Source organism: Burkholderia sp. MSMB1826, assembly GCF_001526325.1.
Classification (GTDB): domain Bacteria; phylum Pseudomonadota; class Gammaproteobacteria; order Burkholderiales; family Burkholderiaceae; genus Burkholderia.
Map to the genome: position 1 here is coordinate 457474 of NZ_LOYN01000010.1, position 56401 is coordinate 513874.

Here is a 56401-nt window from a genome sequence, read left to right on the forward strand (position 1 = left end):
GCGGGCTTTGCGCGCGGCGTGACGCGACCGTGACGGTCACACGTCGGAGCGCGGCGCGAGTTGGGCGACATGTTCCGCGTAGTCGGGAAACTCGGCCGCCAGCGCGGCCGCATCCGCCAGCTCGAATTCCGCGAACTCGAATCCGGGCGCAACCGTGCAGCCGACGAGCGCGACGTGCTGCGGCGACGCGCAGCGCGCGCCGAACCAGCTTCCGGCCGGCACGACCGTCTGGAACACGGTGCCCGGATGGGTGAGCGGGTTGCCGAGCCGGTGGATCGTCAGCCCGTCGCGCGCGTCGAGCACCCACACTTCGATCGGATCGCCCGCGTAGAAATGCCAGACTTCGTCGGAGCGGATGCGATGCCACGACGAATACGCGCCGTCGCACAGCAGGTAGTAGATCGCGGTCGACGCGGCACGCGGCGCGCCGTCGGCCGGGCGCACGACCGACTCGGTCGCGCGGTAGGTTTCACGGAAATAGCCGCCTTCGGGATGCGGCTGGAGGTCGAACTGGCGAATCAGGTCGGTCGCGGAAATCGGCATGGCAGATGACGTCGGTAAGGGAGAAAACCGGCATCCGGCCGACCGTCCGATCGCGATTCGATTCATGCGCCCGGGTGCCGCCGGATGCCCCTGCGTCGATCGTCGCGGCCATGCGCGCGGCGATCGAGCGGACACCGGCCGATGCTGCCAGAACTGCATGCCGTGATGCAACTGCGGACGGGCAATCGCGCATCGGCGATGCGTATCGACGAGGCTCACCGCGCTGTGTTGGGCGACGCGACGACGCGGCACACCCGCTCGCGCAAGACGCCCGGGATGCCGTGCGGCAGCGCGCCAACTGCGCGCGCTGGTGCCGCATCGGCCCGCCGTACATTGCCGTACCGCGCCGGTCACGCAGCCGCCGACGTGCCCGCCTCGTCGTGCCGAACCAACAGCACCGGCCGGTCGGCTGCACGCAGCAGCGATTCCGCCACGCTGCCGAGCAACAGCCTGCGCAGGCCGTGCCGCCCGCTCGTACCCATCACGATCAGGTCGGCGTCGGCTTCGGCCGCGGTACGCATCAGCACCGTCGCGATGTCCTCGCCGTACGCGTCGAGCGCGCGCACCGTGCCTCGCACATGCTGCTGCGCGAGCATCGCTTTCGCTGCGTCGAGTACCGGCGTCGCCACATCGGTCGCGGCGACATCGCCGTCGCGCTCGGCGGCGAAGCCGGCGTCGACGTCGACGAGCTGCGGCCGATGTTCGACGACGTACGCACACGTCACTTCGCCGCCGGACGCCGTCGCGATCCGGATCGCCTCGTTCAGCGCGAGACGTGCGCTCGGGCTGCCGTCGAGCCCGACGAAAATCCGCTTGTACATGGTCCGTCCCTCCGACCGGGCGGCGTCGCGCGTTGCGCAACGACGGCCCGTCATCGCAAGCCGGCCCGGCGCCGGCTTGCCTGTCGAACAGTCTGCCCCACGTGCTGGCGCGCGCGTTGACGCGCGTCAACCGCGGCCGGCGCGCCCGCTGGTTCACGCCTTTGCCGCAATTTCAACCGACCCCATTACAAAAAACGTGTAAAACGCGCACAATTTCATCTTGAAAATAATCGTTGGATGCAGCCGGTGCGAGTTTCCCCCGGTTTTGCCGCGCTGCCCGAGTGCCCCGGGTAGTCCGAACAACAGAATGGCCATCGAATGACCGCCAGTGGAACCCCGACGCGGGACGCCCGAGGGCCCACGCGCCTTCAGATCATGTTACGCCAGCCACTCGCGGCCGGCGTCGTTACGCTGTGCGCGGGCGCGGTGCTGTCGCTCGGTGTCGCGCTGCTGGTGCGCGAGCAGTGGCAAGGCGCCGTTCACACGCGTTTCGAACGCCGCACGACGCACGTGACCGCGATGCTGCGGCATGAACTGCAGGCCGGCGCCGCCGTGCTCGAAGGCGCGCGCGGCGCGTTCGGCCTCGTGCCGGACATGACGCCCGGCCAATGGCGCCGGTATGCGGAGACGCTCGATCTCGACAGCGGCCGCTCGCCGGTGCGGCAGATCGGCTATGTGCCGCTGACGCCCGCCGCGCGCGGCGCGCTGGCCGGCACGAAGCCGCTGCCGGCCGATGCGCTCGCGGCAGCGACGCTCAGCGCCCCCGCGTCGAACGCGCCGGTCGTGCGCTTCGGCGCGTTCGACGCGGCGCCGCTCACGCGTGCGCTGCGGACTGGCGATATCGCGCTCGGCGTCCACCCCGCCGACGACGACACCTCCCGCGACGCACGCACCCTGACGCTGTTCCTGCCCGTGACGACCTCGCCGCTGGCCGCCGCCACGCCGTCCGGCACGCGCGAAGCCGGCGCCGACGGAATGCTGTTCGCGGCGCTGAGCCCGCGGCGCCTGGTCGAGCGCGCGCTCGACGCGGAACGCGGGATCGATCTGCGGATGACCGCCGGCGGCGATTCGCGCGCGATCGTCAGCGTCGAGACGACGACCGACGAAGCGTCGGCGTCGCCCGACCTGATGCGGCGCACCGACGTGCTGAATTTCGGCGGCACCCCGCTGACGCTCGCCTATTCTGCGGACGGCCGGCCAAGCGCGACCGGCGCGCAGCGGGCGGCCGGCACGGTGCTCGCCGCCGGGCTGATCGCGTCTTTCGGGTTCGCGGCGCTCGTCCATGCGCTGCTGCGCGGACGCGCCGACGCCGGCGCGAGCAGCCGCGGCATCCTCAACGAGGCGCGGATGATGGGCATCATCCGTTCGTCGATGGAAGCGATCATCACGATCGACGAAAAGCAGACGGTCGTGATCTTCAATCCGATGGCCGAACAGGTGTTCGGCGTGTCCGCGATGGAGGCGATCGGCGCGCCGCTGTCGCGCTTCATTCCCGAGCGGTTCCGCGCCGCCCATGCGAAGCACGTCGACCAGTTCGGCGTGACGGGCGTATCGGAGCGGCAGATGGGCCGCCAGCGCGTGCTGTTCGGGCTGCGGGCCAACGGCGAGGAATTCCCGATCGAAGCATCGATCTCGCAGATCCGCGACGCGTCGGGCAAGCTTTATACGGTGATGCTGCGCGACATCACCGAGCGGCAGCGGGCCGAGAACGCGCTGAAGCAATCGCGCGAGGAATTGCGCGAATTGTCCGCGAACCTGCAGAACGTGCGCGAAGAGGAAAAAACCCGCATCGCGCGCGAGCTGCACGACGACCTCGGGCAGCAGCTCACCGCGTTGAAGATGGACCTGTCGGTCGTCGAGCAGCAATTGCGCATACCCGGCCGCGCGCAGCCCGACGAAGGCGTGCAGATGCATCTGCAAGGCATGCGGCGGCTGATCGACGCGACGGTCGCGTCGGTGCGGCGCATCGCGGCCGACCTGCGGCCGGTGATGCTCGACGATCTCGGCCTCGTGCCCGCGATCGAATGGCTCGCGAACGATTTCACGAACCGCTACGGGATCGATGTCGAGCGTCACATCGAAACGGGCGGCCTCACGTTCACCAGTACGGGCGCGACCACGCTGTTCCGCATCGTCCAGGAAGCGCTGACGAACGTCGCGCGTCATGCGGATGCGACGCGCGTGACGTTGCGGCTCGACATCGAGGAAGGCTTTTGCGTGCTGCGCGTCGCCGACAACGGCCGCGGCGCGGCGCCCGGCGGTCCGGCCCACGAGGACAAGTCGTTCGGCCTGATCGGCATTCGCGAACGCGCACACATGCTGGGCGGCACCGTGACGATCGACACCGCGCTCGCGCGCGGCTTCTCGATTACCGTCGCGTTTCCGCTCGGCACCGTTCAACAGGACACGCTCATCACATGATCAAGGTGCTCATCGCCGACGACCATACGCTCGTACGCGACGGTCTGCGGCACATCCTCCAGAACGCCACCGGGTTCGAGGTGGCCGGCGAAGCCTGCGACGGCCCGTCGACGATCGCGCTGGTGCGTGCGACGCCCGCGCAGGTGCTCGTGCTCGACCTGTCGATGCCGGGCCGCAACGGCGTCGAGCTGATCAAGCAGATCAAGGACGAAAAGCCCGCGCTGCGCGTGCTGGTGCTGACGATGCACGCGGAGCAGCAATACGCGGTGCGCGCGTTCCGCGCGGGCGCGTCCGGCTATCTGACGAAGGAAAGCGCGAGCGCGGAGCTGGTCGGCGCGGTCGCGAAAGTGGCGTCGGGCGGCGTCTACGTGAGCCTCGCGATGGCCGAGCAGTTCGCGCAGAGCCTGAACGAGCCGGCCGAGACGCTGCCGCACCAGCGGCTGTCCGACCGCGAATTCGACGTGTTCCGGCGGATCGCCGCCGGCCAGACGCTGACCGAGATCGCGAATGCGCTGTGCGTGAGCGCGAAGACGGTCAGCACCTACAAGACCCGGATTCTCGAAAAGATGCAGATGCCGCACGAAGCGGCGCTCGTGCGTTACGCGATGCGGCACAAGCTGCTCGACGAAACGGACGACGTGTAACGGCGACGTGTAGCCGGCGTCGGGCAGGCCCGCTCGGGCCCGCGCGTGATCGTTACTTCGCGGGCACCGGGCACGCGAGGTCGCCGTCCTCGCAGGACAGATAGCCCTTCAGCGTTTCGGTACGCGCTTTCGTCAAATCGTCGAGACAGGTCGATACGACCATCGGATACGCACTGCCGCCCTCGGCATTCGCGCTCGAGAAATGGCATTCGGCATCGCGGTACGCGATCCACGCGCGCTGTGCATTCACGAGCTTGTCGGCAAGCGGCCGCGCGTCGCGCAGGCGCGCGGTGACGGCCTGGTAAGTCCGGTTCAGTTCCCCGTCGGATTGCTTGTACGCGCGATCGGCACACGCCGTCATCGCCGCCTGATCCGTCGCGTCCGCGCAATTCGCCTGCGCATGGGCGACGCTCGCCACCAGCGCCAGCGAGCCCAGCAGACCGGTCAAGACACGCATGGATGCTCCTTGTTGTTCGTTGAAGTCGGGAACCCGGTGCCGTGCAGCGCCCCGTGTGGATGGGCCGCGCTACGCGCGGCGACGTCGACCGCGATGCTAGCGCACGCGCGGCGGATTGTCAGCGGGGTGCCGGGCTGCAGTCGAAGACTCGCTCGGGAACGATTGCGCATGCATCGCGATCACGGACTCGGGTGCTACGGGTGGTCGTGGTCGATTGCCCGCGGATCTTGCTAGAACGAACCCATGGGAAGAGACCTCCCCGCGTCGGCGAATATCGGATTGCCCCGCCGACGATTTCGCTCGTCGTCTGCGCCGGATCGCTGAGCTTCGCATCATGGAAAAGCCCGCACCCGGAACCGAACCGAGTGCGGGCTTTCTCGATACGACGTCAGCCGCGGCCTTCGGGGCCGCGAAACGACGGCTGGTTTAGTGGCCGAAGTACACCGACGAGCGGTCGCTCACGGCCGGTACGACCGCGCGCTGGCCCGACTGCGACGTCGCGACCGGGTTCGAACCGTAGCCGGTTGCGTCGGCTTGCGCGCCGGCGTTCTGCGCGGCGGCGATCTTGGCCTGGGCGGCCTGGATGTTTTCCGGATAGTTCATCCAGTCGTTCGGGTTGTAGCCGGCCTTTTCGAGCTGGACCAGCTCGGCGCGCACTTGCGCGCGGGTCAGCGGCTGCTGGTTCGATTGGGCAAACGAGACGACCGGTGCGGCCACCAGGGCGGCCAGTGCAACTGCCTTGATCAGCGATTTCATGATGCGTTACCTCCGGGATTGTTTTGTCAGGCGCTTCCGACTCGATGTCGTTGCGCATGAGTAGAAGTCTAGGAGGCTCGACTATCAGGGTAAATACTTAAATCGCAAATTCACTGTTGACCGAAACCGTACAATCGAGCGGGAATAAGTCGTTTCGTCAGACGATTATCGCCGCCTGCGCGCCAAATGCCGCGACACGGCTTCGTTACTGCGAAGCGCCGGTCGCATCGGGCGCGGCCGGCGCCGACGGAGCCGGCACGGCCGAAGGGGCGACGCCGATACCGGCGCTGCCTCCACTTGTCGCACTGGCGCCTGCTGGCGGCGGCGCAAGCTGCGGCTGCGGCTGCAGTTGCGATGCGCCCGCCGACAGCGCGGCGGCCGACGCGGCCACTTCGGACGCCGGCACCCATTCCTCGACGATACCGCCGGATGCGGCATCCGGCGCCGATGCGGCGGATGCCGCCGACGCCGCCCCCTCGTCGGCGTCGGCCGGGCGCTCGATACGCTGCGTCCTGACCGGCGCGGGCGCCTTCTTCGGCTCGGGTGGGAACCACGTGTCGAACAGGTCGGTCGCGCGCTCGCGCAGCGACGCGAACCAGCCCGGCGACGGCTCGGTATCGAATTTCGCCTTCGTATCGACGATCCGGGCGCGCTGCGCGCGCTGGAAGAAATCGCCGACGATCGGCAGCGCGCTGTGCGCGCCCTGCCCCCAGTAGTCGCTGCGCAGCGTCACGCGGCCGTCGTCGAATCCGACCCACGCGCCGGCGACGAGGCCCGGCTGCATCAGGATGAACCAGCCGTCCGCGTTGTCCTGCGTCGTGCCGGTCTTGCCGGCCACGTCGCCGCGGATGCCGAAGCGCGTGCGGATGCTGCCGCCCGTGCCGCGCGTGACGACATCGCGCATCACGTCGAGCAGCATCTTGTCGGTTTCGGCATCGAGCGCGCGCTCGGGCGGCGCCGGTGCGTATTCGGCGAGCACGTCGCCCTGGCGATTCTCGATGCGCGTGACCATCTGCGGCTCGACGTACAGCCCGCCGTTCGCGATCGTCGCGTACGACGCGACCATTTCCTTCAGCGTGACCGGGCTCGTGCCGAGCGCGAGCGACGGCACGCGTTCGAGCGGGCTTTCGCGCACGCCCATGTCGCGCGCCAGCCGCGCGACGGCGGCCGGGCCGACCTTCTCCATCACCTGCGCGGTGATCCGGTTGCGCGACAGCGCGACCGCGTCGCGCAAGGTCATCGGCTTGCCCGTCGGCGGCACGTCGTCGTTCGGCCGCCAGATCTCGCCGCCTTTCAACGGGATCTCGACCGGCTGGTCGATGAACGTGTCGTCCGGCTTCATCCCGCTCGCAAACGCGGCGCCATAGACGAACGGCTTGAACGTCGAGCCCGGCTGGCGCCGCGCCTGCGCGACGTGGTCGAACGGCTCGCGGGTGAAGTCGCGGCTGCCGACCCACGCGCGGATCTGCCCGTCGCGCGGATCGATCGCGAGGAAGCCGGCCTGCACGTCGGTCTTCGCCTTGCACAGCGCACGCAGGAAGCCGCGGTCGGCCGCGAGCAGCTTCATCGCCGCCGCGTCGTCCTTGCCGGCGTCCTGCGCGGCCTTGTACTCGGGCGATTCGCGCATGAAGGTGCGGAACACCTCGTTGTCGGTGCCGCAGCCGTCGCGGCCGCTCCATGCGTTGTTCGCGATGCCCTGCAGCTGATTGCCCTGCAGCGTGAGCGCCTGCGTCGCCATCTGCTGGAGGCGCGAGTCGATCGTCGTGCGCACGATCAGCCCATCCGAATAGATGTTGTAGTCGTTGCGGTCGGCCCACGCGATCAGCCATTTGCGCAACTGCTGCGCGAAATGCGGCGCCGGCCCGGGCGGCTCCTTCTGGCGTTCGAAGTCGATACGCAGCGGCCGGCGCTGCAACTGCGCGAACTGCGCGGGCGACAGCTTGCCGTACTTCACCATCTGGCCGAGCACGGTGTTGCGCCGCTGCAGCGCGCGCTCGGGGTTCAGCACCGGGTTGTAGTAGCTGTTGCCCTTCAGCATCCCGACGAGCGTCGCGCTGTCGAGCACGTCGAGTTCGTCGGCCGACTTGTCGAAATAGGTGCGCGCGGCCATCTCGACGCCGTACGCGTTGTACAGGAACGGCACCGTGTTCAGGTAGGTCTCGAGGATCTGGTCCTTGCTGTAGACTGCCTCGATCTTCAGCGCGGTGATCGCCTCCTTCACCTTGCGCGTGAGCGTCGGCGCGCGGCCGATCTCGTCCGGATACAGGTTGCGCGCGAGCTGCTGCGTGATCGTCGAGCCGCCCTGGCGGCTGCCCGAGAACGTATGGAGCGCGGCCGACGCCGTGCGCTTCCAGTCGAGGCCGTGGTGCTCATTGAAGCGGTGATCCTCGGTCGCGATCAGCGCGTCGACCATGTGCGGCGAGATCTGCTTGAGCGGCACCCATTCCCGGTTCGACGGCTTGAATTCGGCCAGCAGCTTGCCGTCGGCCGACAGCACCTGCGCCGGCTGGTCGACGCGCGCCTTGCGGATGTCGCCGATGCCCGGCGTAAACGGAACGAGCACGATCACGTACGCCGCGAACAGCGCCGGCACGGCGGCGGCCGCGAGCAGCACGCCGCGGCGCGTCGGGTGGCGGACATGGTGCCACGCGGTGGCGGCGAGGGGCTTGACCCGCGCGACGGCGGCGGCCGCGACAGGTTGGGCGCGCGCGACCCATCTGGCACACAAGGCACGCACTGACGACACGTTTCGGCGATTCACGCGGGTGGAGCTCGGCTGAAAAGGCTGCATCGTACCAAACTCGCGCGGCCGCCCGACCTGCGGCGGCGTCGGGCCGGCGCACGTGGTGCCGCTTCGCGACGGCGCCGACGCAAAAAAGGCGCGCGCTCCGCGACCGGAACGACGCGCCAAACCTGGTACGACAACCTGAACGCCGCGCAACGAGGTCGCGATGAGGACGCGACGGCGGCGCGACCGGCGCTGCGGCTCAGCGCACGAGAAATCCGTACGTGAGCGGATCGCGCTCGTCGACGATCCAGTTCGCGAACCCGCAGATATGCGCGCTGCCTTCCACTTCCGGGATCACGGCCGGGATGTCGCCGACCGTCGTTTCGCGCAGCACGCGCCCCTTGAAGACCGTACCGACGATCGATTCGTTGACGAGCGTGTCGCCCGCCGCGAGCAGCCCGCGCTGGTAGAGCTGCGCGACGCGCCCGCCGGTGCCGGAACCGGTCGGCGAGCGGTCGACCTCGCGATCCGCGAACACGCAGCAGTTCGCCTGCGTCGAACCCGCGTGGCGCGGCGCGTTCGCGATGATCGTGCCGTAAATGTGGTTGATTTCCGGGATCTCCGGATGCACGACCGGATACTTCACGTTCGCGGCCGCCTTCACTTCCGCGCCGAAGCGGATCAGTCTTTCGACGGCCGATTCGCGCACCGGCAGGTCGAACGGCGCGCCGTCGACATAGAAATAAAACGCGCCGCCATACGCGATGTCGCCGATCACGGTGCCGAACGACGGCGTGTCGACCGACACGTCGCGCCGCCAGATGAACGACGGCACGTTGACGAAGCGCACGGGCCCGGCATGTTCGCCGTCCCATTTGACGAAAGCCTCGATGAAGCCGCACGGCGCGTCGATGCCGACCCGCGTCTCCGGCGCCGTGCGCTGCACCCAGCCGAGTTCGACCGCGGCCGTCGACAATGCGATCACGCCGTGGCCGCAATGGTCGCTGTAGCCTTCGTTGTGCACGAAGATCACGCCGAAATCCGCATGCGGCGACACGGGCTCGGTCAGGTAACCGCCGTACATGTCGGCATGGCCGCGCGGCTCGAACATCAGCGCGCGGCGGATCTCGTCGGCGTTCTCCTTGAGCCACGCGCGGCGCTGGACGATCGTGTCGCCGGGCAGCCGCGGCAGCCCGCTCGTGACGATGCGGAACGCCTCGCCGCCGGTGTGGACTTCGACGGTGGAAAGGGATCGGGAAATTTTCATAGTCGATCGAATGCGTTGAAACGAAGGACGGCGGCGCGGCCGCCGTCCGGCGGCGGGCGGTGCGGCGATTACTTCGCGTACGGTGCGGGCAGCCCGTTGCGGATCACGTAGACGGTGGTCGGCGCGCCTTTCAGGTCGCCGTTCGCGTCGAACGAATAGGTGCCCGCGACACCCGCGTAGTTCGACTTCGCGAGCTGCGCGATCAGCTTCGCCTTGTCGGTGGTCGTGCCGGCCTTGACCATCGCGTCGGCGAGCAGCTTCACGCCGTCGTAGTAATTGACGCCGTAGACCTGCGTATCCGTGTGATAGGCGTCGTGGTACTTCTTCAGGAATTCGCGGCCGGCCGGTGTCTTCTCGAGCGCGACACCGCCCTGCGCGCAATAGACGATCGATGCCGCCTCGCCCGCGACCTTGCCCATGTCGGCCGAGCAGATGCCGTCGCCGCCGAGCAGCTTCGCGCGCAAGCCCCGCTGCTTCATCTGCTTGGCCATCGGCGCGCCCTGCGCCGCATAGCCGCCGAGGAAGATCACGTCGGGGTTGGCGGCCTTGATCTTGGTGAGAATGCCGAGGAAATCGGTGGCCGACGAATTCGTGTATTCCTGGTCGACGATCTTGATGCCGTTCGCCTTCGCGACGTTCATGAACTGCTCGGCGACGCCCTGCCCGTACGCGGTGCGATCGTCGATCACGGCGGCGGTTTTCGCGTTCAGCGTCTTCGCGGCGAACGTGGCCATCGTGCCGCCGAGCTGCTCGTCGCTCGCGCCGATCCGGAAGATGTTCCTGAAGCCCTGCCGCGTGAGCGCCGGGTTCGACGCGACCGGCAGGATCGGCACGCCGGCGTTCGCATACACGCGCGAGGCCGGAATCGCGACGCCCGAGTTGTACGGCCCGAGCACCGCGACGACGCCCTTGTCGACGAGGTTCTGCGCGACCTGAACCCCGGCCTTCGGATCGGCCTGATCGTCGTCCGAAACCAGTTTGAACGTAACGGTCTTTCCGCCGACCTTCACGCCGGCCTTGTTGAGTTCGTCCACCGCAAGCCGCGCGCCGTTTTCGTTGTCCTTGCCGTTGGCGGCCTGCGGGCCCGTCAGCGGCGCCGAATGGCCGATCGTCACGACTTCCTGCGCGTGCGCGGAAGTCAGCGCGCCGACGGCAGCAGCCACCGAGAGCGCGGTCGTGAGGTGTCGCATGATGTCTCCTGATTGGTTTTGTGTGAAACCAATGTAGGACATGCGTGGTCACACCGCAAGCAATTTCAAAATAATTTCGGACATTTTGGTCAATTTAAAGACCAGATCGGCCCGCACTCGGACGTGCTACTTCGGCGCGATATCGCGCCGCACGCGGCGAATGTGCTGTTCGACATAGAATGCGGCCGCATCGGCGTCGCCGGACACGATCGCCTCGTAGATCAGCCGGTGTTCGGACACGTAGAGCCGGATCCGGCCCGCGTCGTAGATGCCGTCGTCCTTCAGCCGCTTCCACAGCGGTTGGTCCATCGTCTTCGCGACTTCGTCCGCGATCTTCACGATCAGCGCATCGCCGGTCATCAGCGCGAGCTGTCGATGAAACAGCCGGTCGCTCTCGTTCCACAGCGCGCGCTGGTGCGGATCGTCGACGTCGGTGATGGTTTCCATCTGCGCGAGATAGCGCTCGGCGCCGGGGTCGGCGCGGCCATGGGCGGCGGCGAGGCGCGCGATCGCGGGCTCCAGGATCAGCCGCACGTCGAGCGTCGACGTCGGGCTGAAGTCGGCCTCGGACGCCGTGTGCGCGTCGCCGCGCTGCGCGAGCACGTCGAGCGGCGCCGCGACGACGTAGGTGCCCGAATTGCGCTTCGTGAACACGAGCCCTTCGTTCTGCAGCGCGCCGAGCGCTTCGCGCACGGCCGGCCGGCCGACCTGGAACAGCGCCGCGAGCTCGCGCTCGGACGGCAGCCGCGATTCCGCCGCGTAGCGTCCCGCGCGGATCTCGTCGCGGATCTTTTCGGCTACCTGCTCGTAGATCTGCAGCGGCCTGAAACCGCCTTCGAGTGAGTCGGGACGCGCGGACATCATCGTATGGCTCCTGCCCGTTCGGGGCGTGGATCTGGAATGGGTTCGCACTATACCGGAGCGGCGCGGCCAGTGCGGCAGCGGCGAGCCTTCTGGCCGGATATTAGAACCAAAATCCACGACGCGCTTTATTTTCTGGGTTGCCGGCGCGCCAGCAAGTGGTATAGATTCGATCCACACTGCCCGGTGTCACGGTATCCGGCAGACCCGTGGCGGGCGCGGCATGCGTCCGCCGTTCACGCTCACCGACGCCCACGACGTACACGATGACCGCCTCTTCCCCGATTCCCGTTTTCGACGCAGCCGACACGGCCGCCCTGCTCGACTACCCGGCGCTGCTCGCCACGCTCAGGCAAGCGGTCGTCGAGTATGCGGCGGGCGACATCGTCAGCCCCGAACGCCTGGTCGTGCCGCTGCAAGGCGGCGGCGTGATGCTGTCGATGCCGTCGAGCGCCCACGACCTGGCGAGCCACAAGCTCGTGAACGTGTGTCCCGGCAACGGCGCACGCGGGCTGCCGACGATCCTCGGCCAGGTCACCGCGTACGACGCCGCCACCGGCGCAATGCGCTTCGCGCTCGACGGCCCGACCGTCACCGGCCGCCGCACGGCGGCGATCACCGCGCTCGGCATCCAGGCGCTGCATGGCGCCACGCCCCAAGACATCCTGCTGATCGGTACCGGCAAGCAGGCGGCCAATCACGCGGAAGCGCTCGCGGCGATCTTTCCGGAAGCGCGCCTTCGCGTGCGCGGCACGACAGCGGACAGCGCGGCTGCCTTCTGCGCCGCTCACCGCACGCATGCGCCGCGACTCGCGCCGCTCGACGGCGACGCGGTTCCCGATGCGATCGACGTGGTCGTCACGCTGACGACGAGCCGCACGCCCGTCTACCGCGAAGCCGCGCGCGAAGGCCGGCTCGTGGTCGGCGTCGGCGCGTTCACCGCGGATGCCGCCGAGATCGACGCGAGCACGGTGCATGGCAGCCGGCTCGTCGTCGACGATCCGGCCGGCGCGCGCCACGAAGCCGGCGATCTGATCGTTGCGCAGGTCGACTGGCGGCACGTCGCGTCGCTCGCCGACGTGCTGAACGGCACGTTCGCCGGCGGCGGCCCGCTGCTGTTCAAGAGCGTCGGCTGCGCCGCGTGGGACCTGGCCGCGTGCCGCACCGCGCGCGACGCGCTGGCCGCGCGCCGCGCCGGCTGACCCGGACGCGCGATCGTTCGCGCGGCATCGCGTCGCCGGGCCACGCCGGCGGTTTCCCGTACGCGGTGTAGGAAACGCCCTACACCGTGTCGAAGCGGCCTACACGAAGTTCCAATTCGGCCGATTCCAATTTCGGCGGCGCAACACGATACTGCCGGCATGAATGCCAGCCTGTCACCCGCCGCGCTCAGGGTGTTCCTCGTCGATCACGCCGTCGCCGTCCGCCGGCGGATCGCGCTGCTCGTCGGCGCGATCCGCGGCGTCGTCGTCGTGGGCGAAGCGGAAGACGGCCACGACGCGTGGACGCATATCCGCAGCAGTCGCGCGGACGTGGTGATCGTCGACGTGCGGCTCGCGGACGGCAGCGGCCTCGACCTGATCGGGATGCTGTCGAAGGCCGCGCCGCGCATCGTCACGATCGTGCTGACGAATCACTCGGCGCCGGCATTCAGGGAGGCATGCGCGACGGCGGGAGCCGACTATTTCTTCGACAAGACCGTCGAATTCGACGCCGCGTGCCGTGTCATCGAATCCCTGGTGCACGCGCGCGTGCACCGCCCCTGACGAGCCGGAGCGACTCATGTCCACCGCCAACGCCTGCGCCGCCGACGTGTCCGTCGTATCCCGGCCCACGATTGCCCTGCGCCCGGCCGCGCGCGCCGACGCCGTCAAGCATCCGGCCGCCCGCTGCTCGGCCTGCGCGATGCGCTCGATGTGCCTGCCGCCGCACCTGACGGCCGCCGAATACGGCCGCCTCGACGCGATCATCTGCACGACGCGACAGATTCGCCAGGGCGACGCGCTGTTTCGCACCGACGATCCGTTCCAGAGCATCTATGCGGTGCGCGCGGGTTCGTTCAAGACGGTGATGATGCATCGCGACGGCCGCGAGCACGTGACGGGCTTCCAGATCGCCGGCGAAACGCTCGGGATGGACGGCATCGGCGGCGGCCAGCACTGCTGCGACGCGATCGCGCTGGAAGACAGCGTGGTGTGCATCATCCCGTTCGGCGCGCTCGAAGCCGCGTGCCGCGAAATGAAGCCGATGCAGCACTTCCTCTACCAGATGCTGAGCAGCGAAATCGTGCGCGAATCGAGCCAGATGCTGCTGCTCGGCACGATGTCGGCCGAGCAGCGCGTCGCGCATTTCCTGCTGAACCTGTCGTCGCGGTTCGAGGCGCGCGGCTATTCGGCGACGGAATTCAACCTGCGGATGACGCGCGAGGAAATCGGCTGCTATCTCGGGATGAAGCTCGAAACCGTCAGCCGGATGTTCTCGCGGTTCCATCGCGAAGCGCTCGTCGAAACGCGCGGCAAGCGCGTGCGCATCATCGACGCGCAAGCGCTCGCGCAGGTCTGACGTACGGGGGCACGACGGCCGGCGCGGCATTACCGGATCGCGTCGCCCGCCGCCACGTCGCGCAGCGCCGCCGTTGCGGCGCCCGCCTGCCACGCGATCAGCGCCTGTTCGGCCTGCGCGAACGCGCGGCGCAGCGCATCGTCCACGTCGGCGCCGACGCACGGCGGCAGCGATCGGCGCACCGCGCCGTGCATCGTCAGGTCGAGTCGCACGTCGTACAGGCACGCCCCATCGGCCGCCATGCGCGATTCGATCGCGAGTTGGCAGCCGTCGATCCACGCGCGAAACCGTTCGAGCCGCACCAGTTGCGCGCCGGCTTCGGCCTCGAGCGCTGCCGAACCCGTGAATCCGAGGCAGGCGATCTGCATGCCCACGCCCATGTCGTCTCTCCTGACGGGGCCGCCCGCTCGTCGACCGCCTTGCATGTGCCGGCCGCCTCGCGATGCGGCGGCACGGGTGTTTCCCGCGGCGCGGCGCGCATGTTTCGATCGCGGCCGGCCGGTCGTCTGCCCGCGCTTCGCCGCGCGGACCTGTTCATACGTTGAAGGTCTGCGACGCCTTCATCTCGATCCATGTCATGCCGGCCCGCAACCCTTCGATCATCGCCTCGCGCTCGGTCGGATACGCGTGGCTGTGCTCGAACGTATGATGAAACCGCGCGGCGCCGGCGCCGTGCTCGACCGACACGCGGCAGCGGAACTCGCCCGATTCGCACGGGCGAGTCTCCACTTCGACCGACCAGTCGCGTTCGTGAATGTTGCCCTGCAGTGTCATGCGCCCTCCTGCGGTATCAGCCTTCGAGCCGGAAGTGCCCGCTGTGCAGCAGCACCGGCCGGCCGCCGATTTCCTCCAGCATTCGTCGTGCCATGGCCTCGATGGCCGGCCGGTGCGCGTCGAATGCGCTCAGCAGATCGCGTTCGAGCAGCGAGCGCGCGCCGAAATGGTCTTCCAGCGCCTCGGCGGTGACCGCGCACTGGACGCAACGCCCGTCGACCAGCGCGGAAAACGCGACGACCAGGTCGCGCGCGCAGTATTCCGGCGGCTCGGGTGGGAAAGTGATGTGCATCTGTCGGCCTGTCATCGTCGCGATGGCTCCATGACGAGAGCATAGTGGTGCGCGCGACCGCGCGCTTGACCCACGTCAACCGGTTCGCTGCACCGCACGATCGCGGTGCGGCCGCCCGACGCCGCTTCAGCCCGCGTCGGGCTCGATCGCCGCGCCGCGCTCCGCGAGCAGCTCGCGCAGCACGCTGCGGTGGCAATGGCGCTCGTCGTCGCAGTAGCAGCCGATCGAGAACGCGGTGGTCGCCGACAGCGCGGCCAGCAGGTCCAGCACCTTCGCCGGATCGCCGTGCGCCATCTCCGCGCGGAAGTGGCGCTTGAACGCCTTCCATTCGGCGTCGGTTTCGGCGGCCTGTGCCAGCGCGACGAGCTCGGGGCTCGGCGACAGCGTCGGCAACCATACATCATAGTAGTTGCGTGACGCGAATTCCGCTTTCGGTACGCCGCGCGGCGGCCGCCGCACCGTGCCGATCCGCAGGCCTTCGCCGGCCGCACGCGGCGTGCCGAGCTGGATGATCCGGATGCCCATGTCGCTCCTCTGTCGTGCATGCGTTCCCGTGATCGTACCGCCGCGCCTGCGCGTACGTCAGCCGGGCACCGCACATGACGGCTGCCCAACAAAAAACCGGCTGCTCCCGCGACGGGATACAGCCGGTTCCGCATCGTGCGCGGCGCGCCGCCGCGCCGCGTTCAGACGCCGCTCTTCAGCACCTGGCCGATCGCGTCCGCGACGATGCCGACGTTCGAGTCGTTCAGGCCCGCGACGCACATCCGGCCCGAGCGCAGGATGTACACGCCGTGCACCTCGCGCAGCGCGTCGACCTGCGATTCGGTCAGGCCCGTGTACGTGAACATCCCGCGCTGCTTCACGTAGCGTGTGAGCGCTTCGCCGCTCACGTGGTCGCGCAGGCCGTCGTGGATCGACTGGCGCATCCGCGCGATGCGGCGGCACATCGCCGACAGTTCCTCTTCCCACTGCTTGCGCAGCGCCGGCGTGCCGAGCACGGCCGCGACGACCTTCGCGCCGTAGGTTTGCGGGTTGCTGTAGTTCGAGCGCACGGCGCCGGCCAGTTGGCCGAGCACGCGGTCGGCCGCGGCCGCGTCTTCGCAGACGACGCTCAGGCCGCCCACGCGCTCGCCGTACAGCGAGAAGTTCTTCGAGAACGAGTTCGCGACGAGCGTCGGCACGCCGCGGCGGGCCAGCTCGCGCACCGCGAACGCGTCCGCGTCGAGGCCCGCGCCGAAGCCCTGGTACGCCATGTCGACGAACGGCAGCAGCCCGCGCGCCTCGATCACGTCGATCAGCTTCTCCCACTGGCCTTCGTCGAGATCGACGCCGGTCGGGTTGTGGCAGCACGCGTGCAACAGCACGATGCTGCGCGCCGGCAGCGCGTCGATCGCCGCGAGCATCGCGTCGAACTTCAGGCCGCCCGTCGCCTCGTCGTAGTACGGGTACGTGTTCACCGTGAAGCCGGCGCGCTCGAAGATGAAACGATGGTTTTCCCAGCTCGGGTCGCTGAGCCACACCTGCGAATCCGGGAAATAGCGCTTCAGGAAATCGGCGCCGACCTTCAGCGCGCCCGAGCCGCCGAGCGTCTGCAGCGTCGCGATGCGGCCGGCCGCGCGGGCCGGGTGATCGGCGCCGAACACCAGCGATTGCACGGCGTCGCGGTACGCGGCCAGGCCGACCATCGGCAGGTACGGCTTCGGGCCGCTGTCGCGCTGCAGCGCGGTTTCGGCTTCGCGCACGGCGCCCATCACCGGAATCCGGCCTTCGGCGTCGAAATAGATGCCGATGCTCAGGTTGACCTTCCGATCGCGCGGATCTTTCTGGAAGTTCTCGTTGAGCGTCAGGATCGGGTCGCCCGGGTACGCGTCGATGTGTTCGAACATGGCTTGAGTCGTTCTCGTTTGGAAGAAGGGTCGGTCGTGGCCTGCGTCAGCGGGCGGAAACGCCGTCGTGCACCGCAAAGCCCGCATTCTTCTGACGGAAGCGATACCCGATCGCGAGCACCGCGAGCCATACCGGGATCAGGTACACCGACAGGCGGAGATCCGGCGTCAGGTACATCACGACGAGAATGCCGGCCATGAATGCCAGGCACAGGTAATTCGTGAAAGGATAGCCCAGACTGCGGAAGGAAGTCTTCTCCCCGGCAGCCTGCTTGGCCTGGCGGAACTTCAGGTGGATCAGGCTGATCATCGCCCAGTTGATGATCAGCGCCGACACGACGAGGCCCATCAGCACCTCGAACGCCTTGCCCGGCATGAAGTAGTTGACCAGCACGCACACGCCGGTCGCGAGCGCCGATGCGCCGAGCGCCGCGAGCGGGATGCCGCGCTTGTTCACCGAGCACAGGACCTTCGGCGCGTTGCCCTGCTGCGCGAGGCCGAACAGCATCCGGCTATTGCAGTACACGCCGCTGTTGTAGACCGACAGCGCGGCCGTCAGCACGACGACGTTCAGCACGTTCGCGACCAGGTTGCTGCTCAGTGCATGGAAAATCAGCACGAACGGGCTGCCGCCGCTGACGACCTTCTCCCACGGATACAGCGACAGCAGCACGGCCAGTGCGCCGATGTAGAAAATCAGGATACGGTAGATGACCTGGTTGGTCGCGCGCGGGATGCTGCGCTTCGGATCGTCCGCCTCGGCCGCGGTGATGCCGACCAGCTCGAGCCCGCCGAACGAGAACATGATCGCGGCCATCGACATCACGAGGCCCGACACGCCGTTCGGGAAGAAGCCGCCGTGCTGCCACAGGTTCCGCACGGTCGCTTCCGGCCCCGCGTGACCGCTCGCGAGCAGCCAGCCGCCGAAGCCGATCATCCCGACGATCGCGGCAACCTTGACGATCGAGAACCAGAATTCCGTCTCGCCGTACGATTTCACGCTGGTCAGGTTGACCAGGTTGATCGCGACGAAGAACACGAGCGCCGACACCCAGGTCGGCACGCCCGGCCACCAGTACTGCACGTAGATCCCGACGGCGGACAGTTCGGCCATGCTGACGAGGATGTACAGCACCCAGTAATTCCAGCCGGACAGGAAGCCGGTGAAGTGGCCGAAGTACTTGTTCGCGAAATAGCTGAACGACCCCGCGACGGGCTCGTCGACGACCATCTCGCCGAGCTGGCGCATGATGAAGAACGCAACGATGCCGGCCACCGCATAGCCGAGCAGCACGGACGGGCCGGCCATCTTGATCGTCTGCGCGATGCCGAGGAACAGCCCCGTGCCGAGCGCGCCGCCGAGCGCAATCAGCTGGATGTGCCGGTTCTTCAGCCCGCGCTTCAGGCCGTCGCTCTCGTTTCCAGAAACCATGTCTTCTCCACTCTGTCCGCCTCCGCCTGACGCGGTGCGGCGCGCCTCGGTGTGCCGGGCGCTGTTTTGCTGTGCCGGCGGCCGTTCGTGGAGCCGCCGAGTTGGGGGACTGCAATTCTCGCGCGGGGCGTCCGATTCGCGTCGGCGGGCGGCCAGATCGACCGCCGACTCGTTGCCCACGCCGCATTGCTGCGGCCGCACACGAAAATCCGGCGTCAGTTTAGCGTTGCGACGGCGAAATCGGGTTGCGTAACCCGCTCATGCAAACCCTACATTATGAGATAAGATTGCATCCAGGAGACAGATGAGGAAACAAAAATGCCTGAACCGGTCCTCGATCGCATCGATCGCCATTTGCTGTCGGTGTTGCAGGAGAACGGCCGCGCGTCGAACCTCGACCTGGCGAAGGCGGTCGGCCTGTCGCCCGCGCAGACCTTGCGGCGCCACCGGCGGTTGGAGGAGATCGGCGCGATCCGCCGTTACGAAACGCGGCTGTGCCCCGATACGCTCGGCTTCGGCGTCACCGCGTTCGTGCACGTGACGATGGAGCGTGGGCATATCCGCGATTTGTCGAAGTTCCAGAAACTCGTGTCGGATCTCGCGCAGATTCAGGAATGTTTCTCGGTGACAGGCGACATCGACTACGTGCTGAAAGTCGTCGCGCACGATCTGAAAGGGCTGTCGACGTTCCTGCTCGAAACGCTGATGCGCATTCCCGGCGTGAGCGGCGTGCATTCGAGCGTGTGCCTCGACGAGATCAAGTGCACGAGCGCGATGCCGGTGGAAAGCTGACGCGCCCGGCGCGCAGGGCCGATGCGTTCAGCTCGCCGCCTCGAACGCACCGATCAACAACGCTCCCGCCGCAATCACCGCGCAACCGGCGGCCCGGCGCGGCGTCAGCCGCTCGCCGAGGTAGATGCGCGCAATCAGCGCCGCGAAGACCACGCTCGTCTCCCGCAGCGCCGACACCGGCCCCATCGGCGCGCGATCCATCGCCCAGATCACGATGCCGTAGGCGAGCGCCGCGAACACGCCGCCGCATGCGGCCTTCGCCGTCTCGCCGACCGCCTGCGTCAACCGCAGCGACCCCGCCCGCAGCCTGTAGTACGCGGCCATCAGCGCGCCCGTCAGCACGAACATCCACGCGGTATAGCCGACCGTGCTGCCGCTCTCGCGCACCCCGATTCCGTCGACCACGCTGTACGCGGCGATCGACACGCCCGTCGCGAACGCGGTCGGCAGCACTTGCGTCATCCGGTGTTTCGCGCCGCGCCGGCGTTCCAGCCCGATCGCCATGATGCCCGCGCAGATCAGCACGAGCCCGCATTGCGCACCGACGTTCAGGCGCTCGCCCGCGAACGCCGCCGCGCCGAGCGTGACGAGCAGCGGCGCCGTGCCGCGCGCGACCGGATATGCGGCGCTCAGGTCGCCGTGTTCGTACGCGCGGACGAGCAGCAGCGTATAGACGACGTGGATCACGGCCGACGCGACGACGCACAGCCAGCTCGCCGGCGCGATCGGTGCGGCAGCCGGCAGGAACAGCAGCGCGAACAGCCCGATCGCGATCTGCAGCACCGTGGCCGAACGCAGCCGGTCGCCGCTGCTGCGCACCAGCGCATTCCATGACGCGTGCAGGAACGCCGCGCACAGAACGGCGAACAGAACCGGAATCGGCACGCTGAAAACCTCCGCTGGCGGGTCAAGCTGCGCGATACCGCGCGGCAGGCGTTCATCGTATGAATGCGTCACCGGATTGTCAAAAAGGCGACCAACGGCCAGCCGTAAAAGATTCGGCCGCCTCCTCCGGTCGCCCGCCCCGCGCCGCGTGCGCCGAACGCGGCCTGCACGCTGCCCCATGTGACACGGAGGTTGCAGGCGGTCCACCCCTTTCCGTTCTCTTTCGCCCCGCGCCGCGGCGTAATGGAATCGATACCACGGCGCAACCGTCGCGAAAACACTCCGTCCCCATATCTTCATACGCAACTGGTCCAATGCGCGTGCTCCCTCACGAGCTTCGCGCCGAACCGACACGGCGACGGGGCCGTTCTCCACCATCGAAGCCCTTACCCTGGAGTTTCCCGATGTTCCGTCAAGCCTTGCTCGTCACTGCCTGCGCAGCCGCAGCGCTGGCGCTGTTCGCCTGCGGCGGCAGCGACGATTCCACGCCGGCGCCCGCCGTGTCGTCGCAGGATGCGCTGCAGACCGCCACGCCGATCAAGCACGTCGTCGTGATCTACGGCGAAAACATCTCGTTCGACCACTACTTCGGCACCTATCCGAACGCGACGAACCCGTCGGGCGAACCGGCGTTCACCGCGAAACCCGGCACGCCGACGCCGAACGGCCTGACGGGCACACTGCTCACCGCGAACCCGAACTTCACGAACACGGCCAACGGCACCGACGCGGCGAACCCGTTCCGCCTCGACCGCACGCAGGCCGCGACGGCCGACCAGAACCACGCCTACACCGCCGAGCAGCAGGCCGAGGACAACGGCCTCGCGGACCTGTTCCCGAAGTACACGGGCAAGGGCTCGTCCGGCGGCGCCGGCGCGTTCGGCACGAAGGGCCAGGTGATGGGCTACTTCGACGGCAACACGGTGACCGCGCTGTGGAACTACGCGCAGCGCTTCGCGATGAGCGACAACACGTACACGACGGTCTACGGCCCGTCGACGCCGGGCGCACTGAACGTCGTGGCGGGGCAGACCAACGGGATGCAGATCGTCAAGACGTCGAAGCAGCCGTCGACGCTCGCCGCCAGCTCGTACTACATCAACGACGGCCAGGGCGGCTTCACCATGATCAACGACGTCGATCCGGGTTTCGACGTGTGCTCGAGCACGACCGACCAGGCGATGATGTCCGGCAAGAACATCGGCGACCTGCTGAACGCCGCGAAGATCACGTGGGGCGGCTTCATGGGCGGCTTCAACCTGTCGACGACGAACGGCAACGGCACGACGGGCTGCGCACGCAGCACGGTCGCCACCGCCGTGAACGCCGCGACCGCCGACTACATCCCGCACCACAACTGGTTCCAGTACTACGCGTCGACCGCGAACCCGCAACACACGCGCCCGAGCTCGATCGCGGCGATCGGTTCGAGCGTCGAGGCCGACGGCAAGACCGCCGAACCGGCGAACCACCAGTACGACACGGACGACTTCTTCGCCGCCGTGAAGGCCGGCAACTTCCCGTCGGTCAGCTACCTGAAGGCGCCGGCCGCACAGGACGGGCATGCCGGCTATTCGGATCCGCTCGACGAGCAGGCGTTCGTGACGAAGGTCGTCAACTTCCTGCAGCAGCAACCGGACTGGCAGAACACGGCCGTGATCGTCACCTATGACGATTCGGACGGCTGGTACGACCATGTGTACACGTCGCCGACGCACGCGTCGTCGGACCCGGTCGATCAGCTCAACGGCGCCGGCAAGTGCGGCACGGGCGGCACCACCGGCGTGAACGGCGCGACCGTGAACGGCCGCTGCGGCCCGGGCGTGCGTATTCCGCTGGTCGTGATCTCTCCGTATGCGAAGCAGAACTACGTCGATCACACGATGCTCGACCAGTCGTCCGTCGTGCGCTTCATCGAGGACAACTGGCTCGGCGGCCAGCGTATCGGCGGCGGTTCGTTCGATGCGACGGCGGGCGACCTGCGCAACCTGTTCGACTTCACGTCGAAGCCGAACACGACGCCGCTCTATCTCGACCCGACGCTCGGCACCGTATTGAGCGCCGCCCCGTCGATCTGACCGTCGCGGCCTGACCGCATGGCCGGCGCATGGCGATGCGCCGGCCGTTTCCATTTCAACGCGCCGCTTTGCGCGACACCCGTTTTTCGACCGACAGCATGACAGCTCGCCCCGCGTTTCCGTCTCCCGATGCCGCCGGCACGCCCGCGCCGCGTGCCCCTTCCCGCCTGCTGCGCCGCACGGCATTCGTGCTCGGCGCGGCCGCGATCGGCTATGGCGCGTTCGCTATCGCGTTTCCCGCGCGGGTACCCGCGGCGATCGGCACCGTGGTCGCCGACTGGACCGGCGCGAACCCGCATCCGGTCGTGCTGCAACGGCCCGCCGCGCAGCCGCTGTCGGCGGTCGCGCAGCTCGGGCGCGCGCTGTTCCACGATCCGTCGCTGTCGGCGTCGGGCAAGCAGTCGTGCGCGTCGTGCCACAGCCCCGATCATGCGTACGGCCCGCCGAATGCGCTCGACGTGCAGCCGGGCGGCCTCGCGATGACGCAGCAGGGCTATCGTCCGCCGCCGTCGTTGATGTATCTGTACCGCCAGCCGAATTTCAGCATCGGCCCCGATGCCGGGGAAAACGACGCCGCGCCGAGCGTCGCGCAGCAGGCCACGGCGGCGGCCGGCGTCGTCAAGGCGCAGAAGGTGGCCGGCACGTCGGCCGCGCCGCAGCTCGTGCCGCAGGGCGGGATGTTCTGGGACGGCCGCGCCGACACGCTGCAGCAACAGGCGTTCGGCCCGCTGCTGAATCCGGTCGAGATGGCGAACGCGAGCGTCGACGACGTCGCGCACAAGCTCGCGCAGTCGTCGCATCGCGCGCAACTGGAGCAATTGTTCGGCGCACGCGTGTTCGACAGCCCGCAGCTCGCGGTGTCGGAGGCGATGTTCGCGATCGCGCGCTACCAGGTCGAGGATCCGTCCTTCCATCCGTACGACAGCAAGTACGACCGCTGGCTCGAAGGCCGTGCGCGCCTCACGCAGGCCGAACTGCGCGGGCTGCGCCTGTTCAACGATCCGGACAAGGCGAATTGCGCGGGCTGCCACTTGTCGAAACCCGGCAAGGACGGGCTGCCGCCGATGTTCACCGACTACCAGTACGAGGCGCTCGGCGCGCCGCGCAACCGCGCGCTCGCGCAGAACCGCAACCCCGCGTTCTACGATCTCGGCGTGTGCGGGCCGTTCCGTGACGACCTGAAGGACCAGACCCAGTACTGCGGGATGTTCCTGACGCCGACGCTGCGCAATTCGGCGACGCGCCACGTGTTCTTCCACAACGGCGTGTTCCACACGCTCGACCAGGTGATGGCGTTCTACAACGAGCGCAGCATCTCGCCGCAGAAGTTCTATTCGCGCGGCGCGGACGGCAAGGTCGACGAATACGACGACATTCCGCCGAAATATCGCGCGAACGTCGACGTGACCGATGCGCCGTTCGATCGCAAGCCCGGCGACAAGCCCGCGATGACGGCTCAGGACATCAAGGACATCGAAGCGTTTCTCGGCACGCTGACGGACGCGCCAGCGCAGCACTGAGCGCCTGCCGGGCGTCGTCAGGACAGGCTGTCGAGCAACCGATACCAGGCGACCCCGGCCGCGATATAGAAGCGCTGCAGCCCGTGCAACGGAATCGGCCGGATCGGCGTGACGCGGAACGGCAGCGGCAGTCGCGCATCGCCCGACAGATGCGCGGCCAGATGCTTGCCGAGCGTCGTCGCCATCGCGATGCCGCGGCCGTTGTAGCCGAGCGCGATCGTCACGCCCGGCGCGGGCTCGTGCACGTGCGGCAGGAAATCCGCAGTGATGGCGACGCGCCCTGCCCAGCGGTATTCGAACCGGACGCCCTTCAGTTGCGGATACAACAGCGTCGTCGCGCGTTCGAGGTGACGCCAGTCGCTCGGCGCGCGCGGGTCGGCGAACGGGCCGCGGCCGCCCATCAGCAAGCGCCCGGCCGCGTCGCGGCGGAAGTACAGCAGCAGACGCCGCGCATCGGATGCGACTTCGCCACCGGCGAGGATGTCGCGGCCGAGCGCCGGCGCGAGCGGTTCCGTCGCGACGATGAAGCTGTTCGCGGCGATCACCGACTGGCGCAAGCCGGGCCACAGCCCGTCCGTGTAGCCGTTGGTCGCGATCACCACGCGCTCGGCCGACAGCGTCGCGCCGCCGGACGTCGCGATCCGCCAGCGGCCGTCGGCGCGTGTCAGCCCGACGGCGCGGGTCGAGCCGTGCACGACCGCCCCGCTCGCCTGCACGGCGCGCACGAGGCCGCGCGTATAGCTGAGCGGCTGCACGCTGCCCGCGCGCCGGTCGATCCAGCCGCCCGCATACGCCCGCGTGCCGAGCCGTCGCGCGACGTCGTCGCGGCCGAGCACGTCGACCGGCGCGCCGCGCGCGGCCCACTGCTGCGCACGACGTGCGACCGTGTCGAGCATCGCGGCGGTCGGTGCCGGCTGGATCCAGCCGTGACGGCGCGCATCGCAATCGATGCCGTGGCGCGCGATCAGGTCGAACACGGTATCGGCGGCGCCGCCGACGAGGCCGGCAAGCTGCTCGCCGGCCTCGTCGCCGAACCGGCGAACGAGTTCGTCCGGGTCGTATTTCAGCCCGGGAATCACTTGCCCGCCGTTACGGCCCGATGCGCCCCAGCCCGGCTGCGCGCCGTCGATCACGCGGACGTTCACGCCGCGTTCGGCCAGGTGAAGTGCGGTCGACAAACCCGTGAATCCGGCGCCGACGATCGCCACGTCGCACGACGCGGACGCGTCGAGCGCGGGCGTATCGGGCGCCGGCGCGGCGGTCGCCGCCCACAGCGAATCCGGCCACCGTGCGTCGGGCCATCCGGGTGTCGCGTTCGTTGCGCTCATGTTCGATCCGGGTTGTCCGCGCCGTCCGACGCCAGCAGGCGACGGAGGAATTCCTGCGTGCGGGGATGGGTCGGCTGCGTGAGCACCTCGCGCGCCGGTCCGCTTTCGCAGATGGTCCCGTCGTGCAGGAAACACACGCGATCGGCCACCTCGCGCGCGAATGCCATCTCGTGCGTGACGACCACCATGGTCATCCCGTCGCGGGCAAGCCCGCGCATCACGCCAAGCACTTCGCCGACGAGCTCGGGGTCGAGCGCCGACGTCGGTTCGTCGAAGAGGATCGCCTGCGGCTCCATCGCGAGCGCGCGTGCGATCGCGACGCGCTGCTGCTGCCCGCCCGACAGTTCCGACGGATACGCGTTCATCCGGTGCGACAGCCCGACCTTGTCGAGCAGCGCGCGGGCCTGCTCGCGCGCTTGCGCGACCGGCCTCCGTCGCACGTGCACGGGCCCTTCCATCACGTTCTCGAGCGCCGTCCGGTGCGCAAACAGGTTGAAGCGCTGGAATACCATGCCGACCCGCATCCGCAATTCGTGGATCCGTTTCGAATGCGCGTCGACCTTCACGCCGTCGATCGTGATCGACCCTTCGTCGTAGGTCTCGAAACCGTTGATACAGCGCAGCACGGTCGACTTGCCGGACCCGGACGGCCCGATCAGGCACACGACTTCGCCCGGCTGCACGTCGAGGCTCACGCCCTTCAGCACCGCGTGCTGCTGAAACCGCTTGTGTATCGAATCGATCCGGATCATGCGTCTCTCCTCAGTGCGAGCCGCTTGCCGAGCCGGTTCACGCCGAACATCAGCGGCAGGCCGAGCGCGAGATACAGCAGCGCGACGAGCGTGTAGACGCTCATGTTCTGGAACGTCGACGACGCGATCAACTGGCCGGCGCGCGTGATTTCCGCGACCGTGATCGTCGACGCGACCGACGAATCCTTCAGCAGCATCACCAGCGTGTTGCCGTACGGCGGCAGCGCGATGCGAAACGCCTGCGGCAATACCACGCGCCGCATGATCATCGGGCCGCGCATGCCGATCGCGTGCGCGGCTTCGATCTGGCCGCGGTCGATCGCCTCGATGCCCGCGCGGAAATTCTCGGCCTGATACGCCGAATAGGCGATGCCGAGGCCGAGCACGCCGGCCTGGAACGCCGACAGCTGCACGCCGAGATCGGGCAGCACGAAGTACATGTAGAACAGCTGCACGATGATGGGCAGCCCGCGGATCACGTTGACGATCGTGCTGCCGGCCGTCGAGACGGCGCGATGGCGCGACACCTTCAGCAGCGCGAGAATCAGCCCGAGCACCGAGCTGAGCACGAACGCGCATGCGGTGATCTCGATCGTGACCACCGCGCCCTTCAACAGGATCGGCAGGAAATCGATCGCGTTCTGAAAAAACATGAGGTCTCCTATGCGATGGCCGGACGGCCCGCCGCCGCGAATGCCCGCGACGTGCGGGCGATGCCGGTCGGGAATCGAATGCCGACGCTCAGCTCATGTGCCACTTCTGCAGGATCTGCTGCAGCGTGCCGTCGCTCTTCATCTTGCGGATCGCGCCGTTGAGTTGTTCGAGCGTCGCGGTGTCGCCCTTGCGTACGATGAAGCAGACCTGCCCCTTCACGACGCTCTGGTATTCGGGCACGAGCCGCACCTGGCGATTGACGCCGTGCTCGATCTGGTACGCGACGATCGGCTGATCGGCGAAGCCGGCCTTGATGCGCCCGAGCGCGACGTCGCGCATGATGTCGGCAATCGAATCGTAGGTCCGGACTTCCTTGAAGATGCCCTTCTTGTTGAGCGCATCGACGAACGCCGTGCCGACCTGCGCGCCGACCACCTGGTCCTTGAAATCGTCCATCGACGTATAGCGGCCCGGATCGTCGGCCTTCACGATCAGGCCTTCGCCGAACGAGTAGACGGTGTCGGAGAAATCGACGACCTGCTGGCGCGCCGGCGTCTTCAGCATCGCGGCCGAGATGATGTCGATCTTCTGCGTGGTGAGCGACGGGATCAGCGCCGAGAACACGGTCTGCTGCACGTCGACGCGAAACCCGGCCGACTTCCCGGCCGCGGTGATCGCATCGACCATCATCCCCTGGATCGAATTGCTCTTGACGTCGAGAAACGTGAACGGCACGCCGGTGGCCGTCGCGCCGACCTTCAGCGTGGGCTCGGCCGCCACGGCGCTCGCCGAGACGGTGGACAGTGCGATGCAGGTGGCGAAACCGGCGGCCAATGCGCCGAACCGCTTGATGAACGGAACCATGGTGACTCCTTCTCGAATAATCCGGGCGCCGGCCGGTCGCTGATCGACACTGCGACGATGGTCCGATCTTAAAACGAATCAAAAACATCGCAAATAGATTTTTGCGTATCGATATTCGATACGATATGATGCAATATCGAATCGATCCCACCCCGCCGCCATGGAAACGTCGCCCGACCAAGCAAACGATCTGCTGTTCAACCAGTCGCTGGAAAAGGGGCTGAACGTGCTGCGCGCGTTCAGTGCGAAGCGGCGCACGATGACGCTGGCGGAAGTGGCCGACGCGGCGGGAATGACGAAAAGCTCCGCGCAGCGGATGGTCTATACGCTCGAGAAGCTCGGCTACATCCGCAAGCATCCGGTCACACGGCGCTACCAGCTCACGCCGCACGTGATGCGGATCGGCTTCAACTATCTCGCGGCCGATACGTTGATCGACGTCGCGAATCCGTTCCTGTCCGAGCTCACGAACCTGACCGGCGAAACCACCAACCTCACCGAGCCGGACGAGGATGAAATGGTGTACGTCGCGCGTTTCGTGTCGACCAAGTTCGTGCCGATCCACATGCCGATCGGCAGCCGTATCCCGATGTACTGCACCGGCTCCGGCCGCGCGTTCCTGAGCGCGTTGCCACCGGAAGAAGCACATGCGCGGCTCGACGGCATGGCGCGCACGCCGCATACGCCGCGCACGGTCACGGCGCTCGACGATCTCGTCGCGTTGCTCGACGGCGCGCGGCGCGAAGGCTACGCGACCAACCAGGAAGAACTGTTCATCGGCGACATGTCGATCGCGGCGCCCGTGCTCGGCAGCCAGGGGCAGCCGGTCGCGGCCGTGCACGTGGTCGCGCCGACGAGCCGCTGGACGTTCGACGACGCGCGCCGCAGGCTCGCGCCGGCGGTAATCGACTGCGCGCGCGGGATCAGCAATTCGATCCGGACGCTCGAATAGCGTCGGCGAAACGGCACGCGGCGCGCCGTTGCATCGCGCAACGGCGTTCGATCGCTACTGCGGCTTCGGCGGATGCTCGGCCGGTAGGTACGGTTCGGCCGCGATACGAGTTGCTCCGCCCCCTCGTTTTCCCCGATCTCGTTCGCCTTGACTCCTGCGCACCGATCGATAAAACTTCGCCCATCGCCAGTGTGATCACAGATCGCAGATCAAACCCAGGAGAACCCCGCCTTGCCGCCTCGTATCGTCCCGCCCGCACTGAAAGCCATCGAACAGGAAACGATGGCCGACAAGGTCTACCAGCAACTGCGCGAAGCGCTGATGAGCGGCCGCTTCGCGCCTGGCCAGGCGCTGAGCCTGCGCAGCGTCGCGGAGGCGGTCGGCTCGTCGACGATGCCCGTGCGGGCCGCACTCACGCGGCTGCGCGCCGAACGCGCACTGGTCGACGGCCCGAACCGCGCGCTCGTCGTCCCGCCGATGACGCTCGACACGCTCGACGAGCTGCGCGACGTGCGGATCGCACTCGAAGGCTGCATCGCCGAGCGCGCGTGCGCACGGATGACCGATGCGCAGATCGCGGCCGTGCGCAAGACCTGCGAGACGATGCAGGCGCACGTCGAGGCCGGCCGCTCGCGCGCCTATCTGCAAAGCAATTTTGCGTTCCACAGCGCGATCTACGCGCACGGCGCCAGCGAAAACACGCTCGCGATCGTCGAGAACCTGTGGATGCGCGTCGGCCCGTTCCTCAACATGGTCGCGCTCGACATCCCGCACATGCGGCGCTCGATGGACGCGCACCGCGCGATCGTCGATGCGCTCGAACGGCGCGACGGCGCCGGCGTGCGCGCCGGCATCGCGCTCGACATCGGCGGAGCCGCGCACGATCTCGCCGAAACGCTGCGGGCCGAACAGACGCCGCGAACCGCGAACGCGAAGCCGTAGCGGCCGCTGGCCACGGCCGGCCTTTGCACGAGCGGCCGGCCACCCCACTAGATCAACGATGGAGACAACCCGGCATGACAGCTTCCGACCTGCTGAAACCCTATGACGGCCTGCGCGTCCTCGTGACGGGCGGCGCGTCGGGCATCGGTCTCGAAATCGCCCGCGCGTTCGCCGAATGCGGCGCGCGCGTGCACGTGTGCGACGCGTCGCAGGCCGCGATCGCGGCGCTCGCCGATCGGCCGCCGCACGCCGCGACGAGCGCGATCGGCGCAACGTTGGCCGACGTATCCGATCCGGCGGCCGTCGACCGCGTGTTCGCCGACATATCGGCCACGCTCGGCGGCCTCGACGTGCTGGTCAACAACGCGGGCATCGCCGGCCCGACCGGCGGTATCGACGAAATCGACCCCGTTCAATGGGAACAAACGGTCGCGATCAACCTGAACGCGCAATTCCAGTTCGCGCGCCGCGCGGTGCCGCTGCTGCGCGGGTCGAAACACGGCGGCGCGATCATCGCGCTGTCGTCGGTCGCCGGCCGGCTCGGCTACGCGTTCCGCACGCCGTATGCGGCCACCAAATGGGCGGTGGTCGGCCTCGTGAAGAGCCTCGCGATCGAACTCGGGCCGCTCGGCATCCGCGTGAACGCGATCCAGCCCGGCATCGTGCGCGGCCCGCGGATGCGCCGCGTGATCGAGGCGCGTGCGCAGCAGCTCGGCATCGGCTACGACGAAATGGAGAAGCGCTATCTCGAGAAGATCTCGCTGCGGCGCATGACCGATCCGGCCGAAATCGCCGCGACCGCGCTGTTCCTGTGCTCGCCGGGCGGACACGGGATCACCGGGCAGGCGATCTCCGTCTGCGGCAACGTCGAAGTGCTCTGACGCCTCCTGCATCGTTCATCGAAAGGAATCCATCCATGGCAAACGCTCGCAAAGTCATCATCACGTGCGCGCCGACCGGCGCGATCCACACGCCGTCGATGTCGCCGTACCTGCCCGTGACGCCGCACGAAATCGAAACGGCCGCGGTCGCGGCCGCGCAGGCCGGCGCGGCGATCCTCCACTTGCACGCACGCAACCCGTCCGACGGCAAACCGACGCAGGATCCGGCCGTGTTCGCCGAATTCCTGCCGCGCATCAAGGCGCAGACCGACGCGGTGATCAATCTCACGTCGGGCGGCAGCCCGCACATGACGGTCGACGAACGGCTGCAGCCCGCGGTGCATTTCCAGCCCGAGGTCGCGTCGTTGAACATGGGTTCGATGAACTTCGGGCTGTACCCGATGCTCGAGCGCTTCCGCGAGCTGAAGCATCCGTGGGAGCGCGAACATCTCGAGAAAAGCCGCGATCTCGTGTTCAAGAACACGTTCGCCGACATCGAGACGATCCTCACGCGCTGCGGCGCGAACGGCACGCGTTTCGAATTCGAGTGCTACGACATCTCGCATCTGTACAACCTCGCGCACTTCGTCGATCGCGGGCTGGCGAAGCCGCCCTTCTTCGTGCAAAGCGTGTTCGGCCTGCTGGGCGGGATCGGCGCGCATCCGGAGGACCTGATGCACATGCGCCGGACGGCCGACCGTCTGTTCGGCAGCGATTACGTGTGGTCGATCCTCGGCGCCGGGCGCAACCAGATTCCGCTCGCGACGATCGGCGCGGCGCAGGGTGCGAACGTACGCGTCGGGCTCGAGGATTCGCTGTGGATCGCGCCGGGCAAGCTCGCGGAATCGAGCGCCGCGCAAGTCCTGAAAATGCGTCAGGTGCTCGAAGGCCTGTCGCTCGAGATCGCGACGCCGGCCGAGGCGCGCGCGATGCTCGCCCTCAAGGGCGGCGACGCGGTGAATTTCTGAGCGCCGGCTCGCGCCCGCAACACCCGTATCCGCAAGCGCAGTGACGAGGCGCCGGCCCGAGCCGGCCGGCGCCAGGACGCCCTTGATCGCCCCGCTCCGTTCGAGCGCCGCCGGCGCGGCTCCGTCGTCTGCCCATCCGCTGCCTGCACCGCAGCGGCATCTGCCGAACGCGGCGCGCCGTGCTTGCCGTGCGCGCCGGTTCGCCCTTACCGGAGTCGTCCGCATGTCCACTCATCACGCTCAGGCCCTGTCGTCCGCCGCCGGCGACGCGAACGCGTCGCTGAACCGGCTGCTGTTCCGCAAACTCATGCCGCTGCTGATCGCCGCGTATGTGATCAGTTTTCTCGACCGCACCAACATCGCGTTCGCCAAACATTCGATGGGCGTCGATCTCGGCATTTCATCGGCCGCGTATGGGCTCGGCGCGGGGCTGTTCTTTCTCACCTACGCGCTCTTCGAAATCCCGAGCAACCTGATCATGCATCGCGTCGGCGCGCGCTTCTGGATCACGCGGATCATGATCACGTGGGGCGCGCTGTCGGTCGCGATGGCGTTCGTCGGCGGGGAGACGTCGTTCTACGTGATGCGCCTGCTGCTCGGCGCGGCCGAAGCCGGGCTGTTTCCCGGCGTGATGTTGTATTTGACGTACTGGTTCGGCCGCGAGGAGCGTGCGCGCGCCACCGGCTATTTCCTGCTCGGCGTGTGCATCGCCAACATCGTCGGCGGGCCGCTGGCCGGCGCGCTGATCGAGCTCGACGGCACGCTCGGTTTCCACGGCTGGCAATGGCTGTTCGTCGTCGAAGGCATTCCGGCGATCCTGCTCGCGTTCGTCGTCTGGACGCGCTTGCCGGATCGGCCGAGCGCCGCGCCGTGGCTCGCCCCGGAAACCGGCCGCGCGCTCGAGCGCAAGCTGGCCGCCGAACAGGATGCGGGCGTCGCCGCGCACGGCGGCCACGCGTTCGGCGCCGCCCTGCGCGATCCGCAGATCTGGCTCGCGATTTTCGTGTACTTCTGCCACCAGTTGACCATCTACACGGTGATCTTCTTCCTGCCCGGCATCATCGGCGCATCGGGACGCCTCTCGCCGGTCGCAGTCGGGTTGTTGACGTCGCTGCCCTGGCTCGCCGCCGCGCTCGGGGCAGCGACGCTGCCGCGCTTCGCGCGCGAGTCGCGTCACGCGCGCCGCATGCTGTGTGCGGGGCTGGTGGTCATGGCGGCCGGGATGATCGGCGCCGCGCATGCGTCGCCGTTGGCGGGACTGCTCTGCGTGTGCGTGGCCGCGTCCATGTTCTTCGTCGTGCAGTCGATCGTGTTCACGTTTCCGGCTTCGCGGCTCGCCGGCAGCGCGCTGGCCGGCGGGCTCGGGCTCGTGAACACGTGCGGGTTGCTCGGCGGCTTCGTCGGGCCGACCGTCATCGGCGCGATCGAACAGGCGACCGGCAATGCGAAGAACGGGCTGACGCTGCTGGCGGCCGCACTCGCCGTCGCGGCATGTGCGAGCCTCGCGTTGCGTCACGGACACGAGCGCGCCGACGTGCGCTCGCGCGACTGAAGCCGGACGAAACTCGAGCCGGCGGGATGCGGGCACGTCGCCGCCGGCATCCCGCCCCGCTTCGTCAGAACAGATACATCCCCGCGACGAACACCACGCCCGAGAACAACAGCGTCGTCACGCAATAGCCCATGATGTCGCGCACGCCGAGGCCCGCGATCGCCAGCGCGGGCAGCGCCCAGAACGGCTGCGCCATGTTGGTCCACGCCTCGCCGTACGCGATCGCCATGGCCGCCTTGCCGAGATCGGCGCCGAGCGCCTGCGCGGCCGGCATCACGAACGGCCCCTGCACGACCCAGTGGCCGCCGCCCGACGGCACCGCGAAATTGATCACGGCCGAACTCAGGAACGCGAGCAGCGGGAACGTGTGGACGTTCGCGATATCGACGAACCATTTCGTGATCACGCCCGCGAGCCCGGAGTGATCCATCAGCGCCTGGATGCCCGCGTAGAACGGGAACTGGATCATGATCCCGGACGCGCCGCGCGCCGCGCCGGCCACCGCGCGCGCATAGGCCATCGGCGTCCGGTGCAGCAGGATGCCGGCCGCGAGGAACGCGAGGTTCACCGTGTCGATGTCGAGCGCGAAGCCCTTCTGCGCGAAACGCAGCACGAGGAACGCCGCGCACAGCGCCGCGACGACGATCGACAGCGCGCGGCTCTCCTCCATCCGTTCCGCGAACGTCGCGTCGGGCGCGAGCTTGCGCTCGACGCTCGGCGGCTCGGCGAGCAGCGCCGGATCGACGCTGACGACGTCGCCCGGCTTCGGCATCATCATCCGCGCGAGAAACGGCAGCATCACGATCAACCCGATCGTGATGAACGCGTTGTAGCCGGTGAAGATCGTGTCGGACACCGGAATCAAGCCGATGGTCTTTTCCATCGGATTGCCTTTCGTGGCCGCGACGAGCGGGACCGAACCCGACAGCCCGCCGTGCCAGCTCAGGAAGCCCATGTAGGCGGACGCGACGAGCAGCCGGTAGTCGCTGCCGGCCACGCGGCGCGCCACTTCGCGCGCCAGCATCGCGCCGAGCACGAGGCCGAAGCCCCAGTTGATCGCGCAGGCCAGCGCGCCGACGAACGCGACGAGCATCACGCCTTGCCCGGGCGTGCGCGCGGCGCTCGCGAGCGCGACGAGCAGGCGCCGCACGGGCGGCGAACTCGCGAGCGCGTGGCCCGTCACGAGGATCATGACCATCTGCATCGAGAACGCGAGCAGGTTCCAGAAGCCGGAACCCCACATCGTCGTGAGTTGCACGGGCGTGTTCGGCGTGAGCCCGAACGCAAGCGCGAACGTGACGATCGTCAGCAGGATCGCGAAAATCAACGGGTCGGGCAACACGCGGTGAACCACCTGCGTGAAGAAGCGGGAAATGCGCTGGATCAACTTGAACTCCTCGTTTCCTGATAGGGACATCCGCGCGTATCGTTGTTGGTTGAGGCGCGGAAACGCGCGGATTCTTGCACAGAACCGTATTGCTTGCGTTGATGCCCCTGTCGGGAATCGGGGCGGTCGACTTCGGCAGGCTATCGAATCCGTTACATGACCGCGACCGGCTCCGAAGCGAGGCAACCGAGGGAAGAAGCCAATGGTGTGTATCGCTGCAGACTGGAATTCATGAAGGACGTGCGCATGCAAAAGCGCCCGCCTGACTGCGGATCAGGCGGGCGCCTCCTGCGGCGATATTCGTCTCGTCGTGTGTCACGCGAATCTCGACGGGTCAGCGAATCAAGGCTCCCAACGTCCGCGCTCCATCGCTTCCTCCATCATTCCGAGTGTCAGTGACCGCCCCCCCAGCGTCTCCCTCGCCTCTGGGCTGAACGGGGATTTGACGACTGTCGCGAGAAACGAACCGATGCCGAGCTTCGCGGACGGATAGTAATAATGGAGGTCGAACGCGGACAAATCGACGCCGAATGTCGCACCCCATTGCCGAATGATTCTGTCGATGTCGTTCGGTTCGAGATCGAGATCGTGATAAAGATCCGTGTCCCGCGACAGTTCGATGCGATCGATCTGGAACCTTGCGACGTCAGTCGCGATGAACGCTTCGAGGCGTTTCCACGTGTCAGCCATATAAGCGATCCTCGGGCTTCACCATGCCGTTGTACGCGCCGATCGTACGACAAGTGATCAACGCGACGTCCGTCGCCAGAATCACCCAACCGACTCCAGGAATCGCCCGCCCGACGAATGCGCCGATATTCTGCGTCAACTTGATGCGCAACATGATCAGGCTCCTGAATGAGGTAACGGTCGGCAAAATCCGGTGCTTCAATTCGTATGGCAGCAGCCGACGCGAAACGACGGACGCGATGGACGTGCCCTTGACCGCGTTCGCGAACTTGCCTCGCGTCGGGATAAAGCGCTGACCCAACAATACCATCGCGACGCCGACCGCATCATCCACCCCCAATGCCTTGCCAGTCTCTTCGATAAAGATCAGGAAGAACAGTGCTTCGCGGCTCAAACCCTCGTGAATGCCGTATCTGTACGTGCTCGCCATTTTTTCTCTCATAGTTTGAATTTGAACGAGCGGAAAAGGCTAGCGTGAGTAGCGGAGGCGAAACAACGGACTCACCGGCAGATTGCCGCGACAAGCGTCTGCCCGGATGTGATTGGCGGATCTCGTGCAGATGCTGTGAAGTACCGCGTGGCTTGCGCTTCGGGCTGTCGCAGCCTCATCTTGCGCACGAGTGCGCCACGGCGGCGACAGGCATTTGAACAGATGCAGAGTGTCAATTTTCAGCGGATCGCCCACCTTCTGGCCGCTCATGCATATCAACGCCCCACCGTCGCCGACGTACTCGCGGTCGCAACCTTGCGCCCCCGCCGCTCCGCCAGCCGCTGCGCGCCCCGGTACGCGACGAGCGCCCCCGCCACGGCCAGCAGCATCGGCACGAGGCTGTCGTGATTCGCGCGCGTGAATTCGAGCAGCAGCACGACGGCCGTGATCGGCATCTGCATCGACGCGGCAAGAAACGCGGTCGCGCCGATCAGCGCGCATCCGCCGAGCGATGCGCCGGGCCACACGATGCTCCACAGTCCGCCGAGCACGACACCGAGCAGCGCGCCGTTCGCGAGTCCCGGCGTCAGCAGCCCGCCTTCCGCGCCGGCCCGCAGGCTGCCGGCCTCGATCAGCACCTTCAGCACGAGCAGCGCCGCCGCGAGACCGATCGTCAGCGTGCCGTCGAAACCGAGCGACGCCGGGCCCTTGCCGTTGCCGAGCAGTTGCGGAAACTTCGTCGCGAGCACGCCGATCACCGCGAAGTTGAGCAGCGCGAACACCGGCAGCCGCCAGTCCTTCGGCGCGTTCGCCCGCGCGCGGGTCGTGAGCCGCACGAAACCGTACGCGGCGACGCCGAACAGCGGCCCGCAGACGATCGACCATGCGACGAGCGGCGTGCTCGACACGAACGCCGGCACCGCGTACTGGTGTTCGTTGCCGAGACCGATCCATGCGACGACCGCGGCGATTGCGGACGTCACGACCGCTGCGACCAGCGCACGCCATTCGAACGTGCCGAGCAGCACCTCCAGCACGAAGATCGCGCCGCCGAGCGGCACGTTGTAGACGGCCGCGAGCCCCGCGCCGGCGCCGCACGCGACCATCAGCCTGCAGTCGTCGGGCGTGAGCCCCGCCGCATGGGCAAACCGCCCGGCGAGCAGCGCACCGATCTCGCGCGGTGCGACTTCGCGGCCGAGCGGCGAGCCGAGCGCGACGGTGACGATCTGCAGCAGCGCGTGGACCGTCGTGCTGACGAACGGCATCCGCGGATCGGCCGCACGCACCGCGCGGCGGATGCCGACGAGTGGCCGGCCGTATCGGTAAAGCGCCCACCAGCCGCCGCCCGCGACGATCCCGCACACCACCAGCACCGCGAGCCGACGCAGCGGCTCGGCCCCGGTCACGCCGCTGAGGAAGCTCTCGGACCCGATCACGTGCGCGACGTCGTAGCCGTACGCGACGTGCTGGATCGCATGCAGCAGCAACGCGAGCAGCATGCCGCCGAGACCCGCGCCGATGCCGGTCAGGATCGTGACGACGGCCATGCGCGCGAACGGGCTGACGGGCGGCGACGAAGCAGCGGGAGCGGACGGAAGATCGAAGCGCATGGGGTCGGTGAATGGGATCGAAAAGACGGCGCGCACGGTGCACGCCGTCGCCAGGACCGCATCGTAGGCCCGCGCCTATCATGAGACAAACGTATTTTTCTGATCAACTCATGCATTTTCCGAATGCACGAACGCCGGCGGCCCGCGATGACCGCCTGCCGCATCAGTCCGGATAGGTCAGGCGTTCCGGTTCGCGCCGCATGATGACCTTCCCGTGGCGCATCGACAGCGTGGCCTTCGCCTGCCTGCGCACGGCTTCGTAGTCGCTGTCCGCGTCGAGCACGACGAGATTCGCCGGACGCCCGACCGCGATGCCGTACCCGTCGCCGAGGTGCATCGCCGTCGCGCTATGGTCGGTCACGAAGTCGAGGCAGCGCTGCAGATCCTGGTAACCCATCATGTGGCAGATATGGAGGCCCGCATCGAGCACGCGCAGGATGTTGCCGTTGCCGAGCGGATACCACGGATCCTTGATCGAATCCTGCCCGAAGCACACGTTGAGCCCGGCACGGTCGAGCTCCGCGACGCGTGTGACGCCGCGCCGCTTCGGGAACGTGTCGAAGCGCCCCTGCAGATGGATGCTCTCGGTCGGGCACGAGATGAAATTCAGCCCCGCCCGCTTCAGCAGCCGGAACAGCTTCGAGCAGTACGCGTTGTCGTACGAACCCATCGCGGTGGTGTGGCTCGCGGTGACGCGTGCGCCCATGCCGCGCACGCGCGCCTCTTCCGCGAGCACTTCGAGAAAGCGCGAATGCGGATCGTCGGTCTCGTCGCAGTGCACGTCGACGAGGCAGCCCGTGCGTTCCGCGAGATCCATCAGGAAGCGGATCGAGCTGACGCCCTGCTCCCGCGTGTTCTCGAAATGCGGAATGCCGCCGACGACGTCCGCGCCGAGCTCGATCGCCTGCGCCATCAGCGCGCGGCCGCCGTCGAACGATTCGATGCCCTCCTGCGGGAACGCGACGATCTGCAGATCGATCAGCCCGCGCGCCTCGTCCTTCACCTCCAGCATCGCCTTCAGCGCGGCGAGCGTCGGATCGGTCACGTCGACGTGCGTGCGCACGTGCTGGATCCCGTGATCGCGCAGCATGCCGATCGCCGCATGCGCGCGCGCCTTGGTGTCCTCGTGCGTGATCGTCGCCTTGCGCTCGGCCCAGCGCTCGATGCCCTCGAACAGCGTGCCGCTCATGTTCCACGCGGGTTCGCCGGCCGTCAGCACGGCATCGAGGTGGATATGCGGTTCGACGAGCGGCGGAATCGCGAGGCGGCCGCCGCCGTCGATATGGTCAGGGTTCGTCGACGCGATCGGCGCGGTTTGCGCATCGATGCGCGCGATCCTGCCGGCATCGATGCCGATCGTGAACAGGCCGTCGCGGCCGCGCAAACGTACGTTGAACAGGTTCATGGAGAGGCCTCTTGTCGTATGCGTGAACACGACCGCGCGATCTGCGCTGGCGGCCGTGCGGTCCGGGCGACCAGTATGGAGGAAAGCGGCGACGCGCACACGTGCCGCGCATGTTGCATCGACACGACAGCCGGGCCGCGCCGGACCGAAGCCGCGTGCCGGCCGCCAGGCAGAAACCGCCGGCCCGGCGCGCACGCGCGTCGTCGTGTCGGTTTTGTGAACGACTCTTGCGGGATCAGGAACGGTGCGCTCGCGGCCGCTGCGTCCTTGCGCGCGCCGCGCATTCCTATACTTGCGCCGAACTTTGTTTCCAGTCCCACACGCAGGAGCTTCACGATGAAAAAAACCCTGATCGCCGGCGCGTGCGCCGGCGCCCTGTTCGCGCCGCTCGCCCACGCGCAAAGCTCGGTCACGCTGTACGGCCTGATCGACGCCGGCATCGCCTATACCAACAACGTGAACGGCGCGTCGCAGTGGCGCATGACGACCGGCACGATCAACGGCAGCCGCTTCGGCGTGCGCGGCGCCGAGGATCTCGGCGGCGGGCTGAAGGCATTGTTCGTGCTCGAAAACGGCTTCAACGCGAACAACGGCGGGCTCGGCCAGGACGGCAAGCTGTTCGGCCGGCACGCGTATGTCGGCCTGAGCCGCGCCGGCTACGGCACGCTGACGCTCGGCCGCCAGTACGACACGATGGTCGACTTCGTCGCGCCGTTGTCCGCGACGTCGGGCGATTTCGGCGATACGGGCTTCGCGCATCCGTTCGACAACGACAACCTGAACCACTCGCTGCGCATCAACAACGCGGTCAAGTACACGAGCGACACGATCGCGGGCTTCAAGGTCGGCGCACTGTACGCGTTCTCCAACTCGGCGAACTTCGGCGCGAACCGCGCATACAGCGTGGCCGCGAGCTACACGAACGGCCCGCTGAAGCTGGCCGGCGCGTACCTGCAAATGAACGGCACGAAGGGCTCGACGAGCGCGAGCCCCGGCGCGACCGATTCGGCCGAAGCGAAGAGCCTGAACCAGGGCGGCTGGTCGATCGGCTCGGACCGCATGCGCACCTACGGCGGCGGTGTCGGCTACGTGTTCGGCCCGGTGACCGCCGGCTTCGTCTACACGCGCTCGCAGTACGACAACACGGGCGCGTTCGGCTCCAGCGGCCAGATCGCGTTCAACAACTACGACGTGAACGTGCGCTATGCGGTCACGCCGGCCGTCAGCGTCGGCGCGGCCTATGTCTATACGGACGCCAGCGTGTCGAATCCCGACAGCAAGCATGGGACCGCCCCGAAATGGCATCAGGTCGACCTGCAGGCCGTGTACAAGCTGTCGCGCCGCACCGACCTGTACGCGGAAGCGATGTTCCAGCATGCGTCGGGCCGCGGCTATCAGGCGTTCATCAACACGTCGGGCGGCGCATCGGGCACGGCGAACCAGGTGGTCGGCACGATCGGCATGCGCACGCGGTTCTGATCGGCGTCGCGCGGCGCCGCCCTCTGCGCGGCGTCCGTGTACACGGCGTCCGTATGCACGGCGCCCGTATGCACGTCGCCCGTATGCACGTCGCCCGTGTGCACGGCGCCCGTGTTCGCACACGGGTTCGGTCGCCGCGGGCGACGCCGCCAATGTTGTTCCTTCTGGAACGCAGCCCTCCTGGAATCGGGGTGTTTTCGCGTGGAAGCGCTGCGTAGACTGACGTCGAAGGTCGGAGCCGCGCATCGCGTGCGGCGTGTCGATCTGGCCACCCACCCCGTATTCAGGAGAACCACGTGAAATCGCTCGTCGTTACCGCGGCCGCTGCCGTCCTGCTTGCCGCACCGGCCCTGTCGTTCGCCCAGCAGGCGACGTCGCCGGTCACGCGCGCGCAGGTGCTGCAGGAGTTGATCGATCTCGAATCGGTCGGCTACAACCCGGCGCGCGGCGAAGTCGGCAACTATCCGGACGACATCCTCGCGGCGCAGGAACGACTGCAGGCGAAGCGTCTCGCCGAGCGCAAAGCGGCGCAGGCCGCGTACGGCCCGGCCGGCGAGCCGGCAACCGAATCGGGCGCAGCGGTCAGGCCCGCGCCGTGACGGCGCGCGTCGCTCGCATCGCGCATGCTTGGCGAGCGACGCGTATTCGGCATGGAAATGAAACGACCTGCCGCGCGCCGATGCGCACGGCGTTCAGGCGGCCTGCGGTTCGCGGTCGATCGCGTTCAGCATCTCGACGTCGCGCGCGATCATCGCCGGCACCTGGGCGCGCAGCATCTCGACCCAGGTCCGCACCTTCGCATCGACGAAGCGGCGCGACGGGTACAGCGCATGCACGTTCATCTTCTGCAGGATATGCGCGGGCAGCACACGGACGAGCGTGCCGTCCCGCAGTGCATCGATCGCCGAATACAGCGGCAGCATGCCGATGCCGATGCCGTCGCGGATCGCGAGTGCGAGCGATTCGGCGGTATTGGTCTGCACCGGGCCGGCGACGCGAATCTGCTCGACGCCATCGGGGCCTTCGAGCACCCATTCGTGCGTCGGGAATGCCGGCGTGCACAGCGTCAGGCACGCGTGCGCGGCGAGATCCTGCGGGCGCGCCGGCACGCCGTGCCGTTTCACGTAATCGGGCGATGCACACAGAATGCTGAACGTCGAGCCGAGCAGGTGCGACACGAGTTCCGAATCGGGCAGCGACGACGCGGTGACGACGGCCATGTCGCTCGTGCCGTCGAACAGGTCGGGCATGCGCTGCGACAGCGACAGCTCGATCGATACGTCCGGGAATTGCGCGTGATAGCGCGTCAGCGCGGGCAATACGTAGTGGTGACCGACGCTCGCGAAGCTGTGCATGCGCAGGACGCCGGCCGGGCGTTCGTGCGCGCAGCTCGCCTCCTCTTCGGCACGGTCGACGTCGGCGAGAATCTGGCGGCAGCGCCGCAGATAGCTTTCGCCGGCCGACGTGAGCGCGAGACGGCGCGTCGAGCGATTCATCAGACGGGTGCGCAGGCGCGCCTCGAGCTCCGACACCGCGCGCGACATCGCGCCCGTCGTCGAATTCAGCGATTGCGCGGCGGCGGTGAAGCTGCCCGTCTCGACGACGCGCGAAAACACCCGCATGTTTTGTAGGGTATCCATTCCTGTGAACGACCTGTAGCGGAGCCGCCATTTTCCTCCACGGGATGCGACAGATTGTTACTTCGGCTGCAACTATCGTTTCCCCGCAACGGCGTTAATGCGCGCGCGCCGCGCTCCTACAATCGGCGCCTCCCCAGTCGAACGGGCCGTTCGGACGCGCCGCGGCACCGCGCCGGCCCCCTCTTTTCATGAAGCCACAACCTGCGATCGAGCGACCTTCCATCGAACCGGCACGATGGAGCGCGTGGCTCGACCCGCTCGGCAACGCGGCGCGCGACTGGGCCGCGACCGACGGGCTGATCTGGCTGCACCTCGCGAAAACCGTGCTCGCGGCGCTGCTGGCGATGGGCATCGCGATGCGTCTGGAGATGTCGCAGCCGCGCACCGCGATGACCACCGTGTTCGTGCTGATGCAGCCGCTGTCGGGCATGGTGTTCGCGAAGAGTTTCTATCGCGTGCTCGGTACGGCGGCCGGCCTCGTCGGCGCGCTCGCGCTCGGCGGGCTGTTCGCGCAGCAGCCCGAGTTGTACATGGCCGGCATCACGCTGTGGATCGGCGGCTGCATCGCACTCGCGGTGCGCAACCGCCATTTCCGCTGGTACGGCTTCGTGCTCGCCGGCTACACGGCCGCGCTGATCGGCCTGCCGGCCGTGATGACGCCGCAGACGCTGTTCCAGTCCGCGCTCACGCGCGCCGCGGAAGTCGCGCTCGGCATCGCGTGCTCGGGCGCGGTCAGCGCGCTGATCCTGCCGCTGAGTTCCGCGAAGGCGCTGATGCGTTCGTTGAGCGCGCGCCACGCGACGTTTGCCGCGTTCGCCGCCGGTGCGCTGTCGGGCAACGTCGCGCGCGGCGATTTCGAGCGACGCTTCGCCGATTTCGTCGACGACATCGTCGGCTTCGAAGCCAACCGCGCGTTCGCGTCGTTCGAGGATCCGCACATTCGCGCGCGCAGCCGCCGGCTTGCGCGACTGAACAGCGAGTTCATGAACGCCTGCACGCGGCTGCATGCGCTGCACCAGCTCGTCAAACGGCTGCGCGCGAATCGCTCGGACGCGGTGCTCGACGCGCTGGCGCCGCACGTCGACGCGCTCGCGTTGCGCTTCGCCGCGTTGCGCGACGAATGCCGGCGCGGCCTCGCACCGGCGACCGGCGCATTGCTCGAACTGCGCCGCTTTCACGGTGCGTTGCCGAAGGCCGCGCGCGCGTCGCGGCGGGTGATCGAGGACCATGCGGCGGGCGGCCTGCTCGACTTCGATACCGCGATCGAGCTGCTGTACCGGTTCATCGCCGAATATCTCGGCTACGTCGACACGTACGCGTCGCTCGACCAGGACGATCACGCGTTCGAGCGCTCGGTCACCCATTACGCGGTGAAAACCAACGCGTTCTTCGTCGGTTTCGCGTTCCTGCGCACGGTGGTCGCCGTCGGTGCGATGAGCGCGTTCTGGATCGCGTCCGAATGGCCGAGCGGCTCGCTCGCGGTGATCGCCACCGCGATCGCATGCGCGCTCAGCTCGACCTCTCCGCGCGCGCCGAAGTTCGTCGCGCAGATGGGCGTCGGTGCAGCGTGCGCGACCGCGGTCGGCTACCTGTTCCTGTGCTACGTCTATCCGAACATCGACGGCTTTCCGCTGCTGTGCGCGGCGCTTGCGCCGGTGCTCGGCCTCGGCGCGTTTCTCGCGATGCGGCCCGGGCTGTCCGGCTACGGAATCGGCTTCGCGGTGTTCTTCTGCCTGCTCGCAGGCCCCGACAACGCGATCGCGTATACGCCTGAAGTGCTGATCAACAACGGGCTGGCGATCGTCGTCGCGATGCTCGCTTGCGCGCTCGTGTTCGCCGTCGTGTTCCCGACGCACATGCGCTGGCTCACCGGCCGGATCGCGCACGACTTGCGCCGACAGGTCACGCTGGCGTGCGAAGGCGCGCCGGACGGCCTCGCGCAGCGCTTCCAGTCGAGCACGCACGACCTGATGGCGCAACTGCGGACGCTGCTGGTGCGCCGCACGCGGCAGCAGCGCGATGCGCTGCGCTGGATGCTGTCGACACTCGAAGTCGGCCACGCGGTCATCGACCTGCGCGACGAGCTGCACGCATTCCGTGCATCGAAACCGCCGCAGACGCTGCGCTGGACCGGTTCGATCGATGCGGTGCTGCTCGAACTGCCGCGCTTCTTCGACGATCCGACGCCCGTTCGCCATGCGCGCACGCTGAAATCCGTGAATCTCGCGATCCGCGCGGCGCAGCATGCGCTGCAGGCGTGGTACGCGGTGCCCGACGCGCGTCGCAACATGCAGCGAATCGTCGGCTGCCTGCATTTCATGCGCAGCGCGCTGCTCGACAAGGACGCGCCGTTCAATCGGCATCGTCATTGATGAATGGGTGCATGCGCAACGGGATCGTTGTTCCGGATGGAAATAAGCTCTCCACCCGCGGCGATTAATCTTCAAGCAGTGCGAGCTTATAGTTTCCTCACTGCCAGCGAGACTGGCACTCACCCAGGAGAAACAAAATGAAGCCGCTGCACCTCGCCCTCGTTGCCCTGTCGCTCGCCGCTGCCGTCGCCCACGCGCAGCCGGCGCCGGCAGACGCCGCACCGCAACAGGCGAACCGCGCCGAGGCGATCAAGGCCGCCGGCCGCGTCGATCGCGCGCAATCGAAGCAGGAAGACCCGAACGCCTGCGTCGGCCCCGTCAGCTTCTGCAACATCTACTTCGGCAGCTGAGCATGACGTCGCGTCGTCGCGGCCAGGCCCGCATCGCCCGCACCGCACGCATGACGTGCGCGGGCGGACGGCGGTCCGGCCGATCGCCGCATTGCCGGCCTGCTCCCCGCCGCTTCGATTGAAGCGGCGCTTGCCGTTTCAGGCGCCGCGCCCCGGCCGCCAGCCCACTTCGCGCAACGCATCCAGCAAGCGCGCCTGCCCGAGTCCTTCGACCCGCGCCCCGCGGGATTCGACGTCGCCGCCCGCGACCAGCGCATTCACGATCGCCTCCTCCACCGCTTCCGCCGCCGCGACGAACAGCGCGGAAATATGGTCGTTGTTGACCATCCGCACGTCGGCGGTCGGCGTGCCCTTGCTGCCGTAGTTCGCTGCCGGCAAGCCGTCGTTACCGGTTGCGAACGCAACGAAGATGTCGCCGCTCGAATCCTCGGTGCCGCCGCCCACGCGGGCGAGCCCGACGCTCGCGCGCTGCGCGAGACGCGTGCATTGATGCGGCAGCAACGGGGCGTCGGTCGCGATCGTGACGACGATCGAGCCCATGCCGGCTTCGCCTTTCGCCTCTGCGTCGTGGAACGGCGAATGCACGTGCCGCAGCACTTCGCCGACCGGGTAGCCGGCCACGCGCAGCATCTCGCGCACGCCGTAATTCGCCTGCACGAGCGCGCCGACGGTCCAGCCGCCCGCGTCGCTCGCCAGCACGCGCGACGCGGTGCCGATGCCGCCCTTGAACTCGTGGCAAATCATGCCCGTGCCGCCGCCCACGCCGCCTTCGGCAACCGGCCCCGACTGCGCGGCGTCCAGCGCGCGCTGGACGTGTGCGGCGTTCACGTGCTGCCCCCAGATGTCGTTCAGCAGTCCGTCGTAGGTTTCCATCACGACCGGCATGCACCAGTACACGCGGCCGGCCGCCGCTTCGCGTTCGTTCGCGACGAGCGCGTCGCGCACCGCACCGACGCTGTGCGTGTTCGTATAGGCGATCGGCGTCGTCAGCAGGCCGGCTTCGCGAATCCATTCGAGCCCGGTCGCGTCGCCGTTGCCGTTCAGCACGTGCACGCCCGCGAAGCACGGCGAATCGTGCGCGGCGCCCGCGCGCGGCTCGACGACGGTGACGCCGGTGCGGACCGACGCGTCGCCGTTCTCGACGCTCAGCGTGCAATGTCCGACCCGCACGCCCGGCACGTCCGTGATCGCGTTGAAGCGGCCCGGCGTGCCGAGTCCGATACGGATACCGAGATCCCTCGTGCGCATGATGCGATTCCTCCCGTCTTTCAATGGTTCGGTGTGTCGATGGTACAAGGTGTCGACCCGGTGCTCAGAGCGCGCGGAACGCTTCGCTGTGGCGCGCCCAGGCCACGTACATCACGAGTGCCGCGACCAGCAGCCCCGCGATGATGATCAGGTCGGTCGACTTCGTCGCCGTCGCCAACGTCGTGACCAGCGTATACGCGGCGCCCGCCACCGCGACGAGCGGCGTCGCGGGCCACAGCGGCATCCGGTAGTGATGCTCGACGTCGCGACGCACGAACCGGCTCGCGAGCGCGGCCAGCCCGACGACGAGATAGATCAGCAGCAACAGGTCGACCGTAAACGCGGTCAATTCGTCGAGGCTCGACACGAACACGAGCCCGGCCGACGGTATCGCGAGCGCGAGCGTCGCGAGCCACGGCGATTCGAGGCGCGGATGAATCGTCGAGAACGCGCGGTTGCAGGTGCGCGACCAGAGCGCGTGCCGGCCGCTGCTGTACAGCAGGCGGCCCATCGTGATCACGATCGCGATGATCGCGTTGAACACCGACAGGAAGATCCCGCCGCTGACCACGCGCGACACGGCCGGATTGCTCAGCGAGCGCACGACGTAGCCGATCGGATCGGCACTCTTCGTCAGGTCGCTCAGCGACGGCGCACCCAGCACGATCGCGGTGAGCGGAACCAGTTCGACGACGAGGATCACGAGCAGCGAATAGATCACCGCCTTCGCGACGTTGCGATTGCCGCCGCGCAGGTCTTCCGCGAGATAGGCTGCCGAGCCGAAGCCGTTGTAGCAGAAGATCGCGGTGCCGATCGCGGGCACGATGGCCGCGAGCGTCGCCGGCACGAGCGCATTGCCGCTCGCGACGACCGGTGCGATCAGCACGTCGGCGCCGCGGTGCGGCGACCCGAAACCGAGCCCCGCGATCAGCATCAGCACGCCGATTTCGACGACCAGGAACGCACCGGTGATCCATGCGTTCGTCTTGATGTTCAGCATGCCGAGCAGATAGCTGAGCAGCACGATCGTCAGCGCGACCGACTGGTTGCCGAAGTGCGTGCCGAGCGCGTTGTTCAGGTACGGCGCGGCGCCGCTCGCGAGCACGGCCGGGATGAACACGCTGACGGACAGCACCGTGATGAAGGTCAGGTAGCCGGGCAGCGTGCCGAACACGCGCTTGGCCATCACGTATTCGCCGCCCGCGCTGCGGTGCGCGGCGCTGAGTTCCGCATAGCAAAGCGCGAACGCGAGCGCGAGCACGCCGCCGAGCACGAACGACAGCACGGCGCCGCTGCCGGCCTGCTGGATCGCGAACGGCGCGATCACGAAGATCGAGCTGGCCGGCGTCACGCCCGACACGGTGATCATCACCGCATCGCGCACACTGAGCGTCTGCGACAACGCGCGCGGCGCGTCTTCCGTTGCAGGCGCCGCTTGCAGGCTGCCCGTCGATTCCGACATCATCGCCATTTCGTTCTCCTGTCGCTCCTATCCTGCGTATTTTTGAACACCCATACTCGGGCCCGATTGATTGCGTGGCAGTCTAGGAAGCCAATTTCAGGACCGCTATTCCCCCTTCGTGTTACGCCCTTCCGGTGGTGGTATGGATCGTCTCTTTTCCGAAATCGCGATGCACCAGGCGCTTGGCCGCGCAATCGATCATCTCGGCCAGCCGCGCTTCTGGCGGTTCCTCGTGCTGCTGCTCAACGAAATGACGCCGTTCGACAACGCGCTCGCGACCGCGATCGGCCGCGACGGCGTGCCGCTCGTACTCGACGAATACGACACGGGCGGCACCGACGCCGCGTCGCCGGTGCCGCTTTACCTGAATGGGTTATATCTGCTCGATCCGTTCCTGCAGGCCGCGCACGACGGGCTCGCCGACGGCTGCTACCGGCTCGAGGAAGTCGCACCCGACCTGTTCCGGCAGAGCGAGTATTTCCTGAGCTATTTCCGCGACGCGGTCGGCGACGACGAGATCCAGATTCTCGTGCGGCCGAACGCCGACACGCTGCTGTCGCTGTCGCTCGGCGCATCGACGCGCTTCGACGTCGAGCCGCTCGGCAAGCTGACGGCCGCGATGCCGTGGGTGATCGCGACGATCCGGCAGCATTGGCGGCTGGTGGGCGACACCGCACGCGCGACGCCCGACGCGGGCCTCGGCGCGCGCGTCGAGCAGGCGCTCGCCCGCTTCGGCGCGGGCGTGCTGACCGATCGCGAGATGGCGATCGCACGCATGGTGCTGCGCGGCAATTCGTCGAAGGCGATCGCCGAGCGGCTCGCGATCTCACCCGAAACGGTGAAGGTGCATCGGCGGCACCTTTACGCGAAGCTCGGGATCGCGTCGCAGCCGGAACTGTTTTCGCGGTTCATCCAGGCGTTGGGCGAGGACGACGCAGCCGGTTGAGCGGAACGCACGCCGGCACACGCCCTGCGTCGCCGCCGACGGCCTAGTGGCCGAGCAGCTTGGCGCCGACGAAATCGGCCACGCGCTGCTGTGCGTCCGCGCGTGCGGCCGGCTCCGTGCCCGTAATCGGCACGACGCCGGCGCGCGTCGTGAACGACGCGATCGCGTGCACCGGCATGTTCGGCCAGTCGAAATCGTGATACGCACCCGGATACGCGTGGAAAGTCGCGTCCGTGCCCGGCGCGACCGAATCGAACAGCGTCTTGCAGGCGGCGTACGGCGTCCACACGTCGGCCTCGCCGATCAGCACGAGCAGGGGCACGGGGCTCTGCCAGGCGGGCCCCTGCGCGTTCGTGTTGCAACTGGCCGGATAGAACGCGACGGCCGCGCGGAAGTCGCCGTCCGGCAGCGATGCCGGCCGGGCCGGGCTGGACGCCCGGATCGCGTTCAGCACCGTGCCGCCGCCCTGCGACCAGCCGAGTACGCCGATCCGGTCGGGTTGCACGGTATCGAGCGTCTGCAGATACCGCAGCGCGCCATACGCGTCGAACGGCCGTGCCCGATAGATGTCGCCGACGAAATGCGCGGGCGCGCACATCTCGCCGTGACCGCGCGGCGTGAAGCTGTCGACTTCGAGCACGGTGACGCCGGCCGCGTTGAAGCGTTCGGCCCAGTCGCGATCGCGCGCGTAGAGCTTGCCGGACCTGGCGAACATCCCGCCGCAGCCGTGCAGAAACACGAGCGCCGGATGGCGGCCGGCGCCGGGCGCGGGAAACAGATAGCCGTCGAGCATCGTCGTCGAGCTGTCGGTCGACGGGAAGTGGACGACGGTCTGCGCACCGGCGATCGCGGAGGCACACCCCAGTAACATCGCCGTCAGCAACTTGCGCATCGGTCGCTCCCGCGTGGTCGGATGACACGACAACGGCAACGGGATGGCCGCGGTTGACACACCCCGGCGGGCGTCCCTTCGCGGGCGGCGCGCGACTGCGTTCACCTGCCCGATTCGATGAACCCGCCATCCGGCGCCGGATGCGGCACGTACCAGCCGAAATACACTTCGGCCTCGACGATCCGGCCATCGCGAATACGCAGCCGTTCGGCATTGCGAAACCGCCGTCCAACAGTCGTGACGGCTTCGTACACGACGAACACGTATTCGCCGTGCACGGCGACGTCGACGAATTCGAAACCGGCGAGCATCGCGCTGTTCGGCCAGCAGCGTGCGAGATACGCATCGCGGTCGAACCGGTTGTCGAGCGGGCTCGTGAAATGGAAATCCGGCGCGATCAGCGCTTCGATCGCGTCGCGGTCCTTGTCGACATACGCGCGATAGCTGGCGCGCGCAACATCGCCTGGGTCCTGAAGCATCGTCGTCACCTCCCGGAAGGATCGGCGCGCGCCCGGCTCGCGCTGACGAAGATATTCCGGCGGAACGCGCGCGATGTCATCCACGCAAACCCGTATCGCGGTCGTTGCCCCCGCAACGCACGCGCGGCGCGGGCTCGGGGCTCGGGGACGGATGCCGAATACCCGGGCACATCGGCGATCGTCGTGCCGTTGCGCAACGCCTGCACGCCGCCGATATGCCCCCCGATCTTCTCGCAGCGCCGCCAAAAACCGCCTATCGTGAATGAGGCGCCCCGTTTGTCGCCATTCGCCCCCGGCATCGCTCGCGCGGACGGGCGGTCGGCGACGGCGCCGTGCTCCGGCACCATTCATCGCGATTCCGGCGCACGCTCGCCCGTGCGCGATCGCGGCCGCCCACCGGACCATCAGGAGGCACTCATGAAAGCCGCGCTGCTCGTCAGCTCCGCCCTGCTCGCCATTGCGTCAGCTTCGGCCACGGCCCAGGGATCCATCACGAAGGAAGAAAACGGCGCGCTCGTCGCCGCGAACGGGATGACCGTCTACACGTTCGACAAAGACAAACCCAACGCCGGCACCAGCGCCTGCACGGGCCCATGCGAAACCCTCTGGCCGCCGTACAAGGCCAGCGCGACCGACGTGCCGGTCGGACCCTACACGATCGTCAAGCGCGACGACGGCAGCCCGCAATGGGCGTACAAGGGCAAGCCGCTGTACTTCTTCTCGAAGGACATGAAACAGGGCGAGCGCAACGGCGACAACTTCAAGAACGTATGGCACGTGGTCGCGCCGTAAGCCTTCTTGCGCCGCGTTCCGCGCATATCGACCGGACGTGAAAAAGCCCGCCCCGATCGTCGATCGAGGCGGGCCTCGGCGGCCTCGCACGCCGCACCGGCTGCATGCAAGCGGGCGCGCGTCGCGTCAGCGATTCGACGGGAAGCTGAACACCGTCCCTTCGCGCACGCCGGCCGACGGCCAGCGCTGCGTGATCGTCTTGCGCTTCGTGTAGAACCGCACGGCATCGGGGCCGTACGCATGCAGGTCGCCGAACAGCGAACGCTTCCAGCCGCCGAACGAGTGGTACGCGACCGGCACCGGCAGCGGCACGTTGATGCCGACCATGCCGATCTGGATGTTGTCGCTGAAGTAGCGCGCCGCTTCGCCGTCGCGCGTGAACAGGCACGTGCCGTTGCCGTATTCGTGCGCGTCGATCAGCGCCATGGCCTCGTCGAGCGACTTCAGCCGGATCACGCCGAGCACCGGCCCGAAGATCTCGTGCTGGTAGATCGGCATGCCGGGCTTCACGTCGTCGAACAGGCACGGGCCGAGGTAGTAGCCGCCGTCATGGCCGTCGACCTTCACGCCGCGACCGTCGACGACGAGCGTCGCGCCCGCCGCCACGCCCGCTTCGACGAAGCCCGTCACCTTCTCGAAATGCTGCTGCGTGACGAGCGGCCCCATGTCGACGCCCGCGCCGTTGCCCGGCCCGACCTTCATCTTCTCGATCTCGGCCTTCAGCCCCGCGACGACCTGGTCGCCCGTTTCGTCGCCGATCGCGACGACCAGCGGAATCGCCATGCAGCGCTCGCCGCACGAGCCGTACGCGGCGCCCATCAGCGCGTTCACCGCGTTGCCGATGTCGGCATCCGGCATCACGACCGCGAAATTCTTCGCGCCGCCGAGCGCCTGCACGCGCTTGCCGTGCGCGCAGCCGGTCGAATAGATGTATTCGGCGATCGGCGTCGAGCCGACGAAGCTCACGGCCTTCACGCGCGGATCGGCCAGGATCGTGTCGACCGCTTCCTTGTCGCCGTTCACGACGTTCAGCACGCCCGGCGGCAGCCCGGCTTCGAGCGCGAGCTCGGCCATGCGCAGCGTCGACGACGGCGTACGCTCGGACGGCTTCAGCACGAACGTGTTGCCGCACGCGACGGCCATCGGCCACATCCACAGCGGCACCATCACCGGGAAGTTGAACGGCGTGATGCCGGCCGCGACGCCGAGCGCCTGGAACTCGCTCCACGAATCGATCGCGGGGCCGACGTTCTTGCTGTGCTCGCCCTTCAGCAGCTCGGGCACGTAGGTCGCGTATTCGACGTTCTCGATCCCGCGCTGCAGCTCGCCCATCGCATCGGCGAGCACCTTGCCGTGCTCGGCCGTGATCAGCGCGCAGAGTTCTTCCGCGTGCTCCTCGAGCAGCGTCTTGAAGCGGCTCATCACGCGGGCGCGCTTCAGCGGCGGCGTGTTGCGCCATGCCGGGAACGCGGCCTGCGCGGACGCGATCGCGGCTTCGACGGTCAGCTTGTCGGCGAGCGCGACGCTCTTGTGCGATTCGCCGGTCGCCGGGTCGAACACCGGCTGGACGCGGCTGCCGCCGTCGACGCGCTTGCCGTCGATCAAGTGGCCGACGGTGGAGGTCACATTGCTGTCGTGTTTCATGTTCGTTGCTCTTTCGTGAATTCGGTTGTCGCTGCGGGCGAGCCGCGGCTCAGTCCACTTCGTTCAGTGCGTCGGACAGCGCGTTGACCAGGTTGTCGATCTCGCGCTTCTCGGCGATGAACGGCGGCGCGAGCTGGATCGTGTCGCCGCCGTAGCGCACGTAGAAGCCCTTCGCCCAGCAACGCATCGCGATCTCGTACGGGCGCCGCGCCGGCTCGCCCGGCAGCGCGGCGATCGTCAGGCCGGCGGCCAGCCCGTAGTTGCGGATGTCCGCGACGTGGCGCTGCCCCTTCAGCCCGTGCACGGCCGCCTCGAAATGCGGCGCGAGATCGCGTACGCGCGCCACCGCGTCTTCCTTCACCAGCAGGTCGAGCGCCGCGACGCCGGCCGCGCAGGCGACCGGATGCGCCGAATACGTGTAGCCGTGCGGGAACTCGAGCATGTACTCGGGGCCGCCCGCGGCCATGAACGTGTCGTAGATCTCCTTCGTCGCGATCACGCCGCCGAGCGGCTGCACGCCGTTCGTCACCTGCTTCGCGAAGTTCATGATGTCCGGCACCACGCCGAATGCGTCGGCGCCCGTCATCGCGCCGGCGCGGCCGAAGCCCGTGATGACCTCGTCGAAGATCAGCAGGATGTCGTGCGCGGTACAGATCTCGCGCAGGCGCTTCAGATAGCCCTTCGGCGGCACGACCACGCCCGCCGAACCCGAGAACGGCTCGACGATCACGGCTGCGATGTTCGATGCGTCGTGCAGCGCGATCAGCTCGAGCAGCCGGTCGGCCAGCTCGGCGCCGTGTTCGGGCATGCCGCGCGAGAACTTGTTCTCGGCCAGTTGCGTGTGCGGCAGGAAATCGGCGTCGATGCCCTGACCGAACAGCTTGCGGTTCGGCCCGATCCCGCCGACCGAGATGCCGCCGAAATTCACGCCGTGGTAACCCTTCTCGCGGCCGATCAGACGCGTTTTCGTGCCCTTGCCCTTCGCGCGCCAGTATGCGCGGGCCAGCTTCAGCGACGTGTCGGCCGCTTCCGAGCCCGAGCCCGTGAAGAACACGTAGTCGAGGCCGGCCGGCGTCAGTTCCTTGATCTTGTTGGCGAGCTCGAACGATTTCGGATGGCCGAACTGGAACGCCGGCGCGTAGTCGAGCTGCGCGACCTGACGGCTCACGGCCTCGACGATTTCCGTGCGGCCGTGACCGAGGCCCGTGCACCAGAGCCCCGACAGGCCGTCGAAGATCTTGCGGCCTTCGCCGTCGGTGTAATACGCGCCCTTGCCGGACACGATCATGCGCGGATCGGCCTTGAACTGGCGGTTGGCCGTGAACGGCATCCAGTGCGCATCGAGCCACGCGGCGTCGGTGCGAAGGTTCGTGTCGTCGTGCTGGGCGGTGGTGATGTCGGTCATGTCGGTCGGCGCGGCGCGCCCCTCCTCCTCGTGATGATGTTGCACATTGTCGGGACGACAATTAGTCTTTTGAATATCGCAATATCAATGTTCACTTGCTCGATCATGCAAGCAAAGAAACCGAAGAGCCGCGCGCTGCTCGGGCAGCTCAGCGACATGGATCTGCGCCTGCTGCGGGTCTTCAAGGGCGTCGTGCAGTGCGGCGGGATGGCGGCCGCCGAACTGGAACTGAATATCGGCATCTCGACGATCAGCCGGCACGTGAAGGATCTGGAAACGCGGCTCGGCCTCGTGCTGTGCCGGCGCGGCCGCGCGGGCTTCACGCTGACGCCCGAGGGCCAGACGGTCTACGAGGAGACGCTGCGGCTACTTGCCTCGATGGAGGCATTTCGCAGCAGGATCGACGGCATTCACGACAAGATGGGTGGAGAACTCCACATCGCGGTGTTCGACAAGACGGCCACCAACGCGAATGCCCGGCTCGGCGACGCGATCCGCCAGTTCGCCGACGAAGCGCCCGACGTCGCACTGAACCTGCACGTCGCGTCGATCAACGAAGTCGAGCGCGGGGTCATCGACGGCAGTTACCAGGTCGGGATCATTCCCGTGCACCGCAACTCGGGCAGTCTCGTCTATTCGGCGCTGTTCGACGAACGGATGCTGCTGTACTGCGGCCGCCAGCATCCGCTCTTCGATGCGCCGCACGGCAAGCTCACGTGGACGACGATCCGCAACCATGCGTTCGCCGGGCTCGGCTTCCATTCGCCGAACATGGAGCTGAGCCATCGCGCGAAGCTCACGCGCAGCGCGACCGCGTCCGACCAGGAATCGATCGCGACGCTGATCCTGTCCGGCCGCTATCTCGGCTTCCTGCCCGATCACTACGCGGAGAGTTTCGAAAGCAAGGGGCTGATGCAGCCGATCGCGCCGCACCGGTTCAATTACCGGTGCCGGTTCGTGAGCTTGCTGCGACGCTCGCCGCAGCCGTCGCGGGCCGCGCTGCTGTTCCAGTCGTGCCTCGACGCCGCGCATGCGGCAACGCGGCCGGCGGCATAGCGGCGGCGTTCGGTTCGATCAGGCCGCGCCGTCGCCCGCGCGCGGCGCCCGCTTGCGTGCGACGAAATGGGTCGCGACGAGCGCCGCCGCAAAACCGGACGCCGCACCGACCCCGAGCGCCCAGCGCGGGCCGAGATGGTTCGCGACCCAGCCGGCCACCGGCGCGCCGATCGGCGTGCCGCCGAGCGCGACCGCGAGGCGCAGCGCCATCACGCGCCCGCGCATCGCCGGCTCGGTGGACAACTGCATCAGGCTATTGGTCGAATTCATGAATGTGATCGCGGCGGTCCCGGTCAGCACCAGCGCGGCGGCGAACGACCAGTAACCGGGCGCCAGCGCGGCGAACGTGCAGCCGAGCCCGAACAGCGCCGCGCCGATCCACAAATGGCGGAACCGCGGCTGCTCGCGGCGCGCGGCGAGCAGCGCGCCCGAAATCGTGCCGACCGCCATCATCGACGACAGGAAACCGAACCCGCGCGCATCGACGTGGAACACGCTCGCGGCCATCGTCGAAATGAACAGCTGGAAATTGAGCCCGAACGTGCCGATCAGGAACAGCATCGCGAGAATCGCCGTCAGGTCCGGCCGGCCCCACACGTAGCGGAACCCGTCGAGCAGGCTGCTGCGCGAGCGATTTGCGCGCACGTTCGCGCGCAGCTCGTCTTCCCGAAGCCGCGACAGCGACGCCAGTACCGCGAAGAAACTGAGCCCGTTCGCGAGAAACGCCCAGCCGGTGCCGACCGATGCGATCAGGAAGCCCGCCGCCGCCGGACCGACCATCCGCGCGGCGTTGAACGACGTCGAATTGAGCGCGACCGCGTTCGCGAGCTCGCGGTCGCCGACCAGTTCGGCGACGAAGGTCTGCCGCACCGGCGCGTCGAACGCCGATGCGCAGCCGAACAGGAACGCGAACACGTACACGTGCTCGAGCCGCACCGCGCCGGTGACCGTCAGCACGCCGAGCACGAGCGCCAGCGCGCCCATCAGCGCCTGCGTCGCCATCAGCAGCTTGCGCTGGTCGTAGCGGTCGGCCGCGTAGCCGGTCCACGGCAACAGCAGCAGTTGCGGCCCGAACTGCAGCGCCATCACCGTGCCGACCGCCGACGCGTCGTGATGCGTGAGCTGCGTGAGGACGAGCCAGTCCTGCGCGGTACGCTGGATCCACGTGCCGATGTTCGACACCAGCGAGCCGATCGCCCACACCCGATAGTTGAAGCTGCGAAGCGAGCGGAACACGCCCGCGGCCGGCACGCTCATCGCCGCTCCCGGTCGGGCGCGTTGCCGCCGTGCAATGCGCCGAAGTGCCGCGCGAGAAACAGGCCGAGCAGCAGGATGCCGAGCCCGAACGCCGCCGCGTCGGCCGTGACCTTCAGGTCGAAATCGCCGACCCGGCACACCAGCACATAAGCGATCGCGAGATTCGCGACGCCCCACACCACGTTCACGGTGGACGACGACAGCCCGCGCCCGGGCGGATGCGCGAACGGCGTCTGGAACGGCTCGCCGCGCAGCCCGCTGACGAGATGCGGCACGGCGTTCGCGAGAAACGCGCCGCCGAAGAAGTACGACACGAGATGCAGAAGGTTCATGTACGGGCCATCCTTTCGGCGAGCGGGTCGATACGGTTTACGGACGCGCCGGGTCCTCGAATTCGGCGAGCCGCTGCAACAGCTTCACGGCCGCCGCCAGCTCGGCCTGTTCCACCGCCGACAGTTGCGCGTGCAGCGCGCGAAACAGCCAGTCGTCCTTGGCCGCGCGGTTCGCTTGCAGCACCTTGCGGAAACCGGGCGTGAGCGCGATCAGCGTCTGCCGGCCGTCGCCGGGGTCGGGCGCGCCGGCGACCGCGCCGAGCGCCTCGAGCGTCGCGACCGTCACGCGCATCGACTGCGGGCGCACGCTTTCGGCACGCGCGAGCGCCGACACGGTCGCCGGGCCGTCGCGATCGAGCCGCAGCAACACCGATTTCTGCGAGGACGTGAGGTCGTTCGGATGGGTCTGCTCGCGCATCCGCCGCATCAGTTTGCCGACCGAGATGCGGAGTTCGCCGGCGAGACCGGCCAGCGGGAGCGTGTCGGGAGGGGACGATGGCGGGTTCATGAATTCAAGATAGCACATCGACAGCTAAACTGTACAGTTTGACTGTCTATTTCGGCGCGTAAGGATCGGCCCGTCGCGCACGGGTTCGGCACGAGGCCGTCCCCGCTCGGCCGCGCGATCCGGCTCTGCGATAATGCGGGCTTCCCGTTTTCGCTCCGCCTTCCGCCATGACGCAGCCGTCCGCCCCGCTCTCCACCGACCTGCCGCCGATC

General features: G+C 67.9%; 55 protein-coding genes (1 of these 55 cut by a window edge). 21 read left to right on the forward strand and 34 right to left on the reverse strand.

The features are described from left to right. Positions 1-36: 36 nt before the first annotated feature. Entirely contained in the window at positions 37-543 is a 507-nt protein-coding gene (locus WS95_RS04065) for a cupin domain-containing protein (RefSeq protein WP_034204852.1), read from the reverse strand. A gap of 350 nt (positions 544-893) precedes the next feature. Further along, a complete protein-coding gene (locus WS95_RS04070) occupies positions 894-1364 on the reverse strand; it encodes a universal stress protein (RefSeq protein WP_059822426.1) in 471 nt (156 codons plus the stop codon). A gap of 318 nt (positions 1365-1682) precedes the next feature. On the opposite strand from WS95_RS04070, the gene WS95_RS04075 reads away from it, so the two are divergent. Further along, positions 1683-3785: a PAS domain S-box protein gene (locus tag WS95_RS04075; protein ID WP_059822428.1), complete on the forward strand. Its 2103-nt coding sequence runs from the start codon at positions 1683-1685 to the stop codon at positions 3783-3785. Then, entirely contained in the window at positions 3782-4429 is a 648-nt protein-coding gene (locus WS95_RS04080; RefSeq protein WP_034204855.1) for a response regulator, read from the forward strand. Before WS95_RS04075 ends, WS95_RS04080 begins: the two co-directional genes overlap by 4 nt. Before the next feature lie 52 nt (positions 4430-4481). Here WS95_RS04080 and WS95_RS04085 read toward each other — a convergent pair whose 3' ends face one another. The 6 genes from WS95_RS04085 to WS95_RS04110 all read right to left on the reverse strand — a co-directional run bounded on the left by WS95_RS04085 (position 4482) and on the right by WS95_RS04110 (position 11691). Next, positions 4482-4886 carry a lysozyme inhibitor LprI family protein gene (locus WS95_RS04085; RefSeq protein ID WP_059822430.1) on the reverse strand — a complete coding sequence of 135 codons (405 nt, stop codon included), beginning with the start codon at positions 4884-4886 and terminating at the stop codon, positions 4482-4484. A 426-nt stretch (positions 4887-5312) separates the two neighbouring features. After that, positions 5313-5642 carry a DUF4148 domain-containing protein gene (locus tag WS95_RS04090; RefSeq protein WP_034204857.1) on the reverse strand — a complete coding sequence of 110 codons (330 nt, stop codon included), beginning with the start codon at positions 5640-5642 and terminating at the stop codon, positions 5313-5315. Positions 5643-5847: 205 nt separating this feature from the next. After that, positions 5848-8433, reverse strand: a complete 2586-nt coding sequence (locus tag WS95_RS04095) for a penicillin-binding protein 1A (protein ID WP_059822435.1) — start codon at positions 8431-8433, stop codon at positions 5848-5850. A gap of 196 nt (positions 8434-8629) precedes the next feature. Continuing rightward, entirely contained in the window at positions 8630-9637 is a 1008-nt protein-coding gene (lhpH, locus tag WS95_RS04100) for a trans-3-hydroxy-L-proline dehydratase (RefSeq protein WP_059822436.1), read from the reverse strand. A gap of 68 nt (positions 9638-9705) precedes the next feature. Beyond that, positions 9706-10827: a branched-chain amino acid ABC transporter substrate-binding protein gene (locus WS95_RS04105; protein WP_059822438.1), complete on the reverse strand. Its 1122-nt coding sequence runs from the start codon at positions 10825-10827 to the stop codon at positions 9706-9708. Between the two features lie 126 nt (positions 10828-10953). Then, complete coding sequence (locus WS95_RS04110; RefSeq protein ID WP_059822442.1) at positions 10954-11691, reverse strand: FadR/GntR family transcriptional regulator; 738 nt, start codon at positions 11689-11691, stop codon at positions 10954-10956. A 263-nt stretch (positions 11692-11954) separates the two neighbouring features. On the opposite strand from WS95_RS04110, the gene lhpI reads away from it, so the two are divergent. From lhpI to WS95_RS04125, 3 genes are all read left to right on the forward strand, one after another. Beyond that, positions 11955-12890 (forward strand): bifunctional Delta(1)-pyrroline-2-carboxylate/Delta(1)-piperideine-2-carboxylate reductase, encoded by a 936-nt coding sequence (gene lhpI, locus WS95_RS04115; protein WP_059822443.1) that lies wholly within the window; start codon positions 11955-11957, stop codon positions 12888-12890. Positions 12891-13049: 159 nt separating this feature from the next. Next, positions 13050-13454, forward strand: a complete 405-nt coding sequence (locus tag WS95_RS04120) for a response regulator transcription factor (protein ID WP_059822445.1) — start codon at positions 13050-13052, stop codon at positions 13452-13454. 16 nt (positions 13455-13470) lie between these two features. Further along, positions 13471-14250 carry a helix-turn-helix domain-containing protein gene (locus tag WS95_RS04125; RefSeq protein ID WP_059822447.1) on the forward strand — a complete coding sequence of 260 codons (780 nt, stop codon included), beginning with the start codon at positions 13471-13473 and terminating at the stop codon, positions 14248-14250. A 29-nt stretch (positions 14251-14279) separates the two neighbouring features. On the opposite strand, the gene WS95_RS04130 is transcribed toward WS95_RS04125, so the two are convergent. The 6 genes from WS95_RS04130 to WS95_RS04155 all read right to left on the reverse strand — a co-directional run bounded on the left by WS95_RS04130 (position 14280) and on the right by WS95_RS04155 (position 18637). Continuing rightward, positions 14280-14630, reverse strand: a complete 351-nt coding sequence (locus WS95_RS04130; RefSeq protein ID WP_059822449.1) for a hypothetical protein — start codon at positions 14628-14630, stop codon at positions 14280-14282. Between the two features lie 154 nt (positions 14631-14784). Next, a complete protein-coding gene (locus WS95_RS04135; protein WP_006479066.1) occupies positions 14785-15024 on the reverse strand; it encodes a hypothetical protein in 240 nt (79 codons plus the stop codon). 16 nt (positions 15025-15040) lie between these two features. Further along, complete coding sequence (locus WS95_RS04140; protein ID WP_034204866.1) at positions 15041-15331, reverse strand: DUF1488 domain-containing protein; 291 nt, start codon at positions 15329-15331, stop codon at positions 15041-15043. 111 nt (positions 15332-15442) lie between these two features. Then, the gene (locus tag WS95_RS04145; protein ID WP_034204867.1) at positions 15443-15841 is read right to left on the reverse strand and encodes a DUF488 domain-containing protein; all 399 of its coding nucleotides are present in this window, start codon (positions 15839-15841) and stop codon (positions 15443-15445) included. A 161-nt stretch (positions 15842-16002) separates the two neighbouring features. Then, positions 16003-17205 (reverse strand): amino acid aminotransferase, encoded by a 1203-nt coding sequence (locus tag WS95_RS04150; protein WP_059783554.1) that lies wholly within the window; start codon positions 17203-17205, stop codon positions 16003-16005. A gap of 46 nt (positions 17206-17251) precedes the next feature. After that, positions 17252-18637, reverse strand: a complete 1386-nt coding sequence (locus WS95_RS04155; RefSeq protein ID WP_059822451.1) for an amino acid permease — start codon at positions 18635-18637, stop codon at positions 17252-17254. A 318-nt stretch (positions 18638-18955) separates the two neighbouring features. Here WS95_RS04155 and WS95_RS04160 point away from each other — a divergent pair, with 318 nt between their 5' ends. Beyond that, positions 18956-19429, forward strand: a complete 474-nt coding sequence (locus WS95_RS04160) for an Lrp/AsnC family transcriptional regulator (protein ID WP_006479071.1) — start codon at positions 18956-18958, stop codon at positions 19427-19429. Between the two features lie 27 nt (positions 19430-19456). On the opposite strand, the gene WS95_RS04165 is transcribed toward WS95_RS04160, so the two are convergent. Then, positions 19457-20314 (reverse strand): EamA family transporter, encoded by an 858-nt coding sequence (locus WS95_RS04165; RefSeq protein WP_059822794.1) that lies wholly within the window; start codon positions 20312-20314, stop codon positions 19457-19459. A 404-nt stretch (positions 20315-20718) separates the two neighbouring features. Between WS95_RS04165 and WS95_RS04170 the strand changes: the two genes are divergently transcribed. Next, a complete protein-coding gene (locus WS95_RS04170) occupies positions 20719-22392 on the forward strand; it encodes a phospholipase C (RefSeq protein WP_034204871.1) in 1674 nt (557 codons plus the stop codon). Between the two features lie 98 nt (positions 22393-22490). After that, positions 22491-23912, forward strand: a complete 1422-nt coding sequence (locus WS95_RS04175; protein WP_059785021.1) for a cytochrome-c peroxidase — start codon at positions 22491-22493, stop codon at positions 23910-23912. A 17-nt stretch (positions 23913-23929) separates the two neighbouring features. On the opposite strand, the gene WS95_RS04180 is transcribed toward WS95_RS04175, so the two are convergent. The 4 genes from WS95_RS04180 to WS95_RS04195 form a co-directional block, all read right to left on the reverse strand. Continuing rightward, positions 23930-25240, reverse strand: coding sequence for an NAD(P)/FAD-dependent oxidoreductase (locus WS95_RS04180; protein ID WP_034204872.1), 1311 nt, complete (start codon positions 25238-25240; stop codon positions 23930-23932). Beyond that, positions 25237-25992, reverse strand: a complete 756-nt coding sequence (locus WS95_RS04185; protein WP_034204873.1) for an amino acid ABC transporter ATP-binding protein — start codon at positions 25990-25992, stop codon at positions 25237-25239. Before WS95_RS04185 ends, WS95_RS04180 begins: the two co-directional genes overlap by 4 nt. Next, positions 25989-26645: an amino acid ABC transporter permease gene (locus WS95_RS04190; RefSeq protein ID WP_059822454.1), complete on the reverse strand. Its 657-nt coding sequence runs from the start codon at positions 26643-26645 to the stop codon at positions 25989-25991. The genes WS95_RS04185 and WS95_RS04190 overlap by 4 nt, the downstream gene beginning before the upstream one ends. 88 nt (positions 26646-26733) lie before the next feature. After that, positions 26734-27510 carry an ABC transporter substrate-binding protein gene (locus WS95_RS04195; RefSeq protein ID WP_059783560.1) on the reverse strand — a complete coding sequence of 259 codons (777 nt, stop codon included), beginning with the start codon at positions 27508-27510 and terminating at the stop codon, positions 26734-26736. A gap of 160 nt (positions 27511-27670) precedes the next feature. Between WS95_RS04195 and WS95_RS04200 the strand changes: the two genes are divergently transcribed. The 5 genes from WS95_RS04200 to WS95_RS04220 all read left to right on the forward strand — a co-directional run bounded on the left by WS95_RS04200 (position 27671) and on the right by WS95_RS04220 (position 32805). Further along, entirely contained in the window at positions 27671-28462 is a 792-nt protein-coding gene (locus WS95_RS04200) for an IclR family transcriptional regulator (protein ID WP_059822456.1), read from the forward strand. A gap of 231 nt (positions 28463-28693) precedes the next feature. Further along, complete coding sequence (locus tag WS95_RS04205; protein ID WP_034204877.1) at positions 28694-29404, forward strand: GntR family transcriptional regulator; 711 nt, start codon at positions 28694-28696, stop codon at positions 29402-29404. Between the two features lie 74 nt (positions 29405-29478). Beyond that, on the forward strand, positions 29479-30285 hold the full coding sequence (locus WS95_RS04210; protein WP_059822457.1) for an SDR family oxidoreductase: 807 nt from the start codon (positions 29479-29481) through the stop codon (positions 30283-30285). Positions 30286-30320: 35 nt separating this feature from the next. Next, positions 30321-31253: a 3-keto-5-aminohexanoate cleavage protein gene (locus WS95_RS04215; RefSeq protein ID WP_059822459.1), complete on the forward strand. Its 933-nt coding sequence runs from the start codon at positions 30321-30323 to the stop codon at positions 31251-31253. A gap of 223 nt (positions 31254-31476) precedes the next feature. Next, on the forward strand, positions 31477-32805 hold the full coding sequence (locus WS95_RS04220) for an MFS transporter (protein ID WP_059822461.1): 1329 nt from the start codon (positions 31477-31479) through the stop codon (positions 32803-32805). Between the two features lie 64 nt (positions 32806-32869). On the opposite strand, the gene WS95_RS04225 is transcribed toward WS95_RS04220, so the two are convergent. From WS95_RS04225 to codA, 5 genes are all read right to left on the reverse strand, one after another. Next, on the reverse strand, positions 32870-34192 hold the full coding sequence (locus WS95_RS04225) for a TIGR00366 family protein (protein WP_034204880.1): 1323 nt from the start codon (positions 34190-34192) through the stop codon (positions 32870-32872). 342 nt (positions 34193-34534) lie between these two features. Then, a complete protein-coding gene (locus WS95_RS04230) occupies positions 34535-34882 on the reverse strand; it encodes a DUF1493 family protein (protein ID WP_059822462.1) in 348 nt (115 codons plus the stop codon). Beyond that, positions 34875-35312: an STM2901 family protein gene (locus tag WS95_RS04235; protein ID WP_034204882.1), complete on the reverse strand. Its 438-nt coding sequence runs from the start codon at positions 35310-35312 to the stop codon at positions 34875-34877. The genes WS95_RS04230 and WS95_RS04235 overlap by 8 nt, the downstream gene beginning before the upstream one ends. 275 nt (positions 35313-35587) lie before the next feature. Further along, positions 35588-36922 (reverse strand): chloride channel protein, encoded by a 1335-nt coding sequence (locus WS95_RS04240; protein ID WP_059822464.1) that lies wholly within the window; start codon positions 36920-36922, stop codon positions 35588-35590. A 163-nt stretch (positions 36923-37085) separates the two neighbouring features. Further along, positions 37086-38327: a cytosine deaminase gene (gene codA, locus WS95_RS04245; protein WP_059822465.1), complete on the reverse strand. Its 1242-nt coding sequence runs from the start codon at positions 38325-38327 to the stop codon at positions 37086-37088. Between the two features lie 336 nt (positions 38328-38663). On the opposite strand from codA, the gene WS95_RS04250 reads away from it, so the two are divergent. Together WS95_RS04250 and WS95_RS04255 are read left to right on the forward strand one after the other, a co-directional pair. Next, positions 38664-39806, forward strand: coding sequence for a porin (locus WS95_RS04250; RefSeq protein ID WP_059822467.1), 1143 nt, complete (start codon positions 38664-38666; stop codon positions 39804-39806). A 296-nt stretch (positions 39807-40102) separates the two neighbouring features. Beyond that, positions 40103-40405, forward strand: a complete 303-nt coding sequence (locus tag WS95_RS04255) for a DUF4148 domain-containing protein (RefSeq protein WP_034204885.1) — start codon at positions 40103-40105, stop codon at positions 40403-40405. A gap of 93 nt (positions 40406-40498) precedes the next feature. Here WS95_RS04255 and WS95_RS04260 read toward each other — a convergent pair whose 3' ends face one another. Continuing rightward, the gene (locus WS95_RS04260) at positions 40499-41446 is read right to left on the reverse strand and encodes a LysR family transcriptional regulator (protein ID WP_034204886.1); all 948 of its coding nucleotides are present in this window, start codon (positions 41444-41446) and stop codon (positions 40499-40501) included. A 188-nt stretch (positions 41447-41634) separates the two neighbouring features. Between WS95_RS04260 and WS95_RS04265 the strand changes: the two genes are divergently transcribed. Further along, positions 41635-43818 (forward strand): FUSC family protein, encoded by a 2184-nt coding sequence (locus WS95_RS04265; RefSeq protein ID WP_059822469.1) that lies wholly within the window; start codon positions 41635-41637, stop codon positions 43816-43818. Positions 43819-43955: 137 nt separating this feature from the next. Beyond that, on the forward strand, positions 43956-44168 hold the full coding sequence (locus WS95_RS04270) for a hypothetical protein (protein ID WP_059822470.1): 213 nt from the start codon (positions 43956-43958) through the stop codon (positions 44166-44168). Positions 44169-44306: 138 nt separating this feature from the next. Here WS95_RS04270 and WS95_RS04275 read toward each other — a convergent pair whose 3' ends face one another. Beyond that, a complete protein-coding gene (locus WS95_RS04275) occupies positions 44307-45416 on the reverse strand; it encodes a DmpA family aminopeptidase (protein ID WP_059822472.1) in 1110 nt (369 codons plus the stop codon). A 64-nt stretch (positions 45417-45480) separates the two neighbouring features. Next, positions 45481-46887: an APC family permease gene (locus WS95_RS04280; protein ID WP_059822474.1), complete on the reverse strand. Its 1407-nt coding sequence runs from the start codon at positions 46885-46887 to the stop codon at positions 45481-45483. 133 nt (positions 46888-47020) lie between these two features. On the opposite strand from WS95_RS04280, the gene WS95_RS04285 reads away from it, so the two are divergent. Beyond that, positions 47021-47824, forward strand: a complete 804-nt coding sequence (locus WS95_RS04285; RefSeq protein ID WP_059783589.1) for a helix-turn-helix transcriptional regulator — start codon at positions 47021-47023, stop codon at positions 47822-47824. Between the two features lie 43 nt (positions 47825-47867). On the opposite strand, the gene WS95_RS04290 is transcribed toward WS95_RS04285, so the two are convergent. Together WS95_RS04290 and WS95_RS04295 are read right to left on the reverse strand one after the other, a co-directional pair. Then, positions 47868-48716, reverse strand: coding sequence for a dienelactone hydrolase family protein (locus tag WS95_RS04290; RefSeq protein ID WP_059783591.1), 849 nt, complete (start codon positions 48714-48716; stop codon positions 47868-47870). A gap of 101 nt (positions 48717-48817) precedes the next feature. Further along, on the reverse strand, positions 48818-49195 hold the full coding sequence (locus tag WS95_RS04295) for a nuclear transport factor 2 family protein (protein WP_059785024.1): 378 nt from the start codon (positions 49193-49195) through the stop codon (positions 48818-48820). Between the two features lie 417 nt (positions 49196-49612). On the opposite strand from WS95_RS04295, the gene WS95_RS04305 reads away from it, so the two are divergent. Further along, positions 49613-49987 carry a COG4315 family predicted lipoprotein gene (locus WS95_RS04305; protein ID WP_027782957.1) on the forward strand — a complete coding sequence of 125 codons (375 nt, stop codon included), beginning with the start codon at positions 49613-49615 and terminating at the stop codon, positions 49985-49987. Between the two features lie 126 nt (positions 49988-50113). Here WS95_RS04305 and WS95_RS04310 read toward each other — a convergent pair whose 3' ends face one another. Beyond that, the gene (locus WS95_RS04310) at positions 50114-51631 is read right to left on the reverse strand and encodes a CoA-acylating methylmalonate-semialdehyde dehydrogenase (protein WP_034204894.1); all 1518 of its coding nucleotides are present in this window, start codon (positions 51629-51631) and stop codon (positions 50114-50116) included. Positions 51632-51680: 49 nt separating this feature from the next. After that, complete coding sequence (locus WS95_RS04315) at positions 51681-53036, reverse strand: aspartate aminotransferase family protein (protein ID WP_034204895.1); 1356 nt, start codon at positions 53034-53036, stop codon at positions 51681-51683. A 105-nt stretch (positions 53037-53141) separates the two neighbouring features. On the opposite strand from WS95_RS04315, the gene WS95_RS04320 reads away from it, so the two are divergent. Continuing rightward, complete coding sequence (locus WS95_RS04320; RefSeq protein ID WP_034206192.1) at positions 53142-54092, forward strand: LysR family transcriptional regulator; 951 nt, start codon at positions 53142-53144, stop codon at positions 54090-54092. 18 nt (positions 54093-54110) lie between these two features. On the opposite strand, the gene WS95_RS04325 is transcribed toward WS95_RS04320, so the two are convergent. From WS95_RS04325 to WS95_RS04335, 3 genes are read right to left on the reverse strand one after another with little or no spacing between them, the layout of a single operon-like run. After that, positions 54111-55349: an MFS transporter gene (locus WS95_RS04325; protein ID WP_059822475.1), complete on the reverse strand. Its 1239-nt coding sequence runs from the start codon at positions 55347-55349 to the stop codon at positions 54111-54113. Continuing rightward, positions 55346-55681 carry a hypothetical protein gene (locus WS95_RS04330; protein ID WP_059783597.1) on the reverse strand — a complete coding sequence of 112 codons (336 nt, stop codon included), beginning with the start codon at positions 55679-55681 and terminating at the stop codon, positions 55346-55348. Before WS95_RS04330 ends, WS95_RS04325 begins: the two co-directional genes overlap by 4 nt. A 37-nt stretch (positions 55682-55718) precedes the next feature. Beyond that, positions 55719-56189: a MarR family winged helix-turn-helix transcriptional regulator gene (locus WS95_RS04335; RefSeq protein WP_059822477.1), complete on the reverse strand. Its 471-nt coding sequence runs from the start codon at positions 56187-56189 to the stop codon at positions 55719-55721. Between the two features lie 167 nt (positions 56190-56356). Here WS95_RS04335 and WS95_RS04340 point away from each other — a divergent pair, with 167 nt between their 5' ends. Further along, positions 56357-56401, forward strand: the 5' end (the start) of a protein-coding gene (locus tag WS95_RS04340) for a 2,4'-dihydroxyacetophenone dioxygenase family protein (RefSeq protein ID WP_059822479.1). The gene runs 447 nt beyond the window's last position; 45 of the gene's 492 nt are visible here — the first part of the coding sequence; it begins with the start codon at positions 56357-56359; the stop codon falls past the right edge of the window.

Coding starts and splice junctions, on each gene's coding strand:
- WS95_RS04065 (WP_034204852.1), bottom strand. CDS start 543: ATGCCGATTTCCGCGACCGACCTGATTCGCCAGTTCGACCTCCAGCCG.
- WS95_RS04070 (WP_059822426.1), bottom strand. CDS start 1,364: ATGTACAAGCGGATTTTCGTCGGGCTCGACGGCAGCCCGAGCGCACGT.
- WS95_RS04075 (WP_059822428.1), top strand. CDS start 1,683: ATGACCGCCAGTGGAACCCCGACGCGGGACGCCCGAGGGCCCACGCGC.
- WS95_RS04080 (WP_034204855.1), top strand. CDS start 3,782: ATGATCAAGGTGCTCATCGCCGACGACCATACGCTCGTACGCGACGGT.
- WS95_RS04085 (WP_059822430.1), bottom strand. CDS start 4,886: ATGCGTGTCTTGACCGGTCTGCTGGGCTCGCTGGCGCTGGTGGCGAGC.
- WS95_RS04090 (WP_034204857.1), bottom strand. CDS start 5,642: ATGAAATCGCTGATCAAGGCAGTTGCACTGGCCGCCCTGGTGGCCGCA.
- WS95_RS04095 (WP_059822435.1), bottom strand. CDS start 8,433: ATGCAGCCTTTTCAGCCGAGCTCCACCCGCGTGAATCGCCGAAACGTG.
- lhpH (WP_059822436.1), bottom strand. CDS start 9,637: ATGAAAATTTCCCGATCCCTTTCCACCGTCGAAGTCCACACCGGCGGC.
- WS95_RS04105 (WP_059822438.1), bottom strand. CDS start 10,827: ATGCGACACCTCACGACCGCGCTCTCGGTGGCTGCTGCCGTCGGCGCG.
- WS95_RS04110 (WP_059822442.1), bottom strand. CDS start 11,691: ATGATGTCCGCGCGTCCCGACTCACTCGAAGGCGGTTTCAGGCCGCTG.
- lhpI (WP_059822443.1), top strand. CDS start 11,955: ATGACCGCCTCTTCCCCGATTCCCGTTTTCGACGCAGCCGACACGGCC.
- WS95_RS04120 (WP_059822445.1), top strand. CDS start 13,050: ATGAATGCCAGCCTGTCACCCGCCGCGCTCAGGGTGTTCCTCGTCGAT.
- WS95_RS04125 (WP_059822447.1), top strand. CDS start 13,471: ATGTCCACCGCCAACGCCTGCGCCGCCGACGTGTCCGTCGTATCCCGG.
- WS95_RS04130 (WP_059822449.1), bottom strand. CDS start 14,630: ATGGGCGTGGGCATGCAGATCGCCTGCCTCGGATTCACGGGTTCGGCA.
- WS95_RS04135 (WP_006479066.1), bottom strand. CDS start 15,024: ATGACACTGCAGGGCAACATTCACGAACGCGACTGGTCGGTCGAAGTG.
- WS95_RS04140 (WP_034204866.1), bottom strand. CDS start 15,331: ATGACAGGCCGACAGATGCACATCACTTTCCCACCCGAGCCGCCGGAA.
- WS95_RS04145 (WP_034204867.1), bottom strand. CDS start 15,841: ATGGGCATCCGGATCATCCAGCTCGGCACGCCGCGTGCGGCCGGCGAA.
- WS95_RS04150 (WP_059783554.1), bottom strand. CDS start 17,205: ATGTTCGAACACATCGACGCGTACCCGGGCGACCCGATCCTGACGCTC.
- WS95_RS04155 (WP_059822451.1), bottom strand. CDS start 18,637: ATGGTTTCTGGAAACGAGAGCGACGGCCTGAAGCGCGGGCTGAAGAAC.
- WS95_RS04160 (WP_006479071.1), top strand. CDS start 18,956: ATGCCTGAACCGGTCCTCGATCGCATCGATCGCCATTTGCTGTCGGTG.
- WS95_RS04170 (WP_034204871.1), top strand. CDS start 20,719: ATGTTCCGTCAAGCCTTGCTCGTCACTGCCTGCGCAGCCGCAGCGCTG.
- WS95_RS04175 (WP_059785021.1), top strand. CDS start 22,491: ATGACAGCTCGCCCCGCGTTTCCGTCTCCCGATGCCGCCGGCACGCCC.
- WS95_RS04180 (WP_034204872.1), bottom strand. CDS start 25,240: ATGAGCGCAACGAACGCGACACCCGGATGGCCCGACGCACGGTGGCCG.
- WS95_RS04185 (WP_034204873.1), bottom strand. CDS start 25,992: ATGATCCGGATCGATTCGATACACAAGCGGTTTCAGCAGCACGCGGTG.
- WS95_RS04190 (WP_059822454.1), bottom strand. CDS start 26,645: ATGTTTTTTCAGAACGCGATCGATTTCCTGCCGATCCTGTTGAAGGGC.
- WS95_RS04195 (WP_059783560.1), bottom strand. CDS start 27,510: ATGGTTCCGTTCATCAAGCGGTTCGGCGCATTGGCCGCCGGTTTCGCC.
- WS95_RS04200 (WP_059822456.1), top strand. CDS start 27,671: ATGGAAACGTCGCCCGACCAAGCAAACGATCTGCTGTTCAACCAGTCG.
- WS95_RS04210 (WP_059822457.1), top strand. CDS start 29,479: ATGACAGCTTCCGACCTGCTGAAACCCTATGACGGCCTGCGCGTCCTC.
- WS95_RS04215 (WP_059822459.1), top strand. CDS start 30,321: ATGGCAAACGCTCGCAAAGTCATCATCACGTGCGCGCCGACCGGCGCG.
- WS95_RS04220 (WP_059822461.1), top strand. CDS start 31,477: ATGTCCACTCATCACGCTCAGGCCCTGTCGTCCGCCGCCGGCGACGCG.
- WS95_RS04230 (WP_059822462.1), bottom strand. CDS start 34,882: ATGGCTGACACGTGGAAACGCCTCGAAGCGTTCATCGCGACTGACGTC.
- WS95_RS04235 (WP_034204882.1), bottom strand. CDS start 35,312: ATGGCGAGCACGTACAGATACGGCATTCACGAGGGTTTGAGCCGCGAA.
- WS95_RS04240 (WP_059822464.1), bottom strand. CDS start 36,922: ATGCGCTTCGATCTTCCGTCCGCTCCCGCTGCTTCGTCGCCGCCCGTC.
- codA (WP_059822465.1), bottom strand. CDS start 38,327: ATGAACCTGTTCAACGTACGTTTGCGCGGCCGCGACGGCCTGTTCACG.
- WS95_RS04250 (WP_059822467.1), top strand. CDS start 38,664: ATGAAAAAAACCCTGATCGCCGGCGCGTGCGCCGGCGCCCTGTTCGCG.
- WS95_RS04260 (WP_034204886.1), bottom strand. CDS start 41,446: ATGGATACCCTACAAAACATGCGGGTGTTTTCGCGCGTCGTCGAGACG.
- WS95_RS04265 (WP_059822469.1), top strand. CDS start 41,635: ATGAAGCCACAACCTGCGATCGAGCGACCTTCCATCGAACCGGCACGA.
- WS95_RS04270 (WP_059822470.1), top strand. CDS start 43,956: ATGAAGCCGCTGCACCTCGCCCTCGTTGCCCTGTCGCTCGCCGCTGCC.
- WS95_RS04275 (WP_059822472.1), bottom strand. CDS start 45,416: ATGCGCACGAGGGATCTCGGTATCCGTATCGGACTCGGCACGCCGGGC.
- WS95_RS04280 (WP_059822474.1), bottom strand. CDS start 46,887: ATGGCGATGATGTCGGAATCGACGGGCAGCCTGCAAGCGGCGCCTGCA.
- WS95_RS04285 (WP_059783589.1), top strand. CDS start 47,021: ATGGATCGTCTCTTTTCCGAAATCGCGATGCACCAGGCGCTTGGCCGC.
- WS95_RS04290 (WP_059783591.1), bottom strand. CDS start 48,716: ATGCGCAAGTTGCTGACGGCGATGTTACTGGGGTGTGCCTCCGCGATC.
- WS95_RS04295 (WP_059785024.1), bottom strand. CDS start 49,195: ATGCTTCAGGACCCAGGCGATGTTGCGCGCGCCAGCTATCGCGCGTAT.
- WS95_RS04305 (WP_027782957.1), top strand. CDS start 49,613: ATGAAAGCCGCGCTGCTCGTCAGCTCCGCCCTGCTCGCCATTGCGTCA.
- WS95_RS04310 (WP_034204894.1), bottom strand. CDS start 51,631: ATGAAACACGACAGCAATGTGACCTCCACCGTCGGCCACTTGATCGAC.
- WS95_RS04315 (WP_034204895.1), bottom strand. CDS start 53,036: ATGACCGACATCACCACCGCCCAGCACGACGACACGAACCTTCGCACC.
- WS95_RS04320 (WP_034206192.1), top strand. CDS start 53,142: ATGCAAGCAAAGAAACCGAAGAGCCGCGCGCTGCTCGGGCAGCTCAGC.
- WS95_RS04325 (WP_059822475.1), bottom strand. CDS start 55,349: ATGAGCGTGCCGGCCGCGGGCGTGTTCCGCTCGCTTCGCAGCTTCAAC.
- WS95_RS04330 (WP_059783597.1), bottom strand. CDS start 55,681: ATGAACCTTCTGCATCTCGTGTCGTACTTCTTCGGCGGCGCGTTTCTC.
- WS95_RS04335 (WP_059822477.1), bottom strand. CDS start 56,189: ATGAACCCGCCATCGTCCCCTCCCGACACGCTCCCGCTGGCCGGTCTC.